The sequence below is a fragment of the Marinifilum sp. D737 genome, from assembly GCF_026672275.1.
Taxonomy (GTDB): Bacteria; Bacteroidota; Bacteroidia; order Bacteroidales; family Marinifilaceae; genus Marinifilum.
The window spans coordinates 1-57671 of record NZ_JANQCD010000020.1 but is presented as its reverse complement, the minus strand read 5'-3'; the positions used below and the strand labels follow the sequence as shown (position 1 = coordinate 57671).

Genomic DNA, 57671 nt, shown 5'->3' with positions numbered 1-57671 from the left:
AGAGTTGTGGAGAAGATGGTATCGAGTACGTATCAAACGAAATCATGGTATATCCAGAACTGTTCCAGCCATCAACGATAAGTATTTAATTACGATTGGACCTCGATGTCACGTGATGTGTACCGATCCAAATACGGGAGATTTCTTATGGGGAATTGATTTGGTTAAGGATTACATGTCTGAAATACCTTTTTGGTATACCGGTCAGTGTCCGATTATCGTCGACAATATTGCCATTATTGCTCCAGGAGGATCATCTTTACTAATGGGTGTGGATTGTGCTACGGGAAAAGTAGTTTGGGAAACCCCAAATCCTGATGGGTGGAAGATGTCACATTCATCTGTTATGCCAATGAATTTGAATGGTAAAAAAATGTGGGTATATGCCGCAGTAGGTGGTATTGTTGGTGTTTCAGCAGAAGGTGATGACCTGGGAGAAATCTTATGGAAAACAAAGGATTTTGCTCCTTCGGTTGTGGCTCCTTCGCCAATTGTTTTTGGCAATGGCAAAGTATACATGACAGCAGGATATGGTGCAGGAGGAATTTTGTTGCAGGTAAAAAAATCAGGTAATAAATATTCGGTTGAAACCTTACAAAAATTCAAGCCTAAAGATGGAATCGCATCTGAACAGCAAACACCTATTTTATACGATGGACACATGTTTAGTATTCTTCCTAAGGATGCCGGAGGATTGAGAAATCGCTTTGTTTGTGTTGATCCAAATGATAGTCAAAAGATACTTTGGGATAGTGGTTCGGCACATCGATTTGGTTTGGGACCATATGTAGTTGCTGATGGTAAATTCTTTATCCTTAAAGATGATGGAACCATAAGTATTGCCAAGGCTACATCAAAGAGTTTCCAGTTTTTGGATAAAGCCAAAATTATGGATGGACACGATGCTTGGGGACCTTTGGTTGTTGTTGATGGACGTTTGCTAATGAGAGATGACAAACATATGGTGTGTATTGATGTGAGAAGGAATTAAAGTTTGTAATCTGAATTTTATAAACATCCCTCTTTAGTTAAGGGAATCAAATTTTGAATAAGCTAAAAGCCTAAAGCTAATAACTAAAAGCTTATAAAAATGAAGAATAAATTGATTTTATGGTTGTCTGTTGTTTTGCTAATCGTATTGATAGCATTCATGGCAAAAGATCTGTTTAAAACAGGGAATGTGAGCCAGGAGAATGTTTATGAGTATGATTTGAATTCTTTACGTCACGTAGATGCATCAAAAATCAGTCATAAAGAGAGCAAGCAAATCAAAATTGATGCAGGAGAGATTCATGCCATTGCAGTAGATCAGGATGATAATATCTATGTAGGAACAGACAAAAATGTACTTGTACTCAACTCAGAGGGCAAGCAAATTAACAGTTTGAAATTAAGACAGGCAGCATCTTGTATCACAGTAATGGAGAATGGTAATATTCTGGTAGGAATGAGTAATCGTATCGATATCAGAAAACCCAATGGGAGTTTAAGAAACAGCTTTGTTGTAAAAGGAGATCGAACTTACATTACTTCAATTGCCGTTGAGGATACCAATGTTTTTATCGCCGATGCTGGTCAGAAAATCATTCATCATTACAGTATTGATGGAATTAAAATAAAGGACATTGGTGAAGAAAATCAGGCAGAAGGAATAAAAGGTTTTGTAATTCCTAGTCCATATTTTGATTTGCTGATTGGTAGACAAGGTGAATTATGGGCGGTAAATCCAGGCCGACATGCTTTTGAGGCATACAACTTTAAAGGAGAACAAATATCAAGTTGGAACAGAACCTCGATGAGTGTGGAGGGCTTTAGTGGATGTTGCAATCCGTCGAATATTGCCATCTTATCTGATGGTTCTTTTGTGACCGCAGAAAAAGGATTGGAAAGAGTAAAAATACATCTCCCTTCAGGAGATTTTAAATCGGTAGTGGCTGCTCCGGATTTGTTTGAACCAGGAACGGTTGGTATTGATTTGGCTGTAGATTCAGAAGATAGGATTTTGGTTTTGGATCCAGTAAGAAGATTAATCAGAATTTTTGAAGCAAAATAGAATGGAAAGAAGAGATTTTTTAAGAAGTGGGTTGAGAGGATTAATAATTGCAGGATTGGCAGCAATTAGCGGGGTATTTGTTTATAGAAACTATACAACGAAAGAGACTTGTGAGTTTACCACTCCATGTCAGGATTGTAAGCAGTTAAAAACTTGTAAAAAAACAGAAGGCTTAAAATTCAAAAGAGATCAACAAGCTTCTAAAAACTAGTTGCTAATTACTAGTAGGCATGAAAAAAGACAGAAGAGAATTTATAAATACATGCTTTCGTTTTGCGGCGGGAGCAAGCATTGTGGGAGTAGCAGGAGTTCTGGCGAACAAAAGTGTAAAAGGTGATTACCTTTGGCAACTTGATCCAACCAAATGTACACAATGTGGACGTTGTGCAACAAGTTGTGTTGTAACACCATCGGCGGTAAAATGCATTCATGTTTACGACATGTGTGGCTATTGTGATTTGTGTGGTGGATATTTTCGACCGAATGTAAAGAACCTATCTACAGGAGCAGAAAATATGCTTTGTCCAACAGGAGCCATCAAACGTACTTATGTAGAAGATCCTTATTTTAAATATGAGATCATTGATGAGTTGTGCATTGGTTGTGGCAAATGTGTAAAAGGTTGTGGTGCCTTCGGAAATGGTTCATTACAATTACAGGTTAGTCACGATTTATGTGTGAATTGCAACGAATGCGCCATTGCACGCGATTGTCCATCTGATGCATTTAAACGAGTTCCTATTGAAGAAGCTTACCAGTTTGCCGGCTTCAAAACCAATAAAAAGATTTAAGAAATGAAGAAAATCTTTTCCTTATTCTCTCTGTTAGTACTATTGATCATCGATTTTGCAGCTTTTGCGCAAACTCAACGATTTCCAAGACCAGAATTTGAATCTGGCTACACACAACCAGTAGCTTCCATGCCAGAACCTCGAGATGGAATATTCGCATTGGTGGATGTATTGCTTTTAATTGCAGCTTTAAGCTTGATTACCTGGTTCATTCATAAAAAACGTTCGCGTACAGGCGTTGTAATTACTTCGCTATTTTCCATTGTATATTTTGGATTCCTTAGAGAGGGATGTGTATGTTCTGTAGGATCGGTTCAAAATGTGGTATTGGCTTTATTCAATCCGGGATACCACATTCCACTTTCGGCATTAGCATTTTTCGTGATTCCATTGGTTTATACACTGTTTTTCGGAAGAACCTTTTGTGCAGGAGTTTGCCCTTTGGGGGCGGTACAGGATGTTTTTCTGTTAAGACCGGTGAATTTGAAGAAATGGTTGCAGAAAGTTCTGGGATTGATTCCATGGATTTATCTTGGTTTAGCCATTCTTTATGCAGCAACGGGAACCGATTTTATTATCTGTAGATACGATCCTTTTGTTGGAATATTCAGGTTCAACGCAACTTTTTTCATGTTTGCCATTGGAGCTGCATTTCTGCTGATTAGTGTTTTTATTGCACGTCCTTACTGTCGATTTTTATGTCCTTACGGTGTGATTCTGAACTTGGTGAGCAGAGTTTCCAAAAATCATTTAAGCATTACTCCGGCAAGTTGTATTCAGTGTAAATTATGCGAGAATTCATGTCCGTTGGATGCCATCAATAAGCCTGTTGAAGTCAAACAAATGGAGGATAAAAGATCTGCAACGAGACGTTTCATTCTTTTGGGAATGATTATTCCAGCCTTAATGATAATTGGAGCTTGGGTGGTTTCTAATTTCCACGAAAATTTGGCTATGGTGAATTCGAAAGTACGTTTGGCCAATGAATTGCTTCATTTCGATTCAAATACTATGAAGGAAAGTTTGGAGATTGAAGGATTCAGAACCTCTGGCAAAACCAAGGAGGAACTATATCTGGAATCAGCAGCTATATTAAAGCAGTTTTATTATGGATCGTGGATACTAGGTGCCTTTATTGGTTTGGTATTTGGCTTGTCATTGGCAGGATTAACCAGATATCGTTATAGAGAAGATTATGAGCCAGATAAAGGAGAGTGTGTGAGCTGTGCCAGATGTTTAAAATATTGTCCCGTGGAGAAGGTTTAACCACGAAGGGTAACGAAGGTTTTCACGAAGTGACACAAAGGAGCACAAAGTTCATGATGTGTGCTTAAAGAGAAAATACTTAAATGAGTATTAGGTTTGTTTCTAAATATCAATGAACAACATTTAAATAAAGGTGGAATAAAAAGAGTAAACTATAATATTAATCATCGTACTCAGAGTATAACATTTTCCTTCGTGGAACTTTGTGAAGTACTTTGAGCAGCCTTTGTGGTAAAGTAAATAATCACAAAGGAACACAAAGTTCATGATTATGGATAGAGAGCAAATATTTAAAAAGATATTAGATTGTTGTTATAGAGTGCATACGGAATTAGGACCTGGCTTATTAGAATCAGCATACGAGGCTTGTTTATTATATGAATTAAAAGAAGAAGGTCTCGATGTTAAACAACAATTAGCTGTTCCTGTTATCTATAAGAATGTGGAACTTGATGTCGGCTATCGTATTGATTTGTTGGTAAACAATGAAATTATTGTGGAGTTAAAGTCAGTGGAAAAAATGAAAGATATTCATTTGGCACAGATTTTAACTTATCTGAAATTAGCAGAATGTAAACTTGGCTTACTAGTTAATTTCAATGAAAAACATTTAAAAGACGGAATAAAAAGAGTTATACTATAAAAATACTTTGTGTCACTTTGTGAAGTACTTAGAGCTTCCTTTGTGGTAAAACTAATTACTATGAATAACAAATTCAAATTAAGAAAAACCAACCAATTTCTATGGAGAAATATCGCGATTGTAGCGGGAACTTTCTCCTTTATCATCTGCATGTTGGTTTTGGTGAATTACATACAAATCAATCGAATTGATCCTGTAAATACAGAATTAATTAACTCATTGGTGCAACGATTGGAAGAAAATCCAAATGACAATCAATTGCGAGAGCAGATTCGTGAAATGGATCTTCTGGTGCGTAAAGCCTACTTCACCAATCAGTGGCAGGTGAAAGCTGGTGGTTATCTTTTGTTATTAGGTGTTATTGTTACAGCAATTGCTTTACAGATGTTTTATGCAGGCAAGCAAAAACTACCTGAAGTAACAGAAAGTGAACAAGAGAATATTGTTTTATTTAAAGAGAAAGCTCGTAAGTGGATTGGCCTTGGCGGTTTTGGCTTGGTGGCGATTACATTGTTAATAGCTTTTTTGACTCACAAGGAATTGGGAAATCAATTCACACAAGCAGCACTGGTAGCACAATCAACTCCTGAAGAAAAAAGCGATGTTGAGGTGGTAGAGCCAATTAAAGAAGAAGTTAAGGAAGAGGTTAAGGTAGAGAAAGCTGCAGAAGAGGTGAAAAAGGAAAATGAAAAGCCTGCTGAACCTGTTGTTGAAGATAAGAAAGAAGAGGCAGTTGAGAAGAAAGAACCAGAGATCAAAAAGGAAACTCCCGCCCAAAAAGTTACTAGCGGTGTATCATACCCTACAAAAGAAATGATGGCAAACTTTCCGGCATTCCGTGGAGCTGCTGGACAGGGAGTATCTTATCAAAAGAATATCCCAACCGATTGGGATGGCGCAAGTGGTAAAAATGTATTGTGGAAAGTTCAGGTGCCGATTCATGCCTACAATTCGCCTGTAATCTGGGGAGATAAGCTGTTTTTATCAGGAGCCAATGCTACTCAAAGAGAAGTATACTGCTATGATAGGAATAATGGAAAGCTACTCTGGACTGCTAAAGTGGAAGGCATTGCAGGTTCTCCGGCAAAATCGCCTGAAGTAACTCCTGATACAGGACATGCTGCTTCTACGCTTACTACCGATGGAAAATCAGTATTTGCAATATTTGCCAATGGCGATATCACTGCTTTGGATTTTAACGGAAAACAGAAATGGGCAAAGAACCTAGGAGTTCCTGATAATCATTATGGGCACTCTTCATCCTTGTTGGTATATCAGGATAAACTAATTGTGCAGTACGACCATAAGAAATCGGCCAGACTTGTGGCTCTTTCAACTGCAAATGGTGATGAATTGTGGAGTACCAAGAGAAAGGTTCGTGTGTCATGGGCATCTCCTGTGATTGCAGAGATAGGTGGAAATACGGAAGTTATTCTGGCAGCAGATCCTTGTGTAGCTTCATACGATGTAAATACAGGAAAAGAGCTTTGGAAGTTGGATTGTATTACCGGAGAAGTTGGACCATCGGTGGCTGTGGGTGATGGAATCGTGTTTGCTTTGAATGAATATGCTAGTCTTGTAGCCATTAAACCAGGTGCAAATCCAGAGATTCTTTGGGAAGCATACGATTACTTGTCGGATGTTCCTAGCCCTGTTATTTCAGGAGATAATTTGATAATTGTTACCAGTTATGGAGCCGTGGTATGTTATGATGCCAAGTCCGGAGAAATACGTTGGGAGCAGGAATTCGGTAGTGGATTTTATGCATCTCCAATTCTTGCCAATGGGAATGTGTATCTGCTTGACAGAGAAGGGGTGATGCACATTTTTAAAGCTGATAAGGAATATCAGGAGATAGCAGCTCCTGCACTGGGAGAGAAATCAGACATGACACCGGCATTTGCTGATGGAAGAGTATATATCCGCGGAGAGAAACACCTTTATTGTATAGGGAAATAACTATGAGTGAGATTCAAAATATTGTTGACAAGATAATTGCTGAAAAAGGGAAAGATTCTGATAAGGTAATTCCAATTCTTCAGGCCATTCAAGGGAAATTCAACTATTTGCCTGAAGAGGCTTTGAAAAGAGTTTGCGATAGTACTGAAATTACGGAATCTCAGATTACGGGAATCTCAACCTTTTACTCTCAGTTTAGACACCATCCGGTAGGAAAGCACATTGTAAAAGTATGTGTGGGAACGGCTTGTCACGTAAAAGGAGCCAAGCAGGTTTACGATAGTTTTAAGCGTGAATTGAAAATTACCGAGGGAGATACTGATGCCGATAAGCTATTTACCGTTGAAGAAGTGGCTTGTTTGGGATGTTGTACCATTGCTCCTGTTGTACAGATTGATGATGTGACCTACGGACATGTAGAAACCGGAAAGGTTGCTGAGATCATAGAAGATTTTAAAAATCTTGCTCCAAGCGAAGAAAAGCAGGTACGTGAGCTTACCGAAGATGGAATCTCGCAGGGAGAAATTCGAATAGGACTAGGTTCCTGTTGTATTGCAAGTGGTAGCTCGGGAGTAAAGGAAGAATTGGAAAGAACTCTTGCAGACAGTAAAATTAAAGTGGATGTAAAGCAGGTTGGATGTGTTGGTGTGTGTAATCAGGTACCAATGTTAGAGATTCACAAGGATGGTGAAGAACCCGCTTTTTACACAAAAATCAAGGCGAATGAGGTAAGTGAGATCATTAAAAACCACTTTCGCTCCGAAAATTGGATGAGTCGTTTCAAAAACAGATTCTACAATTATGCCGAGAATTTGACATTTTCGAATGTTCCGGTCAGCTCAAATAGGTACAATGCAACTGAAAAAGATACACCTATTGCAGAGTTTTTAAAGGGACAGGTAAACATTGCTACTGAATATAGAGGAGAAATTAAGCCATCAGATTTTGAAGAATACAAATCAAAATATGGATTTGAGGCATTTGTAAAATGTTTGAAAGAGCTTTCGCCGGATGAGATTATCGCTCAGATAGAAGAAAGTGGATTAAAAGGCCGTGGAGGTGCTGGTTTTCCATCCTTTATCAAATGGAATTTGGTGAAAAATGCCCAAGCCGATAAAAAATACATCATCTGTAATGGTGATGAGGGAGATCCGGGAGCATTTATGGATCGCATGTTGTTGGAATCCTACCCATTCAGAGTTATTGAAGGGATTTTGATTGCAGCCTATGCTGTAGGAGCAAGCGAAGGGCGCTTGTACATTCGTGCAGAGTATCCTTTGGCAGTAACCCGAATAAAAGAAGGACTGGAAATTTGCAAGAAAGAAGGCTTAATTGGGGAGAATATCCTTGGTAGTGATTTTTCTTTCGACTTAAAGGTGTTCGAAGGAGCGGGAGCTTTTGTATGTGGAGAAGAAACTGCACTGATTGCTTCCATTGAAGGGAAACGTGGTATTCCTGAATTGCGTCCGCCATATCCGGCAGAAAAAGGTTTGTGGGAGAAGCCAACCTTAATCAACAATACGGAAACCCTTTCCTTGGTGCCATTTATCATTCGTAATGGTGCAGAAAGTTTCAAGGAAATTGGTACCGAAAACAGCAAGGGAACCAAGGTGTTTGCTTTGGCTGGTAAGATCAATCGTGGAGGTTTGATTGAGGTGCCAATGGGAATTTCCATTCGTCAGATTGTGGAAGAGATTGGTGGAGGAATTGCCAACGGGAAGAAGTTTAAGGCTGTACAGATAGGTGGACCATCAGGAGGATGTATTCCTGCTGAAATGGCAGATACGACCATTGATTTTGATTCTCTAAAAGAAGTAGGAGCCATGATGGGTTCTGGAGGATTGATCGTCTTGGACGAATCCGATTGTATGGTGGATATCGCTCATTATTTCTTGTCTTTTACCCAGGAAGAATCATGTGGCAGATGTACCTTCTGTAGAATTGGTACAAGACGAATGCTTGAGATTTTGGAAAAGATCAAGTCAGGAAAGGGAAAATTGAGTGATTTGGACTTGTTGGAGCAGCTGGCCATTAATACTCAAAAGGGAAGTATTTGTGGATTGGGAAAAACAGCGCCAAATCCTGTACTGTCAACATTAAAGTATTTCCGTCACGAATACGAGGCCCACATTAAAGGCGAATGCCCTGCCGGGAAGTGTGAAAATCTGATTCGCTACGAAATCAATGATGATTGTACCGGATGCACCAAGTGTGCTCAGCGTTGTCCGGTGGATGCCATACAGGCAAAACCATATGAATTGCATACTGTGGACAATGAGTTGTGTATCAAATGTGATATCTGTAAGCAGATTTGCCCGGTAGATGCAGTAGAGATAAAATGATTGAGTGAATGTGTTAATGAGTGAATGAGGAATAGGTATTTATCTAACATCTCATTTCTCAAATCTAAAATATAATGCCAACAATTAAAATAGACAATCAGACCATTACAGTTGCGGAGGGAATCAGCATTTTAAATGCAGCCCGTTCTGCAGGAATTCATATTCCTAGCATGTGCTACTTGGAAGGATGCAGTAATCATCCAACTTGTATGGTTTGTATGGTGAAAAACAATGCCAATCAGCAAATGATTCCTTCTTGTGCAACCAAGGTAGTGGATGGTATGGATTTGGCAAGTGAGGATGCAGAGGTAAAAGAAGCCAGAAAGGAAGCCATTGAGCTTTTGATGAGCGATCATGTTGGTGATTGCGAGGCTCCTTGTCGTGTAGCCTGTCCTGCCTATATGGACATTCCAAAAATGAACCGATTCATTGCCAATAATCAGTTCGATAAGGCATTGAAAATTGTAAAAGAAGAAATTGCCCTTCCGGGGATATTGGGATATATATGCTCGGCTCCTTGCGAGAAAGTCTGCAGGCGAAAAGATGTGGACCAGTCAGTTTCCATTTGTTTGCTGAAGCGATTCACGGAAGAGGAAACTCAAGCTTACTTGCCGGAGAAGAAAGAAGCAAGCGGCAAGAAAGTGGCAATTGTTGGTGGAGGAGCATCCGGACTATCAGCAGCCTATCATTTGTTGTTGAAAGGACACGATTGTGAGTTGATTGAAAAATATGACAGTCTTGGAGGAACACTACTGGCAGCAGTCTTAAATGCTGACTTGCCAACTGAAGTGATGGCAAGGGAACTTGCTGTTTTAGACCAACTAGGATTGGTAACCAATTGCAATACTGAAGTTTCCAAAGAGAAGTTTGAATCCCTAAAGCAAGAGTACGATGCGGTAATTCTTGCCAATGGAACGGATGGAGAAACCTTTGGTCTGGAGACAGGAAAAACCGGATTGAAAGTAGATACAGGAAGCTATGCTACATCCCATCCGAAGGTTTTTGCATGTGGTAGCATAATTCGAACTCAGAAAATGGCAGTGAAAGCCATAGCCATGGGAAAAGAAGCTGCCTGGTCGGTTGATGCTTACTTGAATGAAGGCAAAGCCAAAGCAACAGAACGATTGTTCAATTCCAGGTTTGGTACACTTCGCAAAGATGAATTGACTGAGTATTTGAAAGAATCGATTGAAGGAGATAGAGTGGATGCAAAATTTCCGAAAGGATATACAAGAGAAGAAGCCATTGCAGAAGCAAAGCGTTGCATGCATTGCGATTGCCGTAAGCTTGACAATTGTCGATTGAGAGATTGTGCAGAAGAATACCAAATAGATCGTAGAAGATTTGCTCTGGGTGAAAGAAATTCGGTGGTGAAATACATTAATCATGATTCCGTGATTTATGAACCGGAAAAATGCATCAAATGTGGATTGTGTATAGAAATCGCCGAAAGGCATGGTGAGAAAACAGGATTGACTAATATTGGCAGAGGCTTTACGGTGAAAGTGGCTGTTCCTTTTAATCAGCAATTGAAACAAGCATTAAGCATTGCAGGAAAGCAGTGTGCAGAGGCATGTCCAACGGGAGCTCTTTCGCTTCGCTCTAATTAAGAATTGGTAATTAACAATTAACAATATCACCTCAAGTAGAGGGATTGAAATAAGAAATTAAATAAATAGCAGCTCCATTTCCCTTCTCTTCAAGGAGAAGGGGTTAGGGGATGAGGAAAACATATGAAACAACTATTCCTATTCATATTAACAATCGCTTTGAGTCTATCATCAATAGCTCAAAACAAACACAATTGGCTTTCTTTTCGTGGGAATGCGCAGTTGAGCGGTATTACTCAAGCAGAATTGCCTGAGAATTCATCTCTTTTGTGGTCGTACAAAACTGCTGATGCCATTAAATCATCGCCCATTGTTCGTAATGGAATCATTTATGTAGGATCGAATGATGGATATCTGTATGCCTTAAGCAATGAGGGAGAGTTGAAATGGAAATTTAATGCCGAGACTTCGGTGGAAGCATCGCCCATATATCTGGATGGGAATGTGTATTTCGGTGCTTTGGATGGGACTTTTTATTGTTTGAATGCAAGCACAGGAAAGGTAAATTGGAAGTTTGTAACCGAGGGTCAGGTATCAGGATCGGCCAATTGGTTTTACGATAAGGCAAGCAAGCAGAAAAGAATACTATTTGGTTCCTACGATTTTAAACTGTACTGTTTGGATGCCAAATCAGGAAAGAAACTGTGGGAGTATGAATCGGATAATTACATCAATGGAGCAGCCTCATGCAATGGCGAAATAGCCATGTTTGGTGGTTGCGATGGATTTCTGCACCAAGTAGATGTGAAAACGGGAAAATCGAAGAATAAGCTGGATATCCAAACCTATATCGCCTCATCAGTTGCCTTGGATGGGAATCATGCATTCTTCGGAAATCACGATGGAGAGTTTTACTGTGTGGATTTTAAGAAAAATCAGGTGAACTGGAAAAAGGAAGGGGCTATCTCTTATTTGGGATCGCCTGCTATTGCCAATGATATTGTGATTATTGGAGCTGAAAATAGACAGGTGTACTGTTTCGATAAGAAATCAGGAAAAATAAAATGGCAATTTAAGACCAGAAACAAGATCGAGGCATCGCCTGTGATTGCTGCCAATGCGGTAGTAGTGGCTTCTGGTGATGGACGAGTGTATATACTGAATAAAGAAAATGGTCAGAAAATCTGGTCCTACGAAATAGGCAGAGCCTTAATTGGAACACCAGCCGTGGTTGAAGGAATGATTGTGGTGACAGCCATGGATGGATCTGTTTACGCTTTTGGAGAAAGGTAAAACTTCTGAAAGCCCCGAAAAAGCGGTCAAATTTGAGAAGGATGATCATTTTATCAGGAAAATTAGGGCATAGAACGAAAAAAAAGTGATTAAAAAAACGAATAGTAATATTTTATACCATTTTAGAGATTAATTTATATGGGTATAATGCCGATAGATTGTTAATACTTAATTATGAGTGTAGCGATATAAGGGAGTAAAATTAACAACTAATCGGGATTAAGGATTCGAAAAGATTACAAGTATGAAAATAGAATTAAAGCAAATTTCAAAATACTATCAGGTTCCGGGCAAGGAAAAGAGAATGGTTCTTGACGATTTATCCTTGAAAATTGAATCGGGTGATTCGATTGCGATTGTTGGACCATCGGGTTCTGGCAAGAGTACATTACTAAACCTGATTAGTTCTTTGGATCAGGCCAATTCAGGTGTTATTCTGCATGGAGATAGAGAAATTGGGAAGCTGGCAGAAGATGAAATAGCTCAATTCAGAAACAGAAATCTTGGATTCATTTTTCAATCGCATCACCTATTGCCTCAATTGAGTTTAATTGAGAATGTATTGGTGCCCCTGATTCCTGAAAAAGATAAGAAGTTAAAAGTTGAGGCAGAACAAAGAGCTCAGGAATTGATTGATTTTGTTGGTTTGTCAGGTCAAATAAGTCAATTGCCCGGACAAATGTCGGGTGGAGAGTGTCAAAGAACTGCGGTAGTGCGTGCTTTGATTCATCAACCAGGCTTATTATTGGCAGATGAACCTACAGGTTCTTTAGACAAGCAATCTGCTGACCAGCTTGGAGATTTATTGGTATCGATCAATGAAAAACAAAAAGTAACACTTGTTGTGGTTACCCATTCAATGGATCTGGCAAAAAAAATGAAGAATATATACAAACTTGATAACGGAAAATTATCTAAAATCTAAACCCACACAAATGAAGAACTACATCTTAATCTTAATGGCATTGTCGCTGTTTTCATGTACATCGAAACAGAAAAAAGTAAGCGAATGGAGAGGTGAGAACCGCTCAGGAATTTATGCAGAAACGAATCTTTTAAAAGAGTGGCCAAAGGATGGTCCAAAGCTTCTTTGGGATGCAGAAGGTGTTGGAAATGGTTATGGATCGCCTGTTGTTACTGATAATAACATTTATTTGAATGGAGAGATGGATAGCATTGCTTATTTAATTGCAATGGATTTGGAAGGGAAGATGCTTTGGAAAACCGAATTTGGTAAAGATTGGATGAAGAATTTTATCGGATCTCGTTCTGCTCCAACTGTTGTTGATAGCTTGGTTTACGTAGCTTCTGGTTTGGGAGATGTTGCCTGTATCCATGCTGAAACAGGTAAATTGAAGTGGAAAATCAACATGTTGGAAAAATTTGAAGGTAAAAATACACGTTTTGGATATTCTCAGTCTCTTTTGGTAGATGGCGATTTGGTTTTTGCTGCTCCAGGAGGGAAAGAAAAGAACATTATTGCACTGGATCGATATACAGGAGAAACCAAATGGATCAATTCGGGTGTTGGTGAAATGCCTGCATATTGTTCTCCTTTACTGATTGAATATCCAACAAGAAATGTATTGGTAACCTTCTCGGAACATGCTTTGTTAGCCGTGGAATCGCAAACTGGTAAAACCTTATGGACACACCAGCAAGATACTACCAAAGGTGATGTAAATGGAAATACACCGATTTATGAGGATGGATATTTGTATTACGTTACCGGATGTGGAAATGGTACTGTGAAATTGAAACTGGAAGACGAGGGTGCTAAGATTACTGAGGTGTGGAGAAATGAAGAATTGGATAACATCATGGGTGGTGTTGTGAAGCTTAATGGGAAGATCATTGCTTCGGCACATCGCAAGAAATCTTGGAAGAGTGTTGATGCAGAAACTGGTAAAACCAGAGATACTTTGAAATTTGGTAGAGGCTCGAGTATTGCTGCCGATGGTATGCTGTATTGTTATAACGAGAGAGGACAAGTTGGATTGGTAGAAGTAAGTCCGGAAAAAATGGAATTGGTAAGTCAATTTAAAATTACCAAAGGAACCAAAGAGCACTTTGCTCAACCTGTTATCAATAATGGGATATTGTATATCCGTCATGGCGATGCATTAATGGCATATGATATTAAGGCAATTAATAATTAACAATGAGTAATTATTAATTGTTAAGAATCGAACCAAAAGTTGAGGCACTTGTTTTTTTAAATGAATGTTATCTGTTACTTAAAACTTAGACTATGAGTAAGCAAATATTTATATGTGGTTGTGAGAAAGATGGAAAAATCGAAAAAGAGTCTGTTCAAAAATTGATAGAGACTCTGGAAGAGAAGAATATTGGCTTCACTTATATTGAAGATATGTGTGGTACAATTCTTAAGAATCCAGATGATTTGGAAAGTCTGTACACAGCTGAAGATGCTGTTGTTTTCGGCTGTCAGGCTCGTGCCATGCAACACTTGGTAGATAATACGGGTCGCAGGAATGAAGAACTGGCAACCGAATATCTTCATATTGATGATGAAAAGGAGGAATTAATTTCGAGTTTGGAATCGGGAACAGGTGAACCACTAAAGATTAAATATTCTGATGAGTGGAAACCTTGGTATCCGGTAATCGATTATGAACGTTGCAACGGCTGTAGAAAGTGTTTGAACTTCTGTTTGTTTAGCGTTTACTCGGTTGAAGATGATGGAACAGTTGTAGTGTCAGCTTCGGCAAATTGCAAAGACATGTGTCCTGCCTGTGCAAGGGTTTGTCCACAAAATGCCATTATCTTCCCAAAACATGCCGAAAGTCCGATTGATGGAGGAGAAGGCAATGGTTCTGAAAATGAAAAAACGGATATCCTCGAACAAATTCAGAATGATGATGTTTATTCGGTACTAAGTGCAAGAAGAAAGAATTTCCAGGTGTCATTATTGAAGAAAGATCAATTGAAAATGGCAGAAGAAGAACGCCGAGCTTGTTGCAGCGGAGCGGATAAAGTAGAAGAGAAAAAAGAAGAGAAATGCGATTGCGACTGCAATTGTAAGGAAGAACCAGAGGCAAGCTGCGATTGTAATTGCAAGGATGGTGATTCGAATTCATGTTGCTGTTAAATAGGAAAGAATGATATTTTCATTAGGATCAAGAATATTACGCACTGTTGATTTAAAGTTGCTTTGGAAATTAGGCTATAACCTTGGCTTTAAAGGCATGAAAGCAGTTGCAAAGCATAAAAAGCGTTTAAAGAAAGGAGAGTTGTATCCGGCTTTCATGATGATTTCCGTTACGGATAACTGTAACTTGAATTGCCAGGGATGTTGGGTAACGATTAACAATACTTCCAAGGGAATGGATGTGGAAACACTGGAAAATATCATCAATTCCAGTAAGAAAAAAGGATCATACTTTTTTGGTCTTTTAGGTGGTGAACCATTGATGTACCCTCAATTGTTTGATGTAATCGAACGTCATTCCGATTGTTACTTTCAAATGTTTACCAATGGAACTTTGCTGACCGATGAAGTGGCTCAACGCTTGAGAAAGTTGGGGAATGTATCTCCTTTAATTAGTGTGGAAGGTTTACAGGATGTAAGTGACATCAGAAGGGGAGCGAAAAATGTGTATGGCCGTACCATGACGGGAATAGACTCTGCCATTAACAACAAACTATTTACCGGAGTTGCCACCAGTGTTTGTAAATCGAATTTTAAAGATTTGGTCAGCGAGGAGTTTGTGAATTCTTGTATCAAGAAGGGAATTCATTACTTGTGGTACTACATTTATCGACCAGTGGGAGAGCGTCCAACCACTGAATTGGCTTTATCGGAAAAAGAAATTCTGGAGCTGAGACAATTCATGGTTGACATTCGTGTAAAAGCACCATTAATGATTATCGATACCTATTGGGATGAGAAAGGAAATGCGCTTTGTCCGGGTGCAATAGGTTTATCGCATCATATTAATCCTTACGGAGATATTGAGTTTTGTCCGCCAATACAATTTGCAGGTGAAAAAATTGAGGCGGATTCCAATATTCCTGAATTAATTGAAAATTCAAAATACATTTCAGGCTTAAGAAATGGGATAACTGATTGTACACAAGGATGCATTTTATTGGATGCTCCGGAGCAATTGCATACCATGCTGAAAGAGGCTGATGCTTACGATTCATCGAAAAGAAGTAAGGCATTCGAAGAATTACAAAAAATGAAGCCATGTGCTGGTCATCATATTCCGGGAAGAGAAATTCCCGAAAAATCGTGGGTGTACCGATTTGCAAAGAAATATTCATTCTTTGGATTTGGAGCATATGGATAGATGATTATTGTAGAGACGCACGGCCGTTTTTGATTTTATGTAGAGACGCACGGCTGTGCGTCTGTACAAGAGGAAATATAGAAGATTAAGATAATGTGCAATGATATTAAGGAAAGATCAGATAAGTACAAATTTAGGAAATACGTTACCTCAATCTCCTGAGAAGCTTAAGCAAATCAGGGATTTGATTCGTGACTATGCTGCTGAAACGGAAATCATACCGCCTTTGCAGGAATCGGAGGTGATTTTTCATTCAGGAGAATTAATCAAAATGCATCCTGAACTGTTTCTTTATCAGAAACTACTGGCTGTAATGATTAATAATTTTGCATGGCAAAATATCGTGGCTGGCATTCCTTTCAATCGCCGAATATTACTACTCCCCAAGTGCTTTAGTCATGCCGATTGTCCTGCAAAGTTCGATGAATTGGGCTTATTATGCGAACAATGTGGCCGATGCGATTTGGCCGATATTATTTCTAAAGCCGATGATTTGGGCTATCACACCATTGTAAGTGAGGGAACAACATCGGCAAGTGTTCTGCTTTCATCTGGTCAGGTGGAATGTGTAATTGGCGTAGGTTGTTTGCACTCTTTCGAAAGATCTTTTCCTTTGGCTGTAAGAGAAGCTGTTCCATCCATTGCAATTCCATTGTACAATAACGATTGTAAAGATTCCAAAGTTGATGATGTTTGGTTGAATGAGGTTCTTGCCAATCGAAAGGAAAGCAATTGGCATGGCTGGATCGATTTGGATCAGCTAAAAAAATCTGTAAAATCATGGTTTAACAGGGAGAACTTGCAGGCGTTTTTCGATTACCAGGATGACACGGTTGATATTGCCATCAATTGGATTGAAAAGGATGGAAAACGATGGCGTCCTTTAATGATGACTGCTGTTTATGATGCTTTGATGGGAAAATCAGGAGAGTATAATGAAACAATCCAAAAATTAGCAGTTTCGATAGAGTGCTTTCATAAAGCATCGTTGGTACACGATGACATTGCAGATGATGATGATAAGAGATATGGTAAACCGAGCTTGCACAAAGAATTTGATGTTCCGGTAGCCTTAAATGTTGGTGATTTAATCGTAGGATATGGTTACCAAATGATTGCTGAATCAGGAGCAAAGCATATTAAAAGTTTGTTAAAGGTAGCTTCTCGTGCTCATCGCGATTTGTCATTGGGACAAGGAGAAGAGTTGCTTTGGAGATCGAATGGAAAATTGCTTGGCAGAGAAGAAATCATTCGAATCTTTAGTAATAAAACTTCACCAGCTTTTGAAGTCGCATTGCAATTTGGTGCCATCCAGGCAAATGCAGGTACCGATGTTACCGAGGTGATTTCGGAATATAGCATAGCACTCGGTATTGCTTATCAGATTAATGATGATTTGGATGATTTCAGACAGAATGAAATTGCCAGTGGATTTAATACAGTCCAACCATCCATGATTTCATGTATTCTGAATGAAAAATATCCTGAAAAGATGAAGGAGTGGAGGCGAAATCAGGACCCAGACATTTTGAAATGGGATGAAACCAGAGAGGCAATGCAAGAAGCAGAAGAAATGCTAGGTGAATACAAGCAAAAAGCCATGAAAAGTCTTTGCAAACTGTCCAATTCAAATTTAAAGATATTACTAACCCGCCTATTGAATAGGATTGTACCTGAGTAAATATGACATTGTCCAATAAATCAGTCAATTGTAACCAATTCATACTGGAAAGCTTGCTAAAGGCAAAAGAGGCTTTAAGTGAAGATGCTAAAAATCATATTGTTTCGTTCGTGCGTTCCCAAAAATGTGAATCAGGAGGATTTATCGATAAGGCTGGCAAATCAGATTTGTACTACTCGGTTTTTGGATATACACTTGCTTTGATTTTGGATTTGAAATTGAATACAGCTGATGAGAAAAAATATTTGAAGCAATTTGAAAAGCAAAATCTTGATTTTGTGCATTCAGTATGTTTGGTAAGGGCTTTCTATTTGCTTCATCTTATTGATTTAAAACAAAAAACAGGATTTAAGTCCACCAAATATTTAAGAATAGGATTTGCTAAAGATCTTATTATAGGGAAATTGGCAAAAAAAACAATGAATGATTGTTCGGAAGTTCTATGGGAAATAGAAAGCTATATCTCCAAGGATGAAGGGTACAATCACAATGCAAAAGGAGAAGAGCAATCAACGGTTTATGCGAATTATTTAATGTGGACATTATACCAGGATTTGCAAATAGAAGAAGATACAATTGAGGAAATTCAAAATGCGAACCAGTCATTAATATTGAATAATGGTTCTTATGCGAATGAAAGTAACAGTTCAGATGGGGTAACTTCAGCTACAGCAGCTGGTTTGATCATGAATTTGGATCATGGGAAAAGTAAAGATTGGTTGCTTCAAATGAGATCGAGGAGAGGTGGATTTATGGCTGCTAAAGATGTGCTTGTTTCAGATCTTTTATCAACGGCAACTGCATTATTGGCCTTGAAATTGTCTGGAGAAAATATGGACTTGTTTGCCGAAAATTCCTTAAATTTCATCAACCTTCACTGGGATGAGTCAGGAGGCTTTTTTGGTAGCATTGCTGATATGTCCTGTGATGTGGAATATACCTATTATGCTCTTTTGGCTTTGGGTGTTTTGTCTTAATTAAGACAACCCCGTTTATGAAAGAGATAACCAATTGCTAAATTGAACCATATCATGATTTCCAATTACAACCACATTCAAAATCTAAAAGAAAGACTTGATGATCATATCCTTTCCCTTCGAAATGAAAATGGATACTGGGATGGAAAATTATCCAGTAGTGCCCTGTCAACTGCCGTAGCGGTTTTTGCATTATGGAAATACGATAAAAAGAAATACGGTACTCAAATCAGCAAAGGGCTGTTCTGGTTGGCTCAGAATGCCAATTTAGATGGTGCCTGGGGCGATACCATAAGAAGTAAAAGTAATTTGAGTACTACTTTGCTTGCATGGGCTTGTTTTTCCATTGCCAAAGATCGTCCTGAGTTTGCTGAATGCATTCAAAATGCCGAGAATTGGTTGACTGATCGTTTGAAGAAATTAGATCCTGAATCAATAAGTACAGCGATTCTTAACCATTATCAAAGCGATCAAACTTTTTCGGTACCGATTCTTTCCATGTGTGCACTGTCAGGAAGATTGGGAGAAAATGGGTGGAAATTGGTTCCACAACTGCCATTTCAAATGGCTGTATTTCCCGATCAGCTTTTCAAGTTTTTGAATTTATCAGTGGTTAGCTATGCCATTCCGGCATTGATTGCTATTGGCCTGGTAAAAGCAAAGCATAGTAAACAGAATAAGCTAACAAAGAAGTTAAACCAATCGGTAAAACCAAAAGTTCTACAAATACTATCGGAAAAACAGCCTGGCAATGGTGGCTTTTTAGAAGCTGCACCTTTAACGGGATTTGTATTAATGAGTTTGATTGGAGCTGGAGAGAGAGAACTTGAAGTTTGTAAAAAGGCAGCAAACTTTTTGGAACATTCCATTCGTGAGGATGGATCCTGGCCTATTGATACTCATTTGGCTACCTGGGTAACATCATTATCTGTAAATGCATTGGATCATAATGTTTTGTCTGAAATGGCTGATAGAGAGAAACTTGTTTCTTATTACCTGGATTACCAGTTAAAGAATATTCATCCATTTACAAAGGCAAAACCAGGAGGTTGGGCATGGACTCATTTACAAGGAGGAGTGCCGGATGCTGATGATACCTCGGGGGCATTGATTGCATTGCATAAATTGAATGAATACCAGGATATTCCCATTGAGGCAATAAAGAATGGTGTGAACTGGTTAATTGAACTTCAGAATAATGATGGAGGCTTGCCTACCTTTTGTAGAGGTTGGGGGAAATTGCCTTTCGACTGTTCCTGTCCTGATATTGCGGCACATGCCATAAAAGCATTATCTCTTTGGCGAGATAAATTGGATGCTCAGACCAGAAACAAAGTGGATAAATGTATTCAGAAAGCATGGAGGTATTTGCAGAATTCACAATTCGATAATGGTTCATGGTTACCCCTATGGTTTGGAAATGAGGACGATTTGCAGCATGAAAATCCTGTATATGGAACTTCAATAGTGCTGTATTCTATAAGTGGTTTAAATCCAGATGTTTTAAAAGGATTACGTGAAGTTAAAAACAAAGCTATTGCCTTTCTGCAATCTGTTCAAAATGAAGATGGTGGATGGGGAGGAAACGCGAGCCTAATCTCTACCATTGAGGAAACTTCTTTGGCAGTGCGAGCTTTGGCCTCTATTCAAAATCAGGAAGAAATAAACAATGGATTGCAGTGGTTACATCTTCACCTTCCTAATGACTTGAATGATATCAAAGCTACTCCAATAGGATTGTATTTTGCCTCACTTTGGTACTTTGAGGATATGTATCCATTGGTATTTGCAAGCTCTGCATTGAATGAAGTGCATAAATCAATCACGAATTACGAATTAATAATTGCGAATGAAGAGGCTTGAAACTCTCACTCCCAGTGAGCTTCTCAATATGTAGGAGCTGTCTCGGATTTATTAAATTCTCATTAAAAGTTTAAATACTTTAATCTGTTATTATTAGTTTTGCCAGCCTTAAAAAAATAGCAAACACACAGATGAAATATAGAGAGCTAAGTACAAAAAAGGCCATTCAAGAAAGAAGAAGTATTCGCAAATTTAAGCCTGATGATTTTTCAGATGAGATTTTAATGGAATTGTTGGAGGCAGCCAGGCTTGCTCCTTCAGGATGTAACTCCCAACCATGGAGATTTAAAATCGTTCGAGATATCGAAACCAGGAAAAAGCTTCAGGAATATTCATATGATCAAAAATTTGTGAGTCAAGCACCAGTTGTTTTGGTTATTTGTGCAGATGTTCAGGGCTACATTGATGGTCGTGTTTCAGGAGTTCAGGATCTGGGAGAAATAGGAGCTTTCGATAATGAGATTTGTGAAATCTTGAATAAAACGACAAAAGCAAAATCATTATTAAAAAAGGAAGATTTAGCCAAGTCAGTAGCATTTAATATCGCGATTGCAGTAGAGCATATTGCTTTGAGAGCATTGGATTTTGGTTTAGGAACCTGTTGGATGAGGTTAATAGATGAGAAAGCAATTGGCGAACTGTTTGGATGGGGTGCGAACCTGTATCCGGTAGCGGTGTTACCAATTGGTTATCCTGATGAACATCCAAAAGCCAGAAAGAGAATGAAGATGGAAGATCTGATCATCGACTAAGAATAATAACAAAGGCGCGAATCATTCGCGCCTTTATTATTCATTGGTAATTGATAGTTATTCATTGTCTACAACTACACCTATCATCTCCCAAAAGATCTTCTCATCTATCACATTTACATGATATTCCATGGCTTTTCGGTTCTTGCGACCTTTTCCAGAGAATTGTTCAGCATGAGCAGTGATAAGGTAATCTACATTTTTAGATACCACTCGCTTCACGATCAGTCCACGTTCTTTTACCAACTGTTGAGCCAATTCACGATCGATTCGTTGGCCGTTGATCTTACAATTGAGGTGACCAGAGAAACAAACGCTCTTTCCCGTCAATGATTTCAATTGTTTTTGAACGCCAGGTGTGGTAATTGGAATTTTGGTGCGCTCGTATTTAATTAACAAATCCAATTCTTTGGGAAGAATGCAAAGCAAATCGGAGACCAAATGAAGATCATCCATTTCGGCATTTGTTAAAATTTCATCCAAAAGGTAAATGCGAATCAGCTTGCGCAAGTATTCCTCATGAATTTCCATCACCTGTTCTTTCGAGAGTTTGTAGTCTGTTGCCAAATCTACCAAAGAGAAAATCTCTTTCTCTTCCAAAATACGATCTGCCAAAGCACGATCTAAAACATTCAAATACTGACGTACAGGAACAGAATCTCCAGCACTTGAAGTTAACCTGTTTAGTAAATCGTAAAGTTTGTTTTTCTGGATGTTGGCGATGTTTTTAGCTTCCTTTCGCTTCATGAAAATATTGCGCTCTTTCGGGCAATCTTCAATTTTAGTCAGGTGAAGGAAGTTTTCAACGAAATCTTCAATCTCGTTTTGCTGAGCGTATAGATTCTTCAGTATGGAGAAAAGCTTGGCCGTTGCCAAAGAATCAGACTTGGCAGAATGGCGTACCGAAAACTCAATATCGTAATAAGTACACAGTTGTTCCAATCGACGCAGACCCGAATCCGGAGCCACCAAGTCGAACAATTTTAAGGTACAGATACCTTCCAATTTAGGCATGTTACCATTTAGAATTGGTTCTAAAAAGCGAACAGCAAAATCAAAATCGTGAGCTACCAGGGTTTTGCCATTTAAGCGAGAAAGGATATCAGGAACAATTTCCGAAGCCGAAGGAGCATTCTTCACCATGTCATCGGTTATGCCGTGAATTTGAAAGCCTTCAATGTCTTTTCCTGGATGCACTAATGTTTCGTAACTGTCCAGTAATTCACCATTCCAATTCACCGTTTGTATAGCCAGTTCAACCAAATGATCGCCATGTTGTGGCGAAATACCGGTTGTTTCGAGTGAGATAATGGCAAATTGATGATTATAAAGTTCCAGTATTGGATCGTTTGTCATAGTTAGTTTTTATTAGGGTAATCAGATAATACCATTTAAATTTCAGAGTGAGCTTAGGCGAAACTGTGAAATATTAAAATGAAATGCCGATACATAATTAGTTAGGCATTTGGAGTGAATGAACAAATGGCGCATTATAATTAATAATCGGTATTAGAGCAAATATAAAACTATTGAGCGAAAAATGAATTCATATAGTGCCTAAAGTACTTGCCAAACCTAAAAAATAATGTAGATTTGAAACTCAAATTTCGAAGACAATATTAAAACATACACTATGAGTAATTCAAAACAACAAGCACAAGAATTAATCGATTTTATTCATGGAAGTCCGAGTACTTACCATGCCGTTAATAACATCAGAAAGGAGTTAAATGAGGCTGGTTTTCAGGAGTTAGATCTTCGCGAAGAATGGGAAGTTGCAAAGGGAGGAAAGTACTTTACAACAAAGAATGGATCAGCTATTTTCGCTTTTCAAATTGGAACAGGAGAGATTGAAGAGGAAGGATTCCAAATGATTTGTGCTCATTCTGATGCACCTGGTTTTAAAATCAAACCAAATCCTGAAATTGAAGTTGAAGGAAACTATATCAAATTAAATACAGAAGTTTACGGTGGTCCGATTCTAAATACTTGGATGGATCGTCCACTTTCCATTGCTGGTCGTGTATCAGTAAAATCAAACGATCCTTTGCATCCAGAGCATTTGTATGTGAAGATTGATCGTCCGTTGATGGTGATTCCTAATCTGGCAATTCACTTGAACCGTGCAGTGAACGATGGTGTTGCTTTGAACAAGCAAAAAGATATGCTTCCATTGCTTTCTATGATTACGGAAGAAATGGAAAAGGACAATTGTTTGGTGAAATTGATTGCCAACGAATTGAAGATTGATGCTGAAGCAATTATCGATTTTGACGTAAACTTATTTGAGCTTGAAAAAGGATGCATCTTTGGATTGAATGATGAGTTTATTTCTTCACCACGTTTGGATGATTTGGCAATGGCTCATGCAGGTTTAAAAGCTTTATTGTCGGTTGGTAATTCAAAGAAAACCCAAATGCTTGCCATTTTCGATAACGAAGAGGTGGGAAGTGTTACCAAGCAGGGAGCAGGTTCTCCGGTATTGCGTCACATTTTGCAGCGCATTGTTTTCAAATTGGGTAAAGATATGGAAGCATTGCACCGTGCCATCTACAGCTCGTTCATGATTTCTGCAGATATGGCTCACGCTGTACACCCTAACATTGGTGAGAAGCACGATCCTACAAACCGTCCGTTCATCAACAAAGGACCGGTAATCAAGATCCACGCTAACCAAAAATATACTACCGATGGTGATTCGGGTACAGTATTCGAAACCTTGTGTAAGAATGCCGATGTTCCTTACCAAAAATTTGTGAACCGTTCCGACTTAGTTGGAGGTAGTACACTAGGTAATGTTTCAACAGGACAGGTTGATATTCGTACCGTTGACATCGGTAACCCAATGTTCGGAATGCACTCGGTTCGCGAAACAGGTGGAGTAGAAGACAATGCCTACGTTCGCAAGGTATTTACTTATTTCTTCGGACTGTAAGAAAATTGATTTTCTTAACAACCAAAAGAACATAAAAAACAAAAAGCCCTGAGAGTATCACTTCAAGTGATGCTCTCAGTTTTTTTTATATGCTTGGCTGTCGAAGGAATCTGGAAGAGATTCGTGAGGCAACGGGAAATCTTTTGCATTCGAAAAGCTCGAGTTGGAAAGCTCGTGCTATTCAAGGAAGCCATTGTAGCATGCAAGATTTTTAAAAATGGTAATTGCAAGTAAATAAGAAGGGCGCCCGTCCAGCTAGAGGACAATAGAGCGATAAAACCCTACATATTCTATTGGCACTAGAAAATATATTACAACAAAGGCCAAATCAGCAATAAGCTTGACCTGGCCTTTTTATACCATTTTAGATGTTAATTTACTCATGGGTATAGTGCCGATAGATTGCTAACACTCAGTCATGGGTATAGTGCCGATAGATTGCTAACACTCAGTCATGAGTGTAGCGAAATAAGTGAGTAAACTTAGCAACTAATCGGTATTAATTATTGAGTTTTTATTAATACCATAGGTGGTATTAAACACTTGGAATGCCACCCATTCCAAATACCATTGCAAGTAGAGCTACGGTTTCGATAACCCCCATAGCGGCGATGTACATTCCCGATCCTTGTTTATCGTCTACAGCCAGGTTAGCACAAGCAGCAGCTCCAACTTTTCCCTGCATAATAGCTGATGCTGCAATGGCAAGACCTACGAAAAATGCCCAAATCATTTGATTGCCATAACTATCAGGATTAAGGTTGGCTCCAATCATCGAATTCATGAAAATCATACCATAAATTACCTGGCTCAATGGCATACCCACCATTGCAAGAGCCAATGAAGGAAGTTTCTTTTTGTCTTTGATCGATTGTTTCCATAGCCCCATTGCACCCATTGCTGCGATTCCTGTTCCAATTGCCGATCCAACTCCTGCGATTCCTAAAGCGATTGCGTGTCCACCAAATCCTGATACTACTGTTAATAAAGTCATGTTTTTAAAGTTTTATTTGTTGATTTTTACTTTTTTAATTTGAAAGGTTTGAATTCTCTTCCTGAGAATTCAACATTAGCATGTCCGGCATATTCCAGCATGTTTAATCGTACACCATGCACCAATACTGCCATGCCTGCAAGAACCATATTTAGTCCGTGACCCAATATCAGAACGATTATTGCACTGATACCTGATGCTATGGTTGTAACACCATCGCCAATGGCCATATTGTTAAAACTTGTAGCCATTAACACTGTCGATAATCCAACGGCATAAAGTCTGATGTAAGAAATGATATCCGAGAATCCATTGATAATGCTAAGGGGCAGGTTTCCTATGGAAGAAAGCATTCCCTTAAAGAAATTTGAACCTGTATGGGAAAACAAAGCCACCATACTGATACCTGCAGCAAATAGATAGGGTGTAACGGGTTGAGCTTCCAATCCCAGTACCAAATGGTTTACGACTCCAAATAATCCCCATATAATGGCTACCCAGCCCAATTGCCCAATTGCTCTAATGCTATTATTGTATTTCCATGCAGTTTGCAGATGCCCAATGCTTAAATGAATGGCACCAATCACAAACATCAATTTTTGAATGAAAATACTGTCGCCACCAAAACTTGCGATTTTCTCAATTCTAAACTGATTTAAAATTGATATTTCAGCAATGGTCTCAGAACCAAAATAGGTACCCGTTAAAATTCCCCAGATCATGATGGATGCTGAAAGCGTATACATCAATTGAAATTCGATAATGGAAGCAAATTTCTTTTTGCGATGTACCAAAAAGGTAATCAGCAGAAAAATTAGTCCATATCCGGCATCACCAACCAATATTCCTGTAAAAAAGGTAAAGAAGATCATGAATACCTTCGATACATCAAGCTCTTTGTAACCCGGAACCAAACCCATAAAATTCATTACAGGCTTAATCTTTTCGGCCCATTTCGAGCTTTTAAATAAAGTGGGTACTTCGTCTGCTTCCTCATCATTGGGATCCTGAATTACATATCCCCAGGAATTGTCTTCAGCTATCCGAATCAGGTTTTCAACCGATTCTTCGGGCATATAGCCTTTCCAATAAACAATTTGCTCATCTAACTTTTGGCCACTAAACGCTACCTTTTTTAGATCCAAACATTTGCTTTCATCTGCCAAAACTTTTAGAAGAACAGTTTGATGTTGAGAAAGGGTAGTAAGCAATTCTTCACATTGCTTAATGATGGCATTATTTTGATTGATCAGATCCACTACCTCATTTTTTCCATGTTCAGGAAGCTTAACTTCGGTAAGATTTAATCTCTGATCTTTATTTTCTGATACAAAAACAATTTGATACAGCTCGTTTAATTTCCCAACAATGGAAATCTGCTCCTGTTCCGAAATAGATCTTACATCTTTATCCTTAGCCAAATACAATCGAACGAAAACTTCCTTTTCTTGCAATAACTTAAAATCATCTAATGCAATATTTCCCCAATCCTTAAACCAATTCAGGTTTTCATTCAATTGCTCTTTTTCTCTTAACAGATTCTGATATTCCTTCTCTGTACTCAACACCTTTTCCAGCAAAGCATTTTCATCCTTCGCCAGCTTATCGATTCGATTCATATTGGCAATTTGATGGTTTTCCTTGCTCTTGTATCGATCAAGAATCCGGATTGCCTTTTTTAATTGCTTTACACGACTACTAACTTTATCAATTGAGCCATCTTTTGGCAACTGAAAAGGAGCAATGTGTACCATACCCAGTTCACCTAAAATGGTAAGGTTCGTATTGATGTCTCTTTCCGAATTGGGCAGGAACAAGAGTAACTTTTTCATTTTTGTAATCATGATACTGCCTCCTCTAATTTTTTGGTTTTAACCACTTTTGCAGTTGCAATTGTTAAGCGCTCATCATCTTGCAATTTCTGTCCGATTTTTCGAATGGCCATTTTTGCATTGGGAATCCTACGATTCTCAAACAGTTTCACCCGAGCTCTCACTTCCATTAACTCCTCTTCCAGAATCTCAATTTGCTTTTGCAAACAATCAATTTCGGCAAGCAACTGAAGCTGTTCTTTCATCAGTTCAATGGCATGATCCAACCAAAGCGGAGCATCATCATGAATCGGATTTACATTAAAATCCACCCGCTCAAATTGTCTTACCCTAACTCCGGCAACATCTACCTGTTTGCTTATAATCTTGTTTACCGAAATAAAATGGTCAAGATCTACCCAGAAGTCATTTAAAATGGCTATCCAGCTTTCGGCTTTCTTTTCGTTTTGCTCAATGATTTCCCTGATGTGAAGGATCTTTTCTCCAATGGTGTTAATGGTTGCCATTAAGGATTTTTCCATTGCCTCGAAAAGGGGCAACATTCTTAAGGATACTTTTAATACCTTTTTTTGACGAGCCTGCTCCGTTTTTGTATACTTAATTTTAATCCCTGCCATTACGAATTGTCCTCCTTCATTTTTGGATTAACAATTGCCTGAAGTACCTGTCTGCCTTTTTCGGCCTGGAAGGATTCCAGCCTGCTCAACATTTGTAGTTTGAGCTTGTAAATCAAAAGCTCGGTAAATGTGAAATGCTCTCCAGCTTCGAGAGACGAAAGTTCGTCCCACTGCCATTTCATAATTGCTTTTTCACATACCAAAGGATCTTTCGATACCACTTCATTTGGCAAGACCATTAAGTTTGGGCTTCGTTTCTCAGCCTTTGCTTTTCGGATCTCTTTCACATCTTCCCGGTATTGAAACATGATATCTTCAAATCCCTTTAAATCTTTATTGAATGTGTCGATTTGTCTAAAATCTAAACTCTCCAGTTTTTGAAATTTTCCCGAAGCCAATTGCGCTTTGGCATCCGATAAAAAATCTTCCATTGTAATGGGAGGGTGTTGAGCAAAACTTAAGGATGGCAGGCTGCATAATAAATAGGTCATGTTTGCCATGATTATTCCTCGCCATTGTGACTTAACAATTCTACCAAATCCTTATTTAATAGAGAGAACAAACCATTCTCTATATCTTGCGAACTCACCACATATTGCATACCCTTTTCCTTTTGCGGATGAATCTCAATTTTAGATTCACTCTTTTGTAAGGGCTTTAGCTTGATCTCTTCCTGAAGCGATTGATCAATCAGGTAATCCTCCATGCTTTGAGCAACTTGAGCCGGCACAGCAACCTCTTTGTCGCCGGGAATACTTTTAACAGCAGCATTCAATATTTCCTGCATGTATTGTTCCTGGGTGAATAAATTGTTACACTGTTTTCCAAATATCTGTTTTAGATGTTCCAGCACCGATACCTTTGTAGCTTCAACCATATCGCGTGAGGCTTGTTGTAAGGCAGCTTGCGTGTTTTGTTGCAGAAGAGCAGCATCGTTCTTGGCTTTTCTAAGAATATTATCACTTTCCAATTTGGCAATTGAAATTAAATCATCGGCCTGTTGTTTCGCATTTTCAATAATCTGCTTTTTTTCTGATTCGCCAGCTTCAATTCCTTGCTCTTTTAGCTTTAAAACAATGCCTTCAAGATTTTCTATTTTGTTCATATTTGAATTTTTTTATTGGTTTTACTTATTCCAGTACTGATCGATTAGTTTTGTACTTAATCCGGTTTCTGCAGGATCAAAGTGATCTCGTAAGATATCCCAACACAGATCCAAAGCCTCTTCCAACTGAACTGGTTTGCCAAATGGCTCTTCTACTTTCTCGATAAAATCTTTTCTGTATCCAAGTAATTTCTGCGAGAAAGGGTCGTTGGCTGCTCCAACTTCTGCCGCTTCATAAGCTTTTTCAGCTTCAGCCAATAGGGAAGCCATTGCAGTCATGATAGCCCTGTGATCATTCCTGGTGTCTCCATTAACCTGTTGTTTTAATCGCGATAGGGAACGAGCAAGTTTCAATTTTCCATTTTCAAGGAAGAATTGCCCTTCCGTAATGTATCCTGTGTTATCAGGCACCGGATCTTCAAGCGATTCCAAGGTTGTGGCCCCAATGATGGTGATAGAACCAGCGCCTTCGATATCGGCAGCTACTTCGTATCTTTTGGCCAGCTCAGAATATAAGGATCCCGGATATCCCTGAAGGGAAGGAATCATATCCTGATAGTTGGCAACGTTTCTTAAGATATTCGACCAGTTGGTCATATCGGTAAGCAAAACCAAAACATCTTTTCCATTATCCGCAAACTCGCGGGATACACTCAAGGCAACATCAGGCAACATCAAACCCTTAATTTGCGATTCACCTGCCAGGTGCGAGAACATGATGGTTTTGTCCATATTACCCGATTTCGACAGCTCATCTTTAAAGTATTGGTATTCGTCGAATTTCAGACCAATTCCTGCAAATATGATCACATCGGCCTTGGCCCCTTGTGCAATTTGCGATAGTAGCTTGTTGTAAGGTTCGGTAGGGCCGGCAAAAATTGGAATTTTCTGTGATTTCACCAGTGTGTTGAATACATCAATCATCGGGATACCTGTCCATAAAGCTTGCTTGGGTACCAAGCGAACCGTTGGGTTTAAGGTATCCAAACGAGTTGACAATTGCTTCTCGTAAATGATTTCCGGACCACCATCCTTCACTTCTCCAATTCCATCGAAAGATCTGCCAAGCATATTTTTCGAAAAGCCTGCTGTTAACGGACGTTCATGAATTCTGATTTTTGTTCTGGTACTTAAACCCTGCGTGCCATTAAATACCTGGAATCTTGTTGAATCTTCGCTAATGTTAATAGCTTTGGCAAAAGACAGACTTTGATTCGAATCCGCATGTAAAAGTTCAACCACATGATTCAATGCTACACCTGGGTTTCCTTCCACGGAGATCAAAGCTTTTCCAACCTCACTAATTTTATTTATCTCTTTTCTTATCATGATGCGTATTCTTCTTGTAAAATAAATTGATCGATTTTGATGGCTAGCGTTTCGATTTGCTCTTCATCCTGAGCATAAGTGTTCCACTCTTTCCACCACTGACGTAGATTGTCAAATTTCGATTTAATCATCTCTTTCACCTCTTCATCATCCATTCCCTCGGTTGAATAATGCATTGGTTGATCAATCAATTTTTGTACTGTTTGATTGATAATTTGCAAACGCTCAGGTCGGGTACAGGCATCCAATTCATGAAATGCATCTTGCTGAAGTACACAAAAATCAATGGTTTGACCTTTTTGATACAATTCATATTTCTCTACAGGAACTTTCTTAAGACCAATGGTACTAATGGTTTGATCAATTCCATTTGCCTCGTTCAAAATTTGTAAGATCTTTTCCCGGTCTTCCCACGAGATAAAACTATCGTATACCGAAGTAGTATAAACCAAAGGATCAATTGCCGGATATTTCTTGGCGTCAGCACGGTCTTGTGACAATCCCCAGAATCCTCCTGTTGCATCCATGGTTGCCTGGGTTACCGGTTCCTGAAAGTTACCTCCGGCTGGCGATACGGTTCCAATAAAGGTCAATGATCCTCCTGTTGCCGAATCGGCTCCAGCTCTTTGGTACATTCCTTTGATCTGATCAGGAATATCCATTGGAAAAGCCTCTGGTCCTGGAATATCTCCCTGGCGACCACTTCTTTCACGAAGTGCCTGTGCCCATCTTGAAGTAGAATCCGCTAATAAAATCACATTGTATCCCTGATAGCGGTAGTATTCACCAACGGTTAAGGCAATAAATACACTGGCTTCACGAGCAGCAACCGGCATCGAACTGGTATTTCCGAATATGCACATTCGGTTCATTAATGACTCTCCGGTTGATGGATCAGATAGCTCTGCAAAATCTTTAAACACCTCTACCGCTTCACCGGCACGCTCCCCACAAGCTGCCATAATAATGATATCAGCTAAAGCATATTTACACAAAGAGTGTTGCATTACGGTTTTACCTGCACCAAATGGTCCGGGATTACCTACTGTTCCTCCATAACTTACCGGAGCCAATAGATCAATAACTCTTACACCTGTGGAAATGGTTTTATTGGGAATGCTTCGATCTTTAAATGGGATCGGGCTCTTTACAGCCTGTCTGAATACCAATTTCAATTCGTGACGAATGCCTTGTTCATCTTTAACAACAGCTACTACTTCTTTAATGGTAAGAGATTGTTTATCGATGATACTTTCCAGTATACACGTGCCAATGGTGAATGGTACGAGTATTTTGTGTTCAAAGCGACCTTCCATGACCCAACCAATGATATCTCCACCTTTTAAAGCATCTCCAATTTCTGCAGTTGGCGTAAATTCCCACAATTTTTCTTCATCCAATGCTGGTGCTTTTAATCCAGGCTTCAGGTAAGAATCCTGTTCGCTTAAAGGATACAAGGAATTTTGCAATCCATCCCAGATACTGGTTAGCAAACCTGGTCCAAGTAGTACTGATAATGCATCCTGTTTAAACTCAACAGTATCACCTATTTTAGCACCAGTTAAATCTTCAAAAACCTGCATCTCTGCAATTCCCGCATCTTCATTTTTTGGGTCTGTAGTAATCTGTAATACCTCGGCCTGTAGTTTTTTTCCATCCACCGTAATTTCGGCGGTTTCTCCCATAATTACATCCCCATAGAATCGTGCTTTTACCAGCGAATCTTGTATAGAGATAAGAGTTCCTGTTCGTTTATTCTTCATCATATTGGATTTGAAACAAATTATCAATTACATCCTGCATCGAAATAGACTCAAATAGTTCGTTTGGTTCAAATAGTGAACAAAAAATGAACTTCCTTCTTTGAAGCATTTCAATTTTCAATAATGTTATACTTAGTTATTCTTGCTTACTGTATGGAGAAAGTGTGGGAGGAAATCTCTATAAGTAACTGTAAGCATTCTTTTGTCGCCAATTGGTTTTTGACATAGACAAATATAATTGGATAGATGAAATGGAAATAAAAATTACAATAAGTTTAGTACTTTTTCAGGCTTTTTAACATTTGTTATGGAATCATTCGAATCAGGAAAAAATGTTAAGTGCAGATAATCAGGTATTAAATCGTTTGCAAAGATTTAATAGAAATGAGTATGCAGATGAAACACTTTTTAACACAGCGATTGTGTAAAGAGCATGTAATAAAATAGAATGGCTGTTAAAAAAGGTTCTTGAATTATGAAGAATACTGCAATTCAATCAATTTCTTGTACTGTCCGTTTGATAGCTTCATTAACTCTTCATGATTTCCTTTCTCTACAATTTCGCCATGTTCCAGCACTACAATTTCATCAGCTTTTCTGATGGTAGACAAACGATGGGCAATAACTATTGAAGTTCTACCTTGCATCAGTTTTTCCAATGCTTCTTGCACCAGCTGCTCCGATTCAGAATCCAGTGATGAGGTAGCTTCATCCAGAATAAGAATTTTAGGGTCGTTCAAAATGGCACGTGCTATGGCAATTCTTTGGCGCTGACCACCCGAAAGTTGTGTGCCTCGTTCACCAACTATGGTATCAAACTTTTCAGGAAAACGATCGATAAACTCCATGGCATTGGCTTTTTGTGCGGCTTCGAATATTTCCTGATCACTGGCATCGGGTTTCCCGTAGCCAATATTCTCTTTGATACTGCCCCCGAAAAGAAAAATATCCTGTGGTACCAGCGAAATCTGATTTCTTAAAGCCGATAAGGGATAAGCATGGCAATCGAGCTCATCGTAAAACAAACTATTTCCTGGAGGTTGATGCAGCATTAAGAGGAGGGAAGCCAAAGTGCTTTTACCAGCACCACTATGCCCAACCAAGGCCACCATTTGATTGCTTCTGATCTCAAGATCGATATTATTCAGAACCTTTTGCTCCAATCGGGAAGGATAGGCGAAACTTAGCTTTTTAAGCTGTATGGAGCCATTCATTTTGTATTTGGATGAGATCTTCTTGATTTCCTCAATTTCCTCGGGAACTTCATCGTATATTTTAAACAGGTCTTCAGTAGCTCCAATAAATTTCTGGATATTGGTATACACATTGGCCAATCCGCTGATGGTTCCACCTACAAAAACCGAATAGATGACAAAGGAAAAGAGGTCTCCGGCAGCCATTTCTCCTGCCTGCAACAATCTCGATCCTTGCCAAACCATGGCAGCAATGGCACCAAACAATCCCAATATGATAAAAGAGGAGAAAGCTCCACGATACTTCCCCCGAGTCATGCCCAAATCGGCAATTTCCAGAGTTTTCTTCTTGTAACGGGCAATCTCGAGAAACTCATTGGTGAAGGCCTTTACACTCTGTATGCCTTGCAGGGTTTCCTCGATAATGGTATTCGAATCGGCAACCTTTGTTTGTACTTCTTTGGAGAATTTACGGATAAATCTCCCAAAGAATCTTGCGGCAATCATGGTAGGAGGGAGCGTAATCAGCATAAAGGCGGTTAGCTTGATGGAGATCACCGCCAATAGGATGATTCCTCCTGTAATCACGATAATTTGTCGAATAAAATCAGCCAGGGTACTGGTCATGGTCTCCTGTAGTTGAATTACATCTGCCGATATTCTACTGTTTAGCTCACCAACCCTTCTTTTTTCGAAAAACTGCAAGGGAAGCTTAATCAAATGGCGATAACTGGCCTGACGCAATGCAGCCAATGATTTTTCGGTAACATTTACAAAGAGTACAATGCGAAAGTAGGCAAAGGTTGCCTGCACTACCAGAATAATGGCAATGAGGATAACGGTTTGGTTCAGACTTTGCCCCAAGGTGGTGCTGTTTCCCGTGTTCACCAAATCGCCCAATAGTTTGGGGAATGCCAAACTTGCCAAACTCGATCCCAAAAGGAAAAACATCCCTAAAAAGTATTGACCTCTATAGGGTTTAATGTATTTGTACAAGCGCAAAGCACTGCTTAATCCGCTGCGGTTAATTTTTCCTTTCGGAACATTAGAGGTATCGGTACCGTGTGATCTTGCCATTCTGTGGTATTACTATTTGGTTTTATTCTTATACCATTTAAATCATTAAAATGTGCTGGTATAATGCCGATACATATTCAATCCCGAACTTCGGGCTTAGAAGTAAAACCTTCTAAAGGCGCTCCCGATTGTTATCGGCATTGAATAGTAATCTGTATTAATAATACACAAAATAGATGAGATATTGTTTGGGCTAAAGCTTATTTGTCCTTTTAAGTCATTTAATAAGAGTTAGGAGTTTTCTTGATTTACTTGCTAGTCTTGGTACAACCTTTTGTTATTTTGGGTTAATCTTGCCTCATTTTGTTTTTTTAGTTTTGGATGCATTGTAACCAATCTTTGCGATAGATGAGGTATTGGCGTACGCCCCTCCAATGGTGTCCATCGGTTATCAGCATTTATCACAATAAGCATATTTAAAGCAGGAATAATGTCTATTCTCTGTCCGCCATTTCCAGGAATAAACCAAACCGGAAAGCCCAGGTCTGTTTTCGCCATTTGCCACTGATAGCAACTATACAATGGATGTTTGATTTCAATGTACGGGCTAAAGGTTTCTTGTATCCACTCTTCAGAAATGATTGTTTTATCCTTCCACTTTCCTTTATTCAGGTGAAGCAATGCATATTTGGCAATATCCCTAGGCCTTAATTTTAAACCTCCGTAGCTATCGTAAATTCCATTTCTCGAAGCCCATTCATATTCTTCTATTCCCAATGGGGCAAGCAGGTTTATTTTGGCATAATCGGCAATGTTTTGTCCTGTTTTCTTTTTCAAAATTTCACTTTGAATGATATTGTTCGGGCTACAATACTGATATTTCGTACCAGGAGTTGTGTCCATAGGAAGTGTTAATGCAAAATCCAGGCGATTATTCGATCTTTCAAGTTGATTGAGTTGGCTTTCAATATCCCATTTGAATCCCGCAGTCATGGTCAGCAAGTTTTTAATGCTGATTTGATGTTTCAAACTGTCTTTTTCTCTGGCTCCGTATTCTGGGAAAAAATCAAATATTTTTTCATTCACATCTTTAATCTTACCCTGTTCTATTGCTTTGCATAAGAGTAAAGAGGTAACACTTTTTGTGTTGGAAGCTAAAAAGTGAAGCTTATCCCTTTTCCAGCCATTATAGTATTGCTCAATTACCAAATCATTGTCTACCATTACCAGCAAACTGTGCATATTTCCATATTTACCCTCACAAATATCTTTGTTGATAGAGTTGAATACCATGGTATCCAATTGGTGGCTTTCAAGGGTAGAAACATGCAGACCATCATTCATATCCATGGGTTTCTTATAGGACGGATCATTTTCTACATTGCAACTTGCAAAAACAAGTACAATCAAAATTGCGATTAGATTTTTCATACTTGTAAATTCTTGCTATGCTTTAGGCTTTAAGGCATTTATTACATTTAAATCCACCCAATAGATATCTCCTTTTTTTCCATCGTGCCTTACGAAAAATAGATATTTGTTGTCTGGCGAAAAAAACGGACCATATTCATTGGCATCAGTATTAATCAAGCTTCCCAAATTCTTTGGTTCGCTCCATTTGTCGTTCACATTAAAACTGATGTACAAATCGCTTGCACCAGCTACCGCACGAGTCCTCTCGTGTGGTTTTCTAAAAAGGAACGCGATGGAATCGCGCACCAGTGTGGGGCTGAGCTTTACAGTTCAGCCCTTAGGATTTGTTTTTTAGCTACGATTCAAAATCTTTAATCTTTCACAATACAGCTGGCATAAGTTTTGGTCTTTTCAATCTTTTTCTTCTTTAAAGCCATGTCGTAGTATGATTCATCTTTCAAGTAAGTTCTGATGAACTTGATGCCCGCTTCTTCAATTTTCTTCAGTTGTTCTTTGGTAATTGGATAGGTCATTACAAAGCCTGAAAAAATTTGAGAGCCTGATACAAAGGACTGAGGAGTTGCATTTTTAACTGAAGTGAGTTCCATGATAGATTTATCACCCAATTTCAAATTCAGTTTGCTCCCTTCAGGAATTAAAAAGGCCTGATCGCCAGGAATGTTTACATAGGATTCCAATCTATACTCATCGCCTAATCTGTAAAAAGCAAAGGTGAAATAGAAGTTATGCTTCTGCACGATTCGTCTTTCCACTTTCCCAGAAAATTCATCTACTTTTTCGTGAGTATACTTGCAATTTTGTGCCTTCGTAATGCTTGCAACTGATAGTAAAAGAAGTGCGAAGACCAATAAGAATTTTGTTTTCATAAAGTGTGTAATTATGGGTTAGTAAATGTAATGTCTCTTGTTGTTAGGGAAAACCAATGGGGGAATGTGGTTTTGCTAAAAGGAACGCGATAGAATCGCGAACCAGCGTTGGATTATTGGTATTGTTACATTATCTAGTTCGGCGTCACCGCCCTTGAAATTTAATTTTTGTTAGCACAGTTTATATTTCAAAACTTTGCCAGGAAGTTTTATTTAATGATTCATCCCACATTTCATTAGGAGCTTTTTCGAAAGCAATATAATTTTGCATTCCATCAATTCTCATTTGATCTAATTTATCATGAGATAGACCACATTTTGCACCTTGTAATTCTATTTCTTTAGTTATTAGTTCATTTGTTCTCTCAAATATTTCTTTCGCCTTGTTTAAAACTAATTTTGCTTTGTTCCGGTAATTTTCATCAAAAGCTGAAGGTGCATACTCCCTATAAAAACTATGTGCTAACCAATTCCTTGCGTCTAAAGCAACTTTAAGAATCTCTTCAAGATCTTCATTAATATCAACTAATTCAGAAACGCTTCTTTTAATGCTTCCCATTGTTCGAGAAAAATACATTGTCATTAACTCTCGTACAGATTTGTCAGATTTCAACTCTCCTGATTTCTTAGCCATTCCTAATAGTATAACGAGATTAGATTCTACAGATTGACCTAAATAAAACACCAATCCTAATTCTATTAATAATGAATTAATACTTTCTTCATCAGTTTGTTTCATTCAAATTTTCTTTTTGTGCAATGATCAAATTGTGCCTAACTAGTTGATATGTGGATCTATTATAAAATCGATTGGTAATTTACAAAACAATAATATTTAATCAAAGGAATGCATAATATAATTTATAGTATAGTTTTAAGAATAAGTCAATTTGCTTATGATACATGAGGAAAGTATCCATTCTAGCATCAAAAAAATTGATCTTGATAAAATGAGATCCCTGTTTGTTAGAGTTTTAATTTAGTAAGCAGAATTAATCCAGAACAACTTCTTTGTCCGTTTCATTTCCCGGATAATCAAAAGCCTTTACAACTATTTTGTCTCCTTTGTATTCCGAATTGGCTACACTTGCAGCATAATGCCATTTACCATTTTGATTAGATTCATAGGCCAGGCCTTTTTCAATTAAATTTCCATCACTGCTATAAATTTCAAGCTCAATACGCTTCACTTTAAAATCATCAAATGCAATAATTTCAATGACATCTCCAATTTCACCATGGTAATTCCTGATATTTATTTTTTCAATAGTAGGAGGGTGGAAATAATCCGAAACAGCCAAATTATAGCCGCTATATATTCCTTTTTCCTTAGCTACCTTGTTGTATTCTTCCATCAATTCAGGATCATGCTTCTGTGTGTTAGCATATAGACTAGCCTTTTTAAATCGGTTTTTTTGTTGCTCTTGTGCAAAGGATCTTTTTCCCGAATAATGGACTGCTACAGATAAAATAGTCTTTCCTTTTCGTTGTCTAAACACAAGGTTATTTCCTAATTTTCCACTCAAGCCCGTTGTGATTATATTTCTTTTTACAATAGCCATATTTCCAGAATTTTTGGTGTTATCATTTTTAATTAGCATATAATAGTTCATAATTAACATGCTCATATGTATGATAAAGGTCTAAATGAAATCATAAAATGTCAATAGGCAGATTGAAAGACCTGCAAAAATCCAAATGACTATTCAACAACCCAACTTGCAATTCTATTAAGCAATAAAAACATCCAAAATGCTCCATTTACACCTATACTCCTCCTATACTTCTCCTTCGTTTCTCCTATACTATGCCCATAGTGCTTTTAGTATAACATAAATACAAGCAAAAAAAGAATGTAATATGTTAACACATTGCACTTCGGTAATCCAGGGGAATAGCGCTTTGTTTATTTTAATTCTAAATAAATACCCGCCGAAGGAAACTACCTGTTTAAATCACCTCACCTCAATCCTATCTTGAAGAAGAGGAAGGAGTGCAAAGTATATAAGCGTGTAGGTTATTTATGATGTTGTCCTGAAGTAAGTCAAAAATTTTGTGGGGATCGGCATCAGCTGCGCAAGTTGGGCCCCATAGGAGAGAAAGCGGCAAATAGAAATGCTGTCGAACGAAGCATGAGTGAGACTATTTATTTCTATTCGCTTTTGATCCGTTATGGGGCACTGAGTAGGTGCGCCGTAGATTGTTATTCGCGAAATATAATTTCGGGAGCTCATTGTCTCACTTCGTTCGGCAGCAAACTTTCTCATCAATGGAACCGAGCTTTGCGAGCTCATGAATGCCCGTGAAAATTATAAATGAATAAAAAGTTTGAGCCCATCCGGCTCGAGGATAAAAATACAGTCTGTCTGGCTTGAAGACAAAACAAACATTCCATATTCGTCGCCATAAACCACCCAGACCAAACAATATCCACACTTGCGACGATAATAAACTGGATCAATAACCCAGGACGGCGGTCATTATCACTCCCTTGCCCTGGGCTGAATGATCTTTACCTTTCAGGCAAAAGTTAGTTTTGGTTTTCCAAATCACCTCAATTGTCTCCTGAAGGAGAGGAAGTGGTGCAAAGAGTAGGGGGATTTGTTATGACAAAATTTATTCAAACCACCGTTTATTTAATGCAGTAGTTGTGACATCCAAAAATTTGTTGGGAACCCATAGATGAAAAAGTCGTTAAGAACAGAATTCCATGAGCGAGGTACGAGTGAATATTATTCTGTTTAGACTTTAAGTCGTTATGGGTAATGAAATTTTTGGCGTCTAGATCTTTTGGTTCTTTTATAGCAATGATAAAAGAACAGCCCGTCTGGCTTGAAGACAAAACAAACATTCCATATTCGTCGCCATAAACCACCCAGACCAAACAATATTCACAATAGCGACGATAATAAATTGGATCATTAACCCAGGGCGACGGTAATTATCACTCCCTTCCCCTGGGCTGAATGATCTTTACCTTTCAGGCAATTTCAATATGTCTTTTTTACATTAGGTGTTCTTTTCTCCTCAAGGAGAAAGATAGAATGAGGTGTTAATAAAGAAAAAAGGCCATCCCTTCCGAGATGACCTTCAATTCTATAATGTCAATGGCCAAAAGCCATCACGAATATCTTACTTTAACTCTTTTAAAGCCTCTTTAGCCGCATTCAATAGAGGTTCAGCCGATAAATCATTACCAGTAGCCTCAACCATCCATTGGTTAGGTGTCAAACGACCTTGCTTAAAGATACGATCTACTTCGTTCGGGAAAGTTTTACCTTTTAGGTGTTGCTCCAATTGGAACTCAATTACATTACCAAATGCGTAGTTCGATAGGTACAACGGACTGTTCAACATGTGCGAGTATACCGCCAAAATTGGTTGATCCTTCACACCATAAACAGGAGCATAGAACTCATTCCAAACCGCTTTCGCGATATCCATGGTAGCATCGCGCAATTCAGCAGCAGTAGCATTAGGATTTTCATACAACCATCTCCACATGCGAATGTCAACCAAGGAAACACCCATAATTTCGTAAGCACTCCAGAAAAGATCCAGTTTCTTTAAAGCTTCTTTTTGTGGCGAATCATCTTTAACGTCCAATAGCAACATGTCGCGCTTCTGGAAGATAAATGCCAAAGCCTCGGTAAATGCAGTGTTAGGAACACCGTTCATTACAAAGTTGTCCACATCATATAGCGAGATGGTTTGCTCAACATTGTGTCCAAACTCGTGGATCGCGATGTTGTAACCCTTGTAATCCATACCTTTTGCACCAATTCTGGTACGCAAGTGAGCTTTTTGTCCTTTTGCAGCGCCACCCCAGGCGTGACCTGAACCTCTTGCAGGATCAACCGCAATTCTGTCTGCCAACCACTGAGCTCTTTCCTTGTCGTAACCCAACTTTACCAATAGGTTCGCCAAGTCAGCTTCCAAAGCAGCAGCATCAGGATACAAACCTCTGGTTTGCGCATCTAGTTTCGACTCATCCATTCCACTACGAGCCTTGAAACCATCGTACCAAATATCGAATGGCTGTAACTTACGACCCAATCTTTTCTGAATCAGTTTACCAACTTTTTTGGTCTCTTCAGAGCTTAAGAATGCCGAGAAAATCTTTTCAGTTGCTTCCGCAGAGATCTCTTTTGCGCCGTCGTACTGTCTTTTGATAAATGTATTCTGATCTGGATAGTAAGGATCAATTGCTTTGTTTGCGTGGAAGTTATTCAGGATTTGCTGATATCTCTCGTTTGGTTCCGGAGTAGCATCAACAGTTTTACCAGCCTTGTAAACCACGTTAGTGTATGGATCCCATTCAAAATCACCCGAGTTAATTACCTTTTCAGGGATTTCCTGAGAGATGATTCTCTTCATTACCTGGTAAATCATCTTTTGCTTGTCTAAACCATCTTTTTTGTTGGCATAGTTCGCTTTGATTTCATCACGTAGGTTCCAGTGAGAAAGCAATACCTTATCTTCCGGGAAGAAACGGTTTCCTTTCTTATCGGTAAGGTGACCTACATAAATGTTATAGTCTGCAATGTACACATCAGAACCTGCAGCAGCCGTTCCGGCAGCTTGCAACAATTCCGAAGGAACTCTTGCTGTAAAGTAGTCACCCAAACGAGCGTATGCCCATTCCTCACGAGTCCAGTTTTTCGCATTGGCTTCTTTCTCAGCAAGGCTAAACGATGGGAAGTTCAATGCAATGGTAAAAGCAATTTTGTTGTTGTAGAAATCGTTCATCCAGTGTGAACCAACGCTGTAAGCACCAAAAGCATTGTCGATAGGGTGCTGCTCAAAGGTATTCAAATGAACAGGCTCCAATAAATCAAGGGTAATCTTGTTAAAGTGTCCTGTGATGATCTCAAGATTTCTAGAGATTTTCTGGAACACCATTTCCTTTTCAGCCTTGTCGGCGATATAGCTTTTCTTACAGAAGTTTTTAAAATCTGCTTCTGTTCCGTCGCTCAAGCGCCAAAGACTAGCAGCGTGTTTAACGCCTTTTTCAAGTAAAGCTTTATCCAAACAATTGGTGCTTAATTCCTCAATGGTCGATTTAATTGTTTCGGCAGTAATGTTAGAGGTTTCTGCCTTCTTTTCTGCAATAACTTGATTAGTAGTTGATACTAAAGTTAAAAATGCAGCACAAAGAATAAAAATTTTCTTCATCTGATTAGGTTTGTTATCGAATTATTGAATTAACAGGGCTAAGATAAGAAATCGCTTACCCGCAAACAATGAGCAATCTCAGTTTACATGAACAATTCAAGCTGAGAATCTTAATTGACTGTGCATCAATTTTCACCTAATGGCAAAAATTAAATAAGCTATTACGCCTTTAGCCGTTGGCTTTTACTAACAGTCTTAATATTTTATCAAGACTAAAAGCTTGAAGCTAATGGCCAAAAGCAAATAGCCAAAAGCTTTTATAATTGGATTAACCAATAAAAATTCCAGATTCGTTTCACAGATTGAATTACATGTGTTATTTTTGCGGAAAAATTTTATACATAAATTATGGGAAGAGCATTCGAATTTAGAAAAGCGCGTAAAATGAAGCGTTGGGATAAGATGGCCAAAGCCTTTACCCGAATTGGGAAGGATATTGTTATTGCAGTAAAAGAAGGTGGCCCTGATCCGTCAACTAATGCTCGTTTGCGTGCGGTTATTCAAAATGCTAAGGCAGCCAACATGCCTAAGGATAATGTTGAGCGTGCCATTAAGAAAGCTTCTTCAAAGGAGCAGAAGGATTTCAAAGAGATTGTTTACGAAGGATACGCACCACACGGAATCGCTATTCTTGTTGAAACAGCAACCGATAATCATACCAGAACAGTAGCAGATGTTCGTTCATACTTTAACAAATGCAAAGGTAGTTTAGGTACTGCAGGTAGCGTTGAATTTATGTTTGAGCGCAAATGTCACTTCAAAATTGAAAATAAAGAATACGATATTGAAGAATTAGAATTCGAATTGATCGATCTTGGAGTTGAAGAAGTATTTGCAGAAGAAGATGGTGTTATGCTTTATGGAGAGTTTACTGATTTTGGTAAAATTCAAGCTTACCTTGAAGAGAATGACATGACTGTGATCTCATCTGGTTTCGAAAGAATTCCAATGGATACCAAAGAGTTGCCTGAAGATCAGGTGGCTGATGTTGAAAAGTTATTGGAAAAATTAGAAGATAACGATGATGTACAAAACGTATATCACAACATGGCATAATTAGAAAAAGATTTTAATTCTTATTATAGTTAACCCGGTTCAAATTTGAATCGGGTTTTTTATTTTAAAAACTCATTAAAAGAATAAGAGGTCTTTTTTTGATTTTTTTAGTATCTCTAAATCCCTGTAAATCTAGGAGGTGTAGGCTAATGGGTTGAATGCATGGCAAATTAGCTTTTGAGAGTTAAGAGTTTTTATTATATTTAAATATGTAGATGAAAAAAAGTCTTACTCACACCTATGAAGTACAATTATTTAAAATTTGAAAAAAGAGATAGAATAGGGATTCTAACTCTTGATCGTCCTAAAGCCCTAAATGCCTTAAATGAAGAGGTTTTTAAGGATTTGACTTGCTTTTTGGAAAGCGAGAATGTGAATGACATTCGAGTATTAATCATTACCGGAGAAGGCAAAGCCTTTATTGCTGGAGCGGATATCAAAGCCATGCAGGAATACTCTCCTCAAAATGCCTACGATTTTTCTGAAACAGGCAAACGAGTATTCGATTTAATTGCGAATTTGGAAATTCCTGTAATTGCAGCCATTAATGGATTTGCCCTTGGAGGAGGGTTGGAATTGGCACTAGCTTGCGATATTAGAGTTGCCAGTGAAAAGGCCCGCTTGGGTTTGCCTGAGGTTAACCTGGGATTGATTCCTGGTTTTAACGGAACACAACGATTGCCACGATTGGTAGGAGCTGGTAATGCCATGTATTTAATGATGCTCGGAGAAGGAATAACTGCACAGGAAGCTTATAACCTGGGAGTTGTTCAGAAACTATCTGAACCAGATCTGGTTCTGGAAGATACCATAAAACTTGCTGAAAAGATTGCGGGTAAAAGTCCAAATGCATTGCGCCTTGTAAAAGAGATGGTTCGCGAAGGACTAGAGCTGAATAGCAAAGAAGCAGGCAAGATGGAATCGAAAGAGTTCGGTAGGTTGTTCAAGGATGATCAGAAAGAACGCGAAGAGGGTGTTAATGCCTTCTTAGAGAAGCGTCAGCCTAATTGGTAACATTCAATTTTAGTGGGGAAGCTTATCGCCGTAAAGGGGATTTGTAGGTAGTGATGATGGGTTTTTTAAGTTGACTCAATTGGGTGAATTGCACCATGAACTGATTAAGAAAATTAAATAAAACAATAAACGTATGGATTTAGTCCCTAAAATGAAAAATGTGAGTGTATTGGGAGCTGCTGGGAAAATGGGTAGCGGAATTCTGGTATTACTTTCATTCGAAATGGCCAAACTGAAAATTGGCAAAAAATCAAACGAACAATTTGTGTTGAATGCGATTGATGTATCGCAGCCTGCTTTGGTAAACTTATTAGGCTATGTTAGATCTCAGTTGCTGAAACATGCAGAAAAGAATATTGTAGAGCTACGTGACTGGTATGCCGACAAGGAAAACCTTGTTGACAATGAAGATGTAATCAATCAATTCGTTGAAGATGTGATGGCAATGATTCAAACATCAACCAGAATTGAAACCACTTACGAATCGGAGTTGATTTTTGAGGCAATTAAGGAAGACAAAGACCTTAAGGTTAAATTGTTCTCTCAAATCAAACAAAACAATCCAAATGCCTGGTTCCTTACCAATACATCTTCGATTCCTATTGGAGAAATTGAAAAGGAAGCTGGCTTGAATGGAAATATCGTTGGATACCATTTCTATAATCCTCCTGTAATTCAGAAATTATTGGAAATTATCAAGTGTGATAATACAGGAGATGAATTGAATGAATTCTCAATTGCATTGGCAAAATCGATGCGTAAAATTATCGTTCCATCGAAAGACGTTGCTGGTTTTATTGGTAATGGTCACTTCATGCGCGATGCTTTGTATGCTTTAAATCAAGCTCAAAAATTGGCGGAAACTGAAGGATGGGCAAAAGCTTTCTTCATGATTGATACCATTAGTAGAGATTTATTGGTTCGACCAATGGGTATTTTCCAGTTAATAGATTATGTGGGAGTGGATGTTACCAAATTTATTTTGGCCAGCATGCAGCCTTCTTTCCCAAATGAAACCCTATCGCATGATGTATTGAATGAATTGTTTGATAGAGAAGTGAAAGGTGGACAGTATGCCGACGGATCGCAGAAGGATGGTGTTTTTAAATACCAGAAAGGCAGAATCACACATGTATATGATTTTGGTGCTGGTAAATATGTTTCTAAAGAAGATATTGAAATGGATTGTGCAGCAAAAATGGGTGAGTTGCCAACATTGAAAATCTACTGGAAAACAGTTGTGAGAGATAAGAATAAGTTTGAGTATTTGGAGAAATTCTTCAAAGAACTGCATCAGATTGATAGTGTAGGGGCAAACCTTGCAGTAGCATACGGACAGAACTCTAAGGCAATTGGTCAAATGCTGGTTGATACAGAGGTTGCAGCCTCAGCTGATGATGTAAATACAGTATTGGAAACAGGATTTTTCCATGCTTACGGGCCAATTAACGATTATTTCTAAAAAGCACTAACAAACACAACAATGAAAGCTTTACGCAAAAAAGTATATATGGTAGCTGGTTACAATACAGTGTCAATGGGAACCGGCCGAAAAGAGTTTCACCCGAAGAAGCCACGTCCTGATCTTGAGCATTACATCAAGGAAGCTGGGCAGGCTACATTGAAAATGATTGGTGGTGCTGAAAATGTAGATGAAGGAGTAATTGGAAACTTTATGGCATCTCGATTTAACAAGCAGGCCAATTTACCAGCATTTTTACCAATGATTGATGAAGGTTTGAAGCACAAACCAGCCATTAGTGTTGAAGGAGCTTGTGCTTCAGGTGGCTTGGCCTTGGCAAGTGGAATCAAATCGATTTTGGCTGAAACAGCGGATGTTGTTTTGGCTCTTGGTTTCGAGGTTCAGAATACCATGAAGGCCATGTATGGTGCCGATGTGTTGGCAGGTGCTGGCTGGATGAAAACCAGGAAAGATGGTCATGCTTATTTCTTCCCGGGCGTATTTAGTAACAGAGCAGGAGCTTATTACGAAAAGTTTGGTAAGGAAAAGACCAGGGAAGCTATGGCAAAGTGGTATTGCAATGCCATCGAAAATGCTCGTTTATGCGAAACGGCTCAGGAATTCCATAATAAAAGCAAGGATCTTGAGGGAACGGCAAAAATGCCATTGAATCCTAAGAAGTTTGTTGATCATCTGAACTATTCCGATTGTTCAAAAGTTTCTGACGGAGCATCTGCTATTGCGATTGTATCCGAAGAAGGTTTGAAGAATGTTGGAATTGATCCAAAAGATGCCGTTGAAGTTGTAGGTATTGGTCAGGCTGCTTCTGATATTACTAAGGAACCAGAAAACATGACTTGTTTGACTACCATGAAAGCAGCAGCTGCCAAAGCGATGGAAATGGCTGGTATTACAGTGGATCAGATTGGTACTGTTGAAGTACATGACTGTTTCTCGATTGCCGGTATCATGGGTGCTGAAGCCATTGGTTTTGCAGAGGAAGGCAAGGGTGTAGATTTTGTATTGGAAGGACATACTTCACGCTGTGGTAAGGTGCCATTTAATACAACAGGTGGTCTTATTGGTTGGGGACACCCAACAGGAGCTACCGGGGTGCATCAGGCAGTTACAATCTGGGAACAATTAACAGGTAAAGCTGGTGATGCTCAAATTGAAATGAAAGAAGACAGACCTTACGGTATGACCGTAAATATGGGGGGAGATGATAAATCTCTTGTGGCAATTGTTTACAAGAGAGGAGAGTAGGAATTAAAAAGAATAAAATGAAGTAGAAATAATACAGATCAGCTAATAGCCAAAAAGCTAAGGGCTATTGGCTGATTTAATCACACCTAAAAACAAACACTATGAATTTTGAATTCACCGAAGAACAATTGATGATTCGAGATGCAGCTCGTGATTTTGCTCAAAGAGAATTGTTACCTGGAGTAATTGAACGAGACGAAAAAGCGATATATCCAACTGATCAGGTAAAGAAGCTTGGAGAACTTGGTTTTCTGGGAATGCTTGTTGGTCTTGATTATGATGGAGGAGGAATGGATACCATTTCTTATGTATTGGCCATGGAAGAAATTTCTAAAATCGATTCATCGGTTTCTGTAATCATGTCGGTAAACAATTCATTGGTTTGTTGGGGGGTTGAAAAGTATGGAACCGAAGAGCAGAAGCAGAAATATTTAAAGCAAATGGCTCGAGGCGAAAAGATTGGTGCTTTCCTTTTATCAGAACCTGAAGCCGGGTCCGATGCTACATCTCAGCGAACAACAGCTGTTGATATGGGAGATCATTATCTGCTAAACGGAACCAAAAATTGGATTACAAGTGGAAAAACAGCTTCTACATATATTGTAATTGCTCAAACTAAACCAGAATTAAAACACAGGGGAATAAATGCATTAATTGTGGAGGCAGATTCGGAAGGAATATCGGTTGGACCACATGAAAATAAAATGGGAATGCGTGCATCCGACACTCATTCAGTAATGTTTAACAATGTAAAAGTGCCAAAGGAGAATTTACTGGGAGAAGAAGGATTTGGATTCAAATTCGCAATGAAATCACTTGAAGGAGGAAGAATAGGTATTGCATCTCAGGCATTGGGAATTGCTTCGGGAGCCTATGAGTTGGCACTGAAATATGCTCAGGAAAGAAAAACATTCGGAAAAGAAATTATAAACCACCAGGCAATTGCCTTCAAACTAGCGGATATGGCTACGGAAATTGAGGCTGCTCGCTTTTTCTGCTTAAAAGCGGCTTGGCTGAAAGATCAGGGTAAACCATATGGACATGCAAGTGCTATGGCTAAACTATATGCGGCAGAAACAGCTATGAAAGTTACTACCGAAGCAGTTCAGATTCATGGCGGATATGGCTATGTGAAAGAATATCATGTTGAAAGATTGATGAGAGATGCCAAGCTAACGCAGATCTATGAAGGGACTTCAGAAATTCAAAAGATTGTAATTTCAAGAGGTTTGGTGGATTAAAAATTTGAAAAAATAAAAGAGAAAGGAATCTTCTATTTCTCTTATATCATATATAAAAAAGATCGCTTATGAAAATATTAGTATGTATAAGTAATGTTCCAGATACAACCACCAAAGTTAAATTTAAAGAGGGAGACAGCCTGTTTGATGACTCTGGTGTGCAGTGGATCATTAATCCCTGGGATGAGTTGGCATTGACTCGTGCCATGGAATTAAAGGAAGATGCTGGTAATTCAGTGAATGAAATATGTGTAATTCATGTTGGTGGTGCAAGTGCTGATGCTACTCTTAGAAAGGCTCTTGCCATTGGTGCCGACAAAGCAGTAAGAATTGATGCATGTCCTGCAGATGCTTATCATGTAGCGGGGCAAATTGCAGAATATTTAAAGGAGAACCCATTTGATATCATTTTTAGTGGTATTGAATCGAGCGATTACAATGGATCCTCTGTTGGAGCTATGATTGCTGAGTTTATGGATTATCCGGGAATCTCATCTGTTACATCAGTTAACCTGGATGATGATGATATTCAGGTGAATCGTGCAATTCCAGGTGGAAAGCAGGTACTAAAAACTGAAACTCCATTTGTAGCGGTTGTTCAAAAGGGAATCGCAATGGAACCTAGAATTCCATCTATGCGTGGAATCATGATGGCACGTAAGAAACCTCTGGAAGTTAAACCAGCTGCCGAACTGGAAGTGTTAACTGAGTCGATAAAGTTTGAATTGCCACAGGAAAAAGGTGCATGTAAAATGATTGATTCAGAATCGGCAGAACAACTGGTTGATCTGTTAAAGAATGAAGCAAAAGTGCTTTAATAAAAAAAGAAGTAGGTGTGAGAATGACTGCATTGATTTTAAACAAATGTCTCTTTCTCAAATCTAAAACTAAGTAATAACATTTAAAACTTAGCCTATGTCTGTAATTGCATTTGCCAAGAATTGGAATGGGAAATTTAAGAATTCCTCCTTTGAATTGGTTTCATATACAAAAGCTTTAGCGAATCAGCTAAATACAAATATGGTAGTGCTTTCTATTGGAGAGCTTGCCGAAGAAGAATTAAAATTATTAGGGAACTATGGTGCAGATAAAGTTCTCACTGTTAGTGATCCGAAATTGAATACTTTAACGAGTAGAGCTTACGCAGATATTGTTGCAAAAGCAGCAGAGTCTGTGGGAGCTGAGGCAATTGTTTTGTCTGATAACAACAGTGGAAAAGCAATAGCTCCCAGGGTATCGGTTAAATTAAAAGCAGGACTTGTAGCTGCTGTTCAAGAGTTGCCTGTTTCTCTTGATCCATTTGTAGTGAAGAAAAGAGTTTTCTCAGGAAAAGCATTTGGACATGTTCAAATCAAATCTGATAAAAAGATACTTACCATTGCGAAAAACTGTTTTGGCTTGGTAGAAAATCCTTGTGATATCACTATTGAAGAGTTTGCTGTAGATATTGATACAAACTTGTTTAAAGTAAAGATTGTAGAAGAAGAAGAGCAAAAGGATAAAGTAATTTTATCTGATGCAGATGTAGTAGTTTCTGCAGGAAGAGGAATGCGTAGTCCTGAAAATTGGGCACCAGTGGAAGAGTTGGCAGAGGTACTAGGAGCTGCAACTGCTTGTTCTCGTCCGGTTTCTGATGAAGGATGGCGCGGACATGAAGAGCATGTTGGTCAAACAGGAAAAGTGATTGCTCCAAACTTGTATATCGCTGCAGGTATATCTGGTGCAATTCAGCATGTTGCTGGTATTAGCAGAAGCAAGTGCATTGTTGCGATTAATACAGATCCTGAGGCACCAATATTCAGTGTGGCCGATTATGGTATTGTTGGAGATGTGATGGATGTATTACCAAGATTAACGGAGGCTTTTAGGAATTCTAAATCATGAAAGTAGTATCAGGTAGCAAGCTTTAAGTATCAACAAAGCTTGTGACTTGAAGCTTGTAGCTCGATTCTTCTTAAACTGTAGAGGAATTGTAATACAAAGTGAAAAAATATAACAGAATACCATAAATCTTAAAAACATGACAAAACAGATCCTCTTCATTATTTCATTGGCAATAAGCTTGGGTGTTTTTGCCTGGTCGGTGAAACGATTATGGGCTTTCTTTAAACTGACTAAGTCATCGTATCCGATCAAAAACATTGGAGCCAGAATTTCTCATACCATGGATGTGGCTTTTGGGCAGACCAAAATCTTCAGAAAGCCTGTAATTGGTTTAATGCATGCCCTGGTGTTTTGGGGATTTCTGGTAATTACTCTGGGAAGTATTGAGATTGTGATTGATGGAGTGTTTGGATTGGAGCGATCATTTGCTTTTACCGGCTGGTTTTATGATTTTGTAATGGCCTCGGGTGATGTGTTTGCATTGCTAATTATTGTCTTTATAAAGGCTTTTAGTTTAAGAAGAAGCATTCTTCGGATTAAGCGATTTACAGGGGTTGAGATGTCGTCCAAATCTTATTGGGATGCTCAAATTGCCTTGTCTTTTATCGGTTTGCTAATGCTTTCCTTATTGGCTTTTAATGTTGGATACATTAGTAATCATCCCATTGGATATGAAGGAGTATATCCCGTATCAGCAGCAATTGTAAACTTGGTTAATTTGGATTTAGGATGGTTGCAGGAACCTGGTTGGTGGATACACATTTTACTGATTTTTGTATTTGCAAACTATCTTCCATACTCCAAGCATTTTCATGTATTTCTGTCAGTCCCTAATGTATTTCTCGCCAATCTGGAGCCACTTACCAAATATCCAAATCTGGAAAGCATTACAAAAGAAGTTAAGTTGATGTTAGATCCCGAAGCGGCTTATGATGAAAGTGAAGAAGTAGCAAGGTTTGGTGTAAAGGATGTAGAGGATGTAAGCTGGAAAAACTATATGGATTCTCTGGCTTGTACACAATGTGGCCGTTGTACGGATGTTTGTCCTGCCAATATCACAGGAAAACTATTATCTCCTCGAAAGATATTTGTGGATTTGCGAAAGCGAATGGATGAAAAAGGACCGATTGCCATTAAAGGAGAAGATGACGGCAAGTCCTTGTTGAGAGATTACATTACCGAAGAGGAACTTTGGGCTTGTACAACTTGTAATGCATGTGCCCAGGAATGTCCAATTGATATCAGTCATCCAAATTTAATTATGGATATGAGAAGGTACCTGGTGATGGAAGAAGCAGCAGCACCTGCAGAATTGAATACCATGTTTACCAATATCGAAAACAATGGTGCACCATGGCAATTTTCACCTGAAGATCGCCTGAAATGGACAGAAGGTTAGAAAATATTCAATGATATTACTGTAGAGAAGCAAGGCCTTGCGTCTCTAACAAAAAAAATATATTAAATGACAGATAAAAAACTACATGTACCGGTAATGGCCGACTTGGCGGCAAAAGGCGAAAAACCGGAATACCTATACTGGGTTGGATGTGCAGGAGCTTTTGATGATAGATATCAAAAGGTGGCACGTGCATTTGCCAAAATCTTAAATCATCTTGAGCTTAGCTATGCTGTTCTTGGGAAAGAAGAAAGTTGTACGGGCGATGCTGCTAAACGGGCTGGCAATGAGATGCTTTTCCAAATGCAAGCCATGCAAAATATTGAGGTTTTGAATGCTTATGAGGTGGATAAAATCATTTGTACTTGTCCTCACTGTTACAACACACTCAAGAATGAGTATCCGGAATTGGGTGGAAATTACAATGTGATCAACTATACCGAGTTCTTGGATGAAATGATTCAGGATGGTAAGTTGAAGCTTGAAAATAATCCATTCAAAGGAGAATCGATTACCTATCACGACCCTTGTTATTTGGGAAGAGGAAATAAGATTTATGACGCACCTAGAAATGTGGTAAAGGCTGTGTTTGGTGATGTGAAAGAATTGAAGAGATCCAGAAGTTTCGGATTGTGTTGTGGTGCTGGTGGAGCACAGATGTTTAAGGAGGCTGAAAAGGGAAATAAGGAGGTAAACATTGAACGAACAGAGGAAATTATAGAAAGAAAAGTGGATAAGGTGGCTTCGGCCTGTCCGTTCTGCATGACCATGTTGACTGATGGTATCAAATTAAAAAATAAGGAATCTGAGCTTCAGAATTTAGATGTTGCTGAAATTATAGAGAAAGCACTTGAATTGTAGAAATTAAGTATCATGAACACACCTGCCACATACAAACTGAAAAATGCTGTAAGAATAGTAACTGCTACATCATTATTTGATGGTCATGATGCCTCAATAAACATCATGCGCAGAATTATTCAGGCTTCTGGTGCTGAGGTCATTCACCTTGGGCACAATCGCTCTGCCGAAGAGATTGTTGATTGTGCCATACAGGAAGATGCTCAGGCCATTGCAATCAGCTCTTATCAAGGAGGGCATATTGAGTTTTTCAAGTACATGTATGATTTATTGCAGGAGAAAAATGCAGGTCATATCCAGATTTTTGGAGGTGGTGGCGGTGTAATTTTGCCAGAAGAAATTAAGGAGTTGCAAGCCTATGGTATTGCAGGCCTATATTCTCCTGATGATGGCAGAAACCTTGGTTTACAAGGGATGATTAATGAAGTTTTGGAGCAGTCGGATTATGAATTGAGTAAGATTGAATTACCTAAAATAGAAGAGATTTCATTTGCTGATATTAATACTTTAGCAAGGCTAATAAGTTTGGCGGAACATGATGAAATTCAGGGATCTGATCTGTATTTGAAGTTAAAGAATCATGTTAAAGTTAATCATACTCCGGTAATTGGAATAACAGGGACAGGAGGAGCAGGAAAATCATCTCTAACAGATGAATTGATTCGTAGATTTCAGATCGATTATCCAAATTTGAAATTGGCCATTCTATCTGTCGATCCATCCCGAAAGAAAAGTGGAGGAGCATTATTAGGAGATAGAATCAGAATGAATGCCATTCATAACTCCAATGTCTATTTGAGGTCATTGGCAACAAGAAGGGCAAATTTAGCTTTGTCAAAGCATGTAGATGATGCCTTGATGATTATGAAAGCGGCTAATTTTGACTGTATCTTTTTGGAAAGTTCTGGTATCGGGCAATCGGACACCGAAATTGTGGATTACAGCGATGTGAAACTTTATGTGATGACTCCCGAATTTGGAGCAGCAACTCAATTGGAAAAAATTGATATGCTTGATTTTGCCGATTTGGTTGCCATCAATAAATTCGATAAACAAGGGGCTCAGGATGCATTAAGAGATGTAAAAAAGCAATATCAACGCAATCACATGCTTTTTGATCAGGATCCTGAAGAAATGCCTGTATTCGGAACGGTTGCTTCTCAATTTAATGATCATGGTGTAAATGATTTGTACCATGCTTTAATTAACTTCCTTGGTAAACAAGGAGTGAAGCAGTTTGAGATCAACGGAAAACCATTGTTAGAGGCAAGCAAGAAGATTGAGATCGTCCCTCCTTCAAGGGTTCGTTACTTATCTGATATTTCAGAAACAGTTCGAAAATACAATCGAAAAGTGGAAGATCAGGCTGAAATAGCGGATCAGTTGTATGCTTTAAGAAAGTCTTCTGATTTGGTAGATGATGAAATTGCCCAAAGGTCAATTGAGAAGGAGTTTACCAAACTTTCAACGGATTTCAAGCATAAGGATATTGTTGAGGGGTGGAAGGAAAAAGTAAAAAGATACAAGGAGGATATTTTCAAATATGAAGTGAGAGGAAAGGAAATTTGTGTGGATACACACACCGAAACCTTATCTCACAATAGAATACCAAAGATTGTTTTGCCTGACTATAAAAGCTGGGGAGATATTGTAAAATGGTCTTTGAAAGAGAATGTACCAGGAGAATTTCCATATGCAGCGGGTGTATTTCCGTTTAAAAGAGAGGGAGAAGATCCAACCAGAATGTTTGCAGGAGAAGGTGCTCCTGAACGTACCAATAAAAGATTCCATTATTTGGCAATGGGACAACCTGCGGTTCGATTGTCAACGGCATTTGATTCGGTAACCTTATATGGGGCTGATCCAGATGTTCGTCCCGATATATATGGAAAAGTTGGAAACTCAGGTGTTTCAATTGCTTCTTTGGATGATGCCAAAAAACTCTATTCCGGATTTGATCTGGTAGATCCCAAAACATCGGTATCCATGACAATTAATGGTCCGGCCCCAATGTTAGTCGGATATTTTATGAATGTTGCCATTGATCAGCAATGTGAGAAATACATTCATGAAAATGGGTTGGAAGATGAAATTGAGACCAAAATTCAGGAAATCTATAAGGAAAAGGAGAGGGTACAATACATCGGAGATTTACCAGAAGGAAATAATGGATTGGGATTGATGTTGCTTGGTGTAACAGGTGATCAGGTGCTTCCAAATGAAGTTTATGAAAAGATAAAATCCGAAACAATTTGTAGGGTTCGAGGTACAGTACAAGCAGATATGTTGAAGGAAGATCAGGCACAGAATACTTGCATATTCTCAATTGATTTTGCTTTGAAGATGATGGGAGATATTCAGGAATATTTTATCCAGAATCTGGTAAGGAATTTCTACTCGGTTTCTATATCAGGATATCACATTGCGGAAGCAGGAGCCAATCCGATTAGTCAGTTGGCATTTACATTGGCAAACGGTTTTACCTTGGTTGAATACTACATTTCGAGAGGAATGAATGTAGATGATTTCGCACCTAACTTGTCTTTCTTCTTCTCTAACGGAATGGATCCGGAGTATACCGTAATTGGTCGTGTAGCTCGAATCATCTGGGCCAAAGCCATGAAGTATTTGTACAAGGCAAACAAGCGTTCTCAAAAATTGAAATATCACATTCAAACTTCGGGAAGATCACTACATGCGCAGGAAATAGAGTTCAACGATATTCGTACGACTTTACAAGCGCTTACAGGAATTTACGACAATTGCAATTCACTTCATACCAATGCTTACGATGAGGCAATAACCACACCAACTGAAGAATCGGTTCGCAGGGCAATGGCCATTCAGTTGATTATTAATAACGAATTGGGATTGGCGAAGAATCAAAATCCATTGCAGGGAGCATTTATTATCGATGAGTTAACAGAACTGGTTGAAGAGGCAGTAATGATGGAATTTGATAGACTTACCGAGCGAGGTGGGGTTTTGGGTGCCATGGAAACCATGTATCAGCGTAGTAAAATTCAATCGGAATCCTTGCATTATGAGAGCTTGAAGCACAATGGAAAGCTACCAATTATTGGTGTGAATACCTTCTTAAGTTCTTTGGGTTCTCCAACGGTTCAACCGAAAGAAGTAATTCGCTCCGATGAATCAGAGAAAGAAAATCAGGTAAGGTACAAAGAAATGGTTCAGAAGAATCATAAGGAACAAGCAGATATAGCCTTGAGGAAGTTAAAAGAGACTGCTTTAAGGAATGAGAACATTTTTGCTGAGTTAATGGAGGTTTGTAAGTATTGTACATTGGGACAAATTACCAATGCCTTGTACGAAGTAGGCGGCCAATATAGACGTAATATGTAAATTATTGGTAGAGACGCAAGGCTTTGCGTCTCTACTATAAATCCATAATAAATTGAAAACAATAAAATCAAAAATAAACACCAAATCCGAAGACTTTATTAAGAATAAAGAGTCTTATAATCTCTTGATGACTGAGTATCGTGATCGCTTAAATTCTGTAATGAATGGAGTAGACGAAAAAGCTCGTGAAAGACATTTAAAAAGAGGAAAGTTGTTGGTGCGTGACCGAATAGAACTTCTTTTAGACAAGAATACTCCTTTCCTTGAATTGTCGGCAATGGCTGCTTGTGATCAGTATGAGAATCAGTTCCCATCAGCAGGAATTGTAACCGGGATTGGAGTGGTTCATGGACGTGAATGTGTGATTGTTGCCAATGATGCCACGGTAAAAGGAGGTACCTACATTAAGGAGACCATTAAAAAACACATTCGTGCACAGGAAGTAGCCATGGAAAATCACTTGCCATGTATTTATATGGTGGATTCCGGTGGTGTGTTTCTTCCGGAGCAGTCGAAAGTGTTTCCTGACAAATATGATTTTGGTCGATTTTTCTTCAATCAATCAAAGATGTCCGCTAAAGGGATTCCACAAATCTCCATTGTAATGGGATCGTGCACCGCCGGAGGGGCTTATGTTCCTGCCATGAGTGATGAAACCATTATTGTGAAAGGACAAGGAACGATTTTTATTGGAGGACCACCCTTGGTAAAAGCGGCTACTGGTGAAGAAGTAAGTGCAGAAGAATTGGGAGGTGCTGAGATTCATACCTCCATTTCAGGTGTTGCTGATCATTTGGCAGAAGATGATCGACATGCCATTCAGATTTGTAGAGATATATTCGAATCCATGCCTAAAGTGCAAAAATATCCTTTAGAGCGAGAAGATTTTAAGGAACCGCAATATCCAGTTGAAGATTTGTATGGATTGGCTCCATTGGATCTAAAAAAGCCTATTGACGCAAGAGAATTAATTGCCCGAATTGTTGATAATAGTTCTTTTCAGGAATTTAAGGAGCGATATGCATCCACTATTGTTACCGGATTTGCTAAAATCATGGGGTATCCTGTTGGGATTATCGCTAACAATGGAATTATTTTTTCAGAAACTTCTTTAAAAGCAGCTCACTTTATTGAATTGTGTAGCTTCCGTAAGATCCCTTTGGTATTTCTGCAGAATATCACAGGTTTTATGGTGGGTAAAGAATACGAACACAAAGGAATAGCACGCGACGGTGCCAAAATGGTTCATGCAGTTGCAAACGCCCAGGTTCCCAAGTTTACTGTGATAGTTGGAGGTTCGTTTGGTGCAGGGAATTATGCCATGGCTGGTCGTGCCTACGAACCTCGTTTGTTGTTCATGTGGCCTAATGCGAAAATATCCGTTATGGGTGGTGAACAGGCCGCGGGTGTATTGGTACAGGTGAAAGAACAACAACTGAAGAAGCAAGGCAAGGAGTTCGATGCGGAAGAAAGAATCAAACTGCGCGAAAAGATCTTGAAAAAGTATGAAGAGGAAGGATCTGCATATTTCAGTACATCTCGTCTGTGGGATGATGGAATTATTGATCCTACAGATACACGAAAAGTTCTGGCAATGGGAATTGCAGCTTCTTTAAACAAAGACTTTGGAGAACCTGATTTTGGAGTGTTTAGAATGTAGTTTTAAATTAAAGTATAGAAAATAGTGTGATGTCGTCCCTGTGGGACTAATGTAAACGTATAAAATGCTTACTACCATAATTTTGCCTGGCGGGCTTAATAATAGAGTGCCATAGGCACGCGATTATGGTAGAAGAAATTAAATTTAGGTATAAGCACCGTAGGTGTGACATTTTAATAATCAAAACAATGCAGACATGGCCAATACATATTCTCAAATAAACATACATGCAATATTTGCTGTGAAGGGAAGAGAGAATTTATTGAAGAAAAGCTTTCGGGAGGAGCTATTCAAGTATATGTCAGGAATTTTGAAAAGCAAAAATCAATTTTCATTGTGCGTTAATGGTCATAATGATCATGTTCATGTTTTTTTTGAACTAAGTACAAGTACTGCCATATCAGATATTATAAGAGATGTGAAAGCAAATTCTTCTAGATGGATTAATGAAAATAAGTTTGTTCCTGGAAAGTTCTCATGGCAGGAAGGGTATGGAGCATTTTCTTATTCCAGGTCACAAAGAAATAATGTTATTCAATATATAATGGATCAGGAAAAGCATCATCAAAAAAAATCATTCAAAGAAGAGTATTTGGGTTTGTTAGAGAAATTTGAAATAGCATTTCAGGATGAATATATGTTTGATTTTATAGAACGTTAAATAAAATCGTCCCTATGGGATTAATGTAAAGGTACAAAATGCTTACTACCATAATTTC

At 38.6% G+C, this 57671-nt stretch carries 46 protein-coding genes (1 of these 46 running past the window's edge); 31 read left to right on the top strand and 15 right to left on the bottom strand.

Going from position 1 to position 57671, the window contains the following annotated elements; translation table 11 throughout:
- From NQ163_RS12810 to NQ163_RS12725, 18 genes are all read left to right on the top strand, one after another.
- Positions 1-991, top strand: partial view of an outer membrane protein assembly factor BamB family protein gene (locus NQ163_RS12810; protein WP_268190706.1) — the 3' portion only. The gene continues 437 nt to the left of window position 1, outside the view; 991 of the gene's 1428 nt are visible here — the last part of the coding sequence; its start codon lies off the left edge, out of view; the stop codon is at positions 989-991.
- 99 nt (positions 992-1090) lie between these two features.
- Entirely contained in the window at positions 1091-2053 is a 963-nt protein-coding gene (locus NQ163_RS12805; RefSeq protein ID WP_268190705.1) for a hypothetical protein, read from the top strand.
- Between the two features lies 1 nt (position 2054).
- Positions 2055-2264 carry a hypothetical protein gene (locus NQ163_RS12800; protein ID WP_268190704.1) on the top strand — a complete coding sequence of 70 codons (210 nt, stop codon included), beginning with the start codon at positions 2055-2057 and terminating at the stop codon, positions 2262-2264.
- 19 nt (positions 2265-2283) lie between these two features.
- Positions 2284-2844, top strand: coding sequence for a hypothetical protein (locus tag NQ163_RS12795; protein WP_268190703.1), 561 nt, complete (start codon positions 2284-2286; stop codon positions 2842-2844).
- Between the two features lie 3 nt (positions 2845-2847).
- The gene (locus NQ163_RS12790) at positions 2848-4110 is read left to right on the top strand and encodes a 4Fe-4S binding protein (RefSeq protein WP_268190702.1); all 1263 of its coding nucleotides are present in this window, start codon (positions 2848-2850) and stop codon (positions 4108-4110) included.
- Positions 4111-4381: 271 nt separating this feature from the next.
- Positions 4382-4753 carry a GxxExxY protein gene (locus NQ163_RS12785; RefSeq protein WP_268190701.1) on the top strand — a complete coding sequence of 124 codons (372 nt, stop codon included), beginning with the start codon at positions 4382-4384 and terminating at the stop codon, positions 4751-4753.
- A gap of 60 nt (positions 4754-4813) precedes the next feature.
- Positions 4814-6712 (top strand): PQQ-binding-like beta-propeller repeat protein, encoded by a 1899-nt coding sequence (locus NQ163_RS12780; RefSeq protein ID WP_268190700.1) that lies wholly within the window; start codon positions 4814-4816, stop codon positions 6710-6712.
- A 2-nt stretch (positions 6713-6714) separates the two neighbouring features.
- Positions 6715-9054, top strand: coding sequence for an NAD(P)H-dependent oxidoreductase subunit E (locus tag NQ163_RS12775; RefSeq protein ID WP_268190699.1), 2340 nt, complete (start codon positions 6715-6717; stop codon positions 9052-9054).
- 74 nt (positions 9055-9128) lie between these two features.
- Positions 9129-10664, top strand: a complete 1536-nt coding sequence (locus NQ163_RS12770; protein ID WP_268190698.1) for an FAD-dependent oxidoreductase — start codon at positions 9129-9131, stop codon at positions 10662-10664.
- A gap of 123 nt (positions 10665-10787) precedes the next feature.
- Positions 10788-11897: a beta-alanine-activating enzyme beta-propeller domain-containing protein gene (locus tag NQ163_RS12765; RefSeq protein WP_268190697.1), complete on the top strand. Its 1110-nt coding sequence runs from the start codon at positions 10788-10790 to the stop codon at positions 11895-11897.
- Between the two features lie 244 nt (positions 11898-12141).
- On the top strand, positions 12142-12822 hold the full coding sequence (locus NQ163_RS12760; RefSeq protein WP_268190696.1) for an ABC transporter ATP-binding protein: 681 nt from the start codon (positions 12142-12144) through the stop codon (positions 12820-12822).
- Positions 12823-12832: 10 nt separating this feature from the next.
- Positions 12833-14056: a PQQ-binding-like beta-propeller repeat protein gene (locus NQ163_RS12755; RefSeq protein WP_268190695.1), complete on the top strand. Its 1224-nt coding sequence runs from the start codon at positions 12833-12835 to the stop codon at positions 14054-14056.
- Between the two features lie 92 nt (positions 14057-14148).
- A complete protein-coding gene (locus NQ163_RS12750) occupies positions 14149-15009 on the top strand; it encodes an ATP-binding protein (protein ID WP_268190694.1) in 861 nt (286 codons plus the stop codon).
- 10 nt (positions 15010-15019) lie between these two features.
- Entirely contained in the window at positions 15020-16213 is a 1194-nt protein-coding gene (locus NQ163_RS12745; RefSeq protein ID WP_268190693.1) for a radical SAM protein, read from the top strand.
- Positions 16214-16313: 100 nt separating this feature from the next.
- Entirely contained in the window at positions 16314-17894 is a 1581-nt protein-coding gene (locus tag NQ163_RS12740; protein WP_268190692.1) for a polyprenyl synthetase family protein, read from the top strand.
- Between the two features lie 2 nt (positions 17895-17896).
- Complete coding sequence (locus NQ163_RS12735) at positions 17897-18871, top strand: prenyltransferase/squalene oxidase repeat-containing protein (RefSeq protein ID WP_268190691.1); 975 nt, start codon at positions 17897-17899, stop codon at positions 18869-18871.
- Between the two features lie 54 nt (positions 18872-18925).
- Positions 18926-20734, top strand: a complete 1809-nt coding sequence (locus NQ163_RS12730) for a prenyltransferase/squalene oxidase repeat-containing protein (protein ID WP_268190690.1) — start codon at positions 18926-18928, stop codon at positions 20732-20734.
- Between the two features lie 131 nt (positions 20735-20865).
- Positions 20866-21486, top strand: coding sequence for a nitroreductase family protein (locus tag NQ163_RS12725; protein ID WP_268190689.1), 621 nt, complete (start codon positions 20866-20868; stop codon positions 21484-21486).
- 57 nt (positions 21487-21543) lie between these two features.
- Here the strand turns inward: NQ163_RS12725 and NQ163_RS12720 are convergent, their stop codons facing one another.
- Positions 21544-22842, bottom strand: a complete 1299-nt coding sequence (locus NQ163_RS12720) for an exonuclease domain-containing protein (RefSeq protein ID WP_268190688.1) — start codon at positions 22840-22842, stop codon at positions 21544-21546.
- A gap of 277 nt (positions 22843-23119) precedes the next feature.
- Here NQ163_RS12720 and NQ163_RS12715 point away from each other — a divergent pair, with 277 nt between their 5' ends.
- Positions 23120-24421 carry a M18 family aminopeptidase gene (locus tag NQ163_RS12715; RefSeq protein WP_120241795.1) on the top strand — a complete coding sequence of 434 codons (1302 nt, stop codon included), beginning with the start codon at positions 23120-23122 and terminating at the stop codon, positions 24419-24421.
- Between the two features lie 535 nt (positions 24422-24956).
- On the opposite strand, the gene NQ163_RS12710 is transcribed toward NQ163_RS12715, so the two are convergent.
- The 14 genes from NQ163_RS12710 to NQ163_RS12645 all read right to left on the bottom strand — a co-directional run bounded on the left by NQ163_RS12710 (position 24957) and on the right by NQ163_RS12645 (position 41746).
- Positions 24957-25415 (bottom strand): V-type ATP synthase subunit K, encoded by a 459-nt coding sequence (locus NQ163_RS12710; protein ID WP_120241794.1) that lies wholly within the window; start codon positions 25413-25415, stop codon positions 24957-24959.
- Between the two features lie 26 nt (positions 25416-25441).
- Complete coding sequence (locus NQ163_RS12705) at positions 25442-27247, bottom strand: V-type ATP synthase subunit I (protein WP_268190687.1); 1806 nt, start codon at positions 27245-27247, stop codon at positions 25442-25444.
- Positions 27248-27255: 8 nt separating this feature from the next.
- Positions 27256-27864, bottom strand: coding sequence for a V-type ATP synthase subunit D (locus tag NQ163_RS12700; RefSeq protein WP_268190686.1), 609 nt, complete (start codon positions 27862-27864; stop codon positions 27256-27258).
- On the bottom strand, positions 27864-28355 hold the full coding sequence (locus NQ163_RS12695; RefSeq protein ID WP_268190685.1) for a hypothetical protein: 492 nt from the start codon (positions 28353-28355) through the stop codon (positions 27864-27866). The genes NQ163_RS12700 and NQ163_RS12695 overlap by 1 nt, the downstream gene beginning before the upstream one ends.
- Positions 28356-28366: 11 nt before the next feature.
- The gene (locus NQ163_RS12690) at positions 28367-28969 is read right to left on the bottom strand and encodes a hypothetical protein (protein WP_268190684.1); all 603 of its coding nucleotides are present in this window, start codon (positions 28967-28969) and stop codon (positions 28367-28369) included.
- Between the two features lie 21 nt (positions 28970-28990).
- A complete protein-coding gene (locus NQ163_RS12685) occupies positions 28991-30298 on the bottom strand; it encodes a V-type ATP synthase subunit B (protein ID WP_268190683.1) in 1308 nt (435 codons plus the stop codon).
- Complete coding sequence (locus tag NQ163_RS12680) at positions 30295-32061, bottom strand: V-type ATP synthase subunit A (protein WP_268190682.1); 1767 nt, start codon at positions 32059-32061, stop codon at positions 30295-30297. The genes NQ163_RS12685 and NQ163_RS12680 overlap by 4 nt, the downstream gene beginning before the upstream one ends.
- Before the next feature lie 473 nt (positions 32062-32534).
- Positions 32535-34331, bottom strand: coding sequence for an ABC transporter ATP-binding protein (locus NQ163_RS12675; RefSeq protein WP_268190681.1), 1797 nt, complete (start codon positions 34329-34331; stop codon positions 32535-32537).
- 255 nt (positions 34332-34586) lie between these two features.
- Positions 34587-35702: a serine hydrolase domain-containing protein gene (locus NQ163_RS12670; RefSeq protein WP_268190680.1), complete on the bottom strand. Its 1116-nt coding sequence runs from the start codon at positions 35700-35702 to the stop codon at positions 34587-34589.
- A gap of 15 nt (positions 35703-35717) precedes the next feature.
- Entirely contained in the window at positions 35718-35990 is a 273-nt protein-coding gene (locus tag NQ163_RS12665) for a TolB family protein (protein ID WP_268190679.1), read from the bottom strand.
- A gap of 65 nt (positions 35991-36055) precedes the next feature.
- Positions 36056-36571, bottom strand: a complete 516-nt coding sequence (locus NQ163_RS12660; protein WP_268190678.1) for a hypothetical protein — start codon at positions 36569-36571, stop codon at positions 36056-36058.
- A 181-nt stretch (positions 36572-36752) separates the two neighbouring features.
- Complete coding sequence (locus tag NQ163_RS12655; protein ID WP_268190677.1) at positions 36753-37310, bottom strand: hypothetical protein; 558 nt, start codon at positions 37308-37310, stop codon at positions 36753-36755.
- A gap of 253 nt (positions 37311-37563) precedes the next feature.
- Positions 37564-38172: a lipocalin/fatty-acid binding family protein gene (locus NQ163_RS12650; RefSeq protein WP_326493329.1), complete on the bottom strand. Its 609-nt coding sequence runs from the start codon at positions 38170-38172 to the stop codon at positions 37564-37566.
- A 1531-nt stretch (positions 38173-39703) separates the two neighbouring features.
- Positions 39704-41746 (bottom strand): hypothetical protein, encoded by a 2043-nt coding sequence (locus tag NQ163_RS12645; protein WP_268190675.1) that lies wholly within the window; start codon positions 41744-41746, stop codon positions 39704-39706.
- A 348-nt stretch (positions 41747-42094) separates the two neighbouring features.
- Between NQ163_RS12645 and NQ163_RS12640 the strand changes: the two genes are divergently transcribed.
- The 12 genes from NQ163_RS12640 to tnpA all read left to right on the top strand — a co-directional run bounded on the left by NQ163_RS12640 (position 42095) and on the right by tnpA (position 57613).
- Entirely contained in the window at positions 42095-42802 is a 708-nt protein-coding gene (locus NQ163_RS12640) for a YebC/PmpR family DNA-binding transcriptional regulator (RefSeq protein ID WP_110359859.1), read from the top strand.
- 240 nt (positions 42803-43042) lie between these two features.
- Complete coding sequence (locus NQ163_RS12635) at positions 43043-43816, top strand: enoyl-CoA hydratase/isomerase family protein (RefSeq protein WP_268190674.1); 774 nt, start codon at positions 43043-43045, stop codon at positions 43814-43816.
- 133 nt (positions 43817-43949) lie between these two features.
- Positions 43950-45278 (top strand): 3-hydroxyacyl-CoA dehydrogenase family protein, encoded by a 1329-nt coding sequence (locus NQ163_RS12630; protein ID WP_268190673.1) that lies wholly within the window; start codon positions 43950-43952, stop codon positions 45276-45278.
- Positions 45279-45299: 21 nt separating this feature from the next.
- Positions 45300-46544, top strand: a complete 1245-nt coding sequence (locus NQ163_RS12625; protein ID WP_268190672.1) for a thiolase C-terminal domain-containing protein — start codon at positions 45300-45302, stop codon at positions 46542-46544.
- Positions 46545-46645: 101 nt separating this feature from the next.
- Positions 46646-47785: an acyl-CoA dehydrogenase gene (locus NQ163_RS12620; protein ID WP_268190671.1), complete on the top strand. Its 1140-nt coding sequence runs from the start codon at positions 46646-46648 to the stop codon at positions 47783-47785.
- Between the two features lie 68 nt (positions 47786-47853).
- A complete protein-coding gene (locus NQ163_RS12615) occupies positions 47854-48603 on the top strand; it encodes an electron transfer flavoprotein subunit beta/FixA family protein (RefSeq protein WP_268190670.1) in 750 nt (249 codons plus the stop codon).
- A 97-nt stretch (positions 48604-48700) separates the two neighbouring features.
- A complete protein-coding gene (locus tag NQ163_RS12610; RefSeq protein ID WP_268190669.1) occupies positions 48701-49669 on the top strand; it encodes an electron transfer flavoprotein subunit alpha/FixB family protein in 969 nt (322 codons plus the stop codon).
- Positions 49670-49805: 136 nt separating this feature from the next.
- Positions 49806-51068 carry a 4Fe-4S dicluster domain-containing protein gene (locus NQ163_RS12605; protein WP_268190668.1) on the top strand — a complete coding sequence of 421 codons (1263 nt, stop codon included), beginning with the start codon at positions 49806-49808 and terminating at the stop codon, positions 51066-51068.
- 66 nt (positions 51069-51134) lie between these two features.
- Complete coding sequence (locus tag NQ163_RS12600; RefSeq protein ID WP_268190667.1) at positions 51135-51929, top strand: (Fe-S)-binding protein; 795 nt, start codon at positions 51135-51137, stop codon at positions 51927-51929.
- A gap of 12 nt (positions 51930-51941) precedes the next feature.
- Positions 51942-55292 carry a methylmalonyl-CoA mutase family protein gene (locus NQ163_RS12595; protein WP_268190666.1) on the top strand — a complete coding sequence of 1117 codons (3351 nt, stop codon included), beginning with the start codon at positions 51942-51944 and terminating at the stop codon, positions 55290-55292.
- 52 nt (positions 55293-55344) lie between these two features.
- Complete coding sequence (locus tag NQ163_RS12590) at positions 55345-56952, top strand: carboxyl transferase domain-containing protein (protein WP_326493328.1); 1608 nt, start codon at positions 55345-55347, stop codon at positions 56950-56952.
- A 196-nt stretch (positions 56953-57148) separates the two neighbouring features.
- Positions 57149-57613, top strand: coding sequence for an IS200/IS605 family transposase (gene tnpA / locus NQ163_RS12585; protein ID WP_268190665.1), 465 nt, complete (start codon positions 57149-57151; stop codon positions 57611-57613).
- Positions 57614-57671: the final 58 nt, after the last annotated feature.

Excerpts from the sequence above, each read along its gene's own strand:
- NQ163_RS12805 (WP_268190705.1), top strand. The coding sequence starts at position 1,091 with ATGAAGAATAAATTGATTTTATGGTTGTCTGTTGTTTTGCTAATCGTA.
- NQ163_RS12800 (WP_268190704.1), top strand. The coding sequence starts at position 2,055 with ATGGAAAGAAGAGATTTTTTAAGAAGTGGGTTGAGAGGATTAATAATT.
- NQ163_RS12795 (WP_268190703.1), top strand. The coding sequence starts at position 2,284 with ATGAAAAAAGACAGAAGAGAATTTATAAATACATGCTTTCGTTTTGCG.
- NQ163_RS12790 (WP_268190702.1), top strand. The coding sequence starts at position 2,848 with ATGAAGAAAATCTTTTCCTTATTCTCTCTGTTAGTACTATTGATCATC.
- NQ163_RS12785 (WP_268190701.1), top strand. The coding sequence starts at position 4,382 with ATGGATAGAGAGCAAATATTTAAAAAGATATTAGATTGTTGTTATAGA.
- NQ163_RS12780 (WP_268190700.1), top strand. The coding sequence starts at position 4,814 with ATGAATAACAAATTCAAATTAAGAAAAACCAACCAATTTCTATGGAGA.
- NQ163_RS12775 (WP_268190699.1), top strand. The coding sequence starts at position 6,715 with ATGAGTGAGATTCAAAATATTGTTGACAAGATAATTGCTGAAAAAGGG.
- NQ163_RS12770 (WP_268190698.1), top strand. The coding sequence starts at position 9,129 with ATGCCAACAATTAAAATAGACAATCAGACCATTACAGTTGCGGAGGGA.
- NQ163_RS12765 (WP_268190697.1), top strand. The coding sequence starts at position 10,788 with ATGAAACAACTATTCCTATTCATATTAACAATCGCTTTGAGTCTATCA.
- NQ163_RS12760 (WP_268190696.1), top strand. The coding sequence starts at position 12,142 with ATGAAAATAGAATTAAAGCAAATTTCAAAATACTATCAGGTTCCGGGC.
- NQ163_RS12755 (WP_268190695.1), top strand. The coding sequence starts at position 12,833 with ATGAAGAACTACATCTTAATCTTAATGGCATTGTCGCTGTTTTCATGT.
- NQ163_RS12750 (WP_268190694.1), top strand. The coding sequence starts at position 14,149 with ATGAGTAAGCAAATATTTATATGTGGTTGTGAGAAAGATGGAAAAATC.
- NQ163_RS12745 (WP_268190693.1), top strand. The coding sequence starts at position 15,020 with ATGATATTTTCATTAGGATCAAGAATATTACGCACTGTTGATTTAAAG.
- NQ163_RS12740 (WP_268190692.1), top strand. The coding sequence starts at position 16,314 with ATGATATTAAGGAAAGATCAGATAAGTACAAATTTAGGAAATACGTTA.
- NQ163_RS12735 (WP_268190691.1), top strand. The coding sequence starts at position 17,897 with ATGACATTGTCCAATAAATCAGTCAATTGTAACCAATTCATACTGGAA.
- NQ163_RS12730 (WP_268190690.1), top strand. The coding sequence starts at position 18,926 with ATGATTTCCAATTACAACCACATTCAAAATCTAAAAGAAAGACTTGAT.
- NQ163_RS12725 (WP_268190689.1), top strand. The coding sequence starts at position 20,866 with ATGAAATATAGAGAGCTAAGTACAAAAAAGGCCATTCAAGAAAGAAGA.
- NQ163_RS12720 (WP_268190688.1), bottom strand. The coding sequence starts at position 22,842 with ATGACAAACGATCCAATACTGGAACTTTATAATCATCAATTTGCCATT.
- NQ163_RS12715 (WP_120241795.1), top strand. The coding sequence starts at position 23,120 with ATGAGTAATTCAAAACAACAAGCACAAGAATTAATCGATTTTATTCAT.
- NQ163_RS12710 (WP_120241794.1), bottom strand. The coding sequence starts at position 25,415 with ATGACTTTATTAACAGTAGTATCAGGATTTGGTGGACACGCAATCGCT.
- NQ163_RS12705 (WP_268190687.1), bottom strand. The coding sequence starts at position 27,247 with ATGAAAAAGTTACTCTTGTTCCTGCCCAATTCGGAAAGAGACATCAAT.
- NQ163_RS12700 (WP_268190686.1), bottom strand. The coding sequence starts at position 27,864 with ATGGCAGGGATTAAAATTAAGTATACAAAAACGGAGCAGGCTCGTCAA.
- NQ163_RS12695 (WP_268190685.1), bottom strand. The coding sequence starts at position 28,355 with ATGACCTATTTATTATGCAGCCTGCCATCCTTAAGTTTTGCTCAACAC.
- NQ163_RS12690 (WP_268190684.1), bottom strand. The coding sequence starts at position 28,969 with ATGAACAAAATAGAAAATCTTGAAGGCATTGTTTTAAAGCTAAAAGAG.
- NQ163_RS12685 (WP_268190683.1), bottom strand. The coding sequence starts at position 30,298 with ATGATAAGAAAAGAGATAAATAAAATTAGTGAGGTTGGAAAAGCTTTG.
- NQ163_RS12680 (WP_268190682.1), bottom strand. The coding sequence starts at position 32,061 with ATGAAGAATAAACGAACAGGAACTCTTATCTCTATACAAGATTCGCTG.
- NQ163_RS12675 (WP_268190681.1), bottom strand. The coding sequence starts at position 34,331 with ATGGCAAGATCACACGGTACCGATACCTCTAATGTTCCGAAAGGAAAA.
- NQ163_RS12670 (WP_268190680.1), bottom strand. The coding sequence starts at position 35,702 with ATGAAAAATCTAATCGCAATTTTGATTGTACTTGTTTTTGCAAGTTGC.
- NQ163_RS12660 (WP_268190678.1), bottom strand. The coding sequence starts at position 36,571 with ATGAAAACAAAATTCTTATTGGTCTTCGCACTTCTTTTACTATCAGTT.
- NQ163_RS12655 (WP_268190677.1), bottom strand. The coding sequence starts at position 37,310 with ATGAAACAAACTGATGAAGAAAGTATTAATTCATTATTAATAGAATTA.
- NQ163_RS12650 (WP_326493329.1), bottom strand. The coding sequence starts at position 38,172 with ATGCTAATTAAAAATGATAACACCAAAAATTCTGGAAATATGGCTATT.
- NQ163_RS12645 (WP_268190675.1), bottom strand. The coding sequence starts at position 41,746 with ATGAAGAAAATTTTTATTCTTTGTGCTGCATTTTTAACTTTAGTATCA.
- NQ163_RS12640 (WP_110359859.1), top strand. The coding sequence starts at position 42,095 with ATGGGAAGAGCATTCGAATTTAGAAAAGCGCGTAAAATGAAGCGTTGG.
- NQ163_RS12635 (WP_268190674.1), top strand. The coding sequence starts at position 43,043 with ATGAAGTACAATTATTTAAAATTTGAAAAAAGAGATAGAATAGGGATT.
- NQ163_RS12630 (WP_268190673.1), top strand. The coding sequence starts at position 43,950 with ATGGATTTAGTCCCTAAAATGAAAAATGTGAGTGTATTGGGAGCTGCT.
- NQ163_RS12625 (WP_268190672.1), top strand. The coding sequence starts at position 45,300 with ATGAAAGCTTTACGCAAAAAAGTATATATGGTAGCTGGTTACAATACA.
- NQ163_RS12620 (WP_268190671.1), top strand. The coding sequence starts at position 46,646 with ATGAATTTTGAATTCACCGAAGAACAATTGATGATTCGAGATGCAGCT.
- NQ163_RS12615 (WP_268190670.1), top strand. The coding sequence starts at position 47,854 with ATGAAAATATTAGTATGTATAAGTAATGTTCCAGATACAACCACCAAA.
- NQ163_RS12610 (WP_268190669.1), top strand. The coding sequence starts at position 48,701 with ATGTCTGTAATTGCATTTGCCAAGAATTGGAATGGGAAATTTAAGAAT.
- NQ163_RS12605 (WP_268190668.1), top strand. The coding sequence starts at position 49,806 with ATGACAAAACAGATCCTCTTCATTATTTCATTGGCAATAAGCTTGGGT.
- NQ163_RS12600 (WP_268190667.1), top strand. The coding sequence starts at position 51,135 with ATGACAGATAAAAAACTACATGTACCGGTAATGGCCGACTTGGCGGCA.
- NQ163_RS12595 (WP_268190666.1), top strand. The coding sequence starts at position 51,942 with ATGAACACACCTGCCACATACAAACTGAAAAATGCTGTAAGAATAGTA.
- tnpA (WP_268190665.1), top strand. The coding sequence starts at position 57,149 with ATGGCCAATACATATTCTCAAATAAACATACATGCAATATTTGCTGTG.